Annotated in this window: 56 protein-coding genes (1 of these 56 running past the window's edge); 42 read left to right on the forward strand and 14 right to left on the reverse strand. The window is 47.2% G+C overall.

Translation table 11 applies throughout. The features are described from left to right. Positions 1-17: 17 nt before the first annotated feature. Positions 18-458: an Rrf2 family transcriptional regulator gene (locus BM200_RS12545; RefSeq protein ID WP_091185687.1), complete on the forward strand. Its 441-nt coding sequence runs from the start codon at positions 18-20 to the stop codon at positions 456-458. Between the two features lie 241 nt (positions 459-699). After that, the gene (locus BM200_RS12550; protein WP_091185689.1) at positions 700-1,335 is read left to right on the forward strand and encodes an NAD(P)-dependent oxidoreductase; all 636 of its coding nucleotides are present in this window, start codon (positions 700-702) and stop codon (positions 1,333-1,335) included. A gap of 58 nt (positions 1,336-1,393) precedes the next feature. Here the strand turns inward: BM200_RS12550 and BM200_RS12555 are convergent, their stop codons facing one another. Further along, complete coding sequence (locus tag BM200_RS12555; RefSeq protein WP_091185691.1) at positions 1,394-2,653, reverse strand: MFS transporter; 1,260 nt, start codon at positions 2,651-2,653, stop codon at positions 1,394-1,396. A gap of 170 nt (positions 2,654-2,823) precedes the next feature. On the opposite strand from BM200_RS12555, the gene BM200_RS12560 reads away from it, so the two are divergent. The 3 genes from BM200_RS12560 to BM200_RS12570 all read left to right on the forward strand — a co-directional run bounded on the left by BM200_RS12560 (position 2,824) and on the right by BM200_RS12570 (position 8,073). Beyond that, positions 2,824-3,993, forward strand: a complete 1,170-nt coding sequence (locus BM200_RS12560) for an exonuclease SbcCD subunit D (RefSeq protein ID WP_091186312.1) — start codon at positions 2,824-2,826, stop codon at positions 3,991-3,993. Continuing rightward, positions 3,990-7,082: an SbcC/MukB-like Walker B domain-containing protein gene (locus tag BM200_RS12565; protein WP_091185694.1), complete on the forward strand. Its 3,093-nt coding sequence runs from the start codon at positions 3,990-3,992 to the stop codon at positions 7,080-7,082. Before BM200_RS12560 ends, BM200_RS12565 begins: the two co-directional genes overlap by 4 nt. Before the next feature lie 175 nt (positions 7,083-7,257). After that, the gene (locus tag BM200_RS12570) at positions 7,258-8,073 is read left to right on the forward strand and encodes a hypothetical protein (protein WP_091185696.1); all 816 of its coding nucleotides are present in this window, start codon (positions 7,258-7,260) and stop codon (positions 8,071-8,073) included. Positions 8,074-8,144: 71 nt separating this feature from the next. Here the strand turns inward: BM200_RS12570 and BM200_RS12575 are convergent, their stop codons facing one another. Beyond that, entirely contained in the window at positions 8,145-8,663 is a 519-nt protein-coding gene (locus BM200_RS12575) for a hypothetical protein (RefSeq protein ID WP_091185698.1), read from the reverse strand. A gap of 74 nt (positions 8,664-8,737) precedes the next feature. On the opposite strand from BM200_RS12575, the gene BM200_RS12580 reads away from it, so the two are divergent. Together BM200_RS12580 and BM200_RS12585 are read left to right on the forward strand one after the other, a co-directional pair. Next, a complete protein-coding gene (locus BM200_RS12580; protein ID WP_091185701.1) occupies positions 8,738-9,121 on the forward strand; it encodes a DUF423 domain-containing protein in 384 nt (127 codons plus the stop codon). A gap of 262 nt (positions 9,122-9,383) precedes the next feature. Next, positions 9,384-11,285, forward strand: coding sequence for a putative bifunctional diguanylate cyclase/phosphodiesterase (locus BM200_RS12585; RefSeq protein ID WP_091185702.1), 1,902 nt, complete (start codon positions 9,384-9,386; stop codon positions 11,283-11,285). A 62-nt stretch (positions 11,286-11,347) separates the two neighbouring features. Here the strand turns inward: BM200_RS12585 and BM200_RS12590 are convergent, their stop codons facing one another. Beyond that, positions 11,348-11,803 carry a hypothetical protein gene (locus BM200_RS12590; protein ID WP_091185705.1) on the reverse strand — a complete coding sequence of 152 codons (456 nt, stop codon included), beginning with the start codon at positions 11,801-11,803 and terminating at the stop codon, positions 11,348-11,350. 171 nt (positions 11,804-11,974) lie between these two features. Between BM200_RS12590 and BM200_RS12595 the strand changes: the two genes are divergently transcribed. Beyond that, positions 11,975-12,280 (forward strand): YunC family protein, encoded by a 306-nt coding sequence (locus tag BM200_RS12595; protein WP_091185706.1) that lies wholly within the window; start codon positions 11,975-11,977, stop codon positions 12,278-12,280. A gap of 70 nt (positions 12,281-12,350) precedes the next feature. On the opposite strand, the gene mtnA is transcribed toward BM200_RS12595, so the two are convergent. Continuing rightward, positions 12,351-13,409 (reverse strand): S-methyl-5-thioribose-1-phosphate isomerase, encoded by a 1,059-nt coding sequence (mtnA, locus tag BM200_RS12600; RefSeq protein ID WP_091185708.1) that lies wholly within the window; start codon positions 13,407-13,409, stop codon positions 12,351-12,353. A 33-nt stretch (positions 13,410-13,442) separates the two neighbouring features. Then, a complete protein-coding gene (gene mtnK / locus BM200_RS12605) occupies positions 13,443-14,657 on the reverse strand; it encodes an S-methyl-5-thioribose kinase (protein ID WP_091185711.1) in 1,215 nt (404 codons plus the stop codon). A 176-nt stretch (positions 14,658-14,833) separates the two neighbouring features. Here mtnK and BM200_RS12610 point away from each other — a divergent pair, with 176 nt between their 5' ends. From BM200_RS12610 to sufB, 6 genes are all read left to right on the forward strand, one after another. Next, positions 14,834-15,439 (forward strand): DUF1802 family protein, encoded by a 606-nt coding sequence (locus BM200_RS12610; RefSeq protein ID WP_091185712.1) that lies wholly within the window; start codon positions 14,834-14,836, stop codon positions 15,437-15,439. Between the two features lie 161 nt (positions 15,440-15,600). Further along, entirely contained in the window at positions 15,601-16,380 is a 780-nt protein-coding gene (sufC, locus tag BM200_RS12615; protein ID WP_091185715.1) for a Fe-S cluster assembly ATPase SufC, read from the forward strand. A gap of 25 nt (positions 16,381-16,405) precedes the next feature. Next, entirely contained in the window at positions 16,406-17,713 is a 1,308-nt protein-coding gene (gene sufD, locus BM200_RS12620) for a Fe-S cluster assembly protein SufD (protein WP_091185716.1), read from the forward strand. Next, positions 17,710-18,936, forward strand: a complete 1,227-nt coding sequence (locus tag BM200_RS12625; protein ID WP_091185719.1) for a cysteine desulfurase — start codon at positions 17,710-17,712, stop codon at positions 18,934-18,936. The genes sufD and BM200_RS12625 overlap by 4 nt, the downstream gene beginning before the upstream one ends. After that, entirely contained in the window at positions 18,923-19,348 is a 426-nt protein-coding gene (gene sufU, locus BM200_RS12630) for a Fe-S cluster assembly sulfur transfer protein SufU (RefSeq protein WP_091185721.1), read from the forward strand. The genes BM200_RS12625 and sufU overlap by 14 nt, the downstream gene beginning before the upstream one ends. 31 nt (positions 19,349-19,379) lie before the next feature. Further along, positions 19,380-20,777 (forward strand): Fe-S cluster assembly protein SufB, encoded by a 1,398-nt coding sequence (gene sufB, locus BM200_RS12635; RefSeq protein ID WP_091185723.1) that lies wholly within the window; start codon positions 19,380-19,382, stop codon positions 20,775-20,777. 364 nt (positions 20,778-21,141) lie between these two features. Here sufB and BM200_RS12640 read toward each other — a convergent pair whose 3' ends face one another. Beyond that, positions 21,142-22,206: an HD-GYP domain-containing protein gene (locus tag BM200_RS12640; RefSeq protein WP_091185726.1), complete on the reverse strand. Its 1,065-nt coding sequence runs from the start codon at positions 22,204-22,206 to the stop codon at positions 21,142-21,144. A 137-nt stretch (positions 22,207-22,343) separates the two neighbouring features. Next, a complete protein-coding gene (locus BM200_RS30615) occupies positions 22,344-23,090 on the reverse strand; it encodes a molybdenum cofactor biosynthesis protein (RefSeq protein ID WP_091185728.1) in 747 nt (248 codons plus the stop codon). Positions 23,091-23,188: 98 nt separating this feature from the next. Between BM200_RS30615 and moaA the strand changes: the two genes are divergently transcribed. The 8 genes from moaA (at position 23,189) to BM200_RS12685 (ending at position 31,055) form a co-directional block, all read left to right on the forward strand. Then, positions 23,189-24,190: a GTP 3',8-cyclase MoaA gene (gene moaA, locus BM200_RS12650; protein WP_091185730.1), complete on the forward strand. Its 1,002-nt coding sequence runs from the start codon at positions 23,189-23,191 to the stop codon at positions 24,188-24,190. Positions 24,191-24,205: 15 nt separating this feature from the next. After that, positions 24,206-25,645 carry a bifunctional metallophosphatase/5'-nucleotidase gene (locus BM200_RS12655; RefSeq protein ID WP_091185733.1) on the forward strand — a complete coding sequence of 480 codons (1,440 nt, stop codon included), beginning with the start codon at positions 24,206-24,208 and terminating at the stop codon, positions 25,643-25,645. A gap of 237 nt (positions 25,646-25,882) precedes the next feature. Continuing rightward, complete coding sequence (locus BM200_RS12660) at positions 25,883-27,001, forward strand: HD-GYP domain-containing protein (protein WP_091185735.1); 1,119 nt, start codon at positions 25,883-25,885, stop codon at positions 26,999-27,001. Between the two features lie 131 nt (positions 27,002-27,132). Then, positions 27,133-28,269, forward strand: a complete 1,137-nt coding sequence (gene yfkAB / locus BM200_RS12665; RefSeq protein WP_091186314.1) for a radical SAM/CxCxxxxC motif protein YfkAB — start codon at positions 27,133-27,135, stop codon at positions 28,267-28,269. A 140-nt stretch (positions 28,270-28,409) separates the two neighbouring features. Continuing rightward, the gene (ytvI, locus tag BM200_RS12670) at positions 28,410-29,441 is read left to right on the forward strand and encodes a sporulation integral membrane protein YtvI (RefSeq protein WP_091185737.1); all 1,032 of its coding nucleotides are present in this window, start codon (positions 28,410-28,412) and stop codon (positions 29,439-29,441) included. Positions 29,442-29,824: 383 nt separating this feature from the next. Continuing rightward, the gene (locus BM200_RS30375) at positions 29,825-29,974 is read left to right on the forward strand and encodes a spore coat associated protein CotJA (RefSeq protein ID WP_245773022.1); all 150 of its coding nucleotides are present in this window, start codon (positions 29,825-29,827) and stop codon (positions 29,972-29,974) included. Between the two features lie 187 nt (positions 29,975-30,161). Continuing rightward, entirely contained in the window at positions 30,162-30,425 is a 264-nt protein-coding gene (locus BM200_RS12680; protein WP_091185739.1) for a spore coat protein CotJB, read from the forward strand. 54 nt (positions 30,426-30,479) lie between these two features. Then, positions 30,480-31,055: a manganese catalase family protein gene (locus tag BM200_RS12685; protein ID WP_091185742.1), complete on the forward strand. Its 576-nt coding sequence runs from the start codon at positions 30,480-30,482 to the stop codon at positions 31,053-31,055. 765 nt (positions 31,056-31,820) lie between these two features. Here the strand turns inward: BM200_RS12685 and BM200_RS12690 are convergent. Genes BM200_RS12690 through BM200_RS12705 form a run of 4 tightly spaced genes read right to left on the reverse strand, consistent with a single transcriptional unit; the run spans position 31,821 to position 35,975 of the window. After that, on the reverse strand, positions 31,821-32,936 hold the full coding sequence (locus BM200_RS12690; RefSeq protein WP_091185743.1) for a GerAB/ArcD/ProY family transporter: 1,116 nt from the start codon (positions 32,934-32,936) through the stop codon (positions 31,821-31,823). Between the two features lie 33 nt (positions 32,937-32,969). Next, positions 32,970-33,212: a hypothetical protein gene (locus BM200_RS12695; protein WP_091185746.1), complete on the reverse strand. Its 243-nt coding sequence runs from the start codon at positions 33,210-33,212 to the stop codon at positions 32,970-32,972. Between the two features lie 4 nt (positions 33,213-33,216). Continuing rightward, positions 33,217-34,383 carry a Ger(x)C family spore germination protein gene (locus BM200_RS12700; RefSeq protein WP_175532846.1) on the reverse strand — a complete coding sequence of 389 codons (1,167 nt, stop codon included), beginning with the start codon at positions 34,381-34,383 and terminating at the stop codon, positions 33,217-33,219. Between the two features lie 35 nt (positions 34,384-34,418). Continuing rightward, on the reverse strand, positions 34,419-35,975 hold the full coding sequence (locus BM200_RS12705; RefSeq protein ID WP_091185751.1) for a spore germination protein: 1,557 nt from the start codon (positions 35,973-35,975) through the stop codon (positions 34,419-34,421). A gap of 260 nt (positions 35,976-36,235) precedes the next feature. On the opposite strand from BM200_RS12705, the gene BM200_RS12710 reads away from it, so the two are divergent. Continuing rightward, positions 36,236-37,021, forward strand: a complete 786-nt coding sequence (locus tag BM200_RS12710; protein ID WP_091185753.1) for an aminoglycoside 6-adenylyltransferase — start codon at positions 36,236-36,238, stop codon at positions 37,019-37,021. Positions 37,022-37,436: 415 nt separating this feature from the next. On the opposite strand, the gene BM200_RS12715 is transcribed toward BM200_RS12710, so the two are convergent. Continuing rightward, positions 37,437-38,015: a TetR/AcrR family transcriptional regulator gene (locus tag BM200_RS12715; protein WP_091185755.1), complete on the reverse strand. Its 579-nt coding sequence runs from the start codon at positions 38,013-38,015 to the stop codon at positions 37,437-37,439. Positions 38,016-38,395: 380 nt separating this feature from the next. Between BM200_RS12715 and BM200_RS12720 the strand changes: the two genes are divergently transcribed. From BM200_RS12720 to BM200_RS30210, 14 genes are all read left to right on the forward strand, one after another. Then, positions 38,396-39,676, forward strand: coding sequence for a glycosyltransferase (locus tag BM200_RS12720; protein WP_091185758.1), 1,281 nt, complete (start codon positions 38,396-38,398; stop codon positions 39,674-39,676). Positions 39,677-39,726: 50 nt separating this feature from the next. Then, positions 39,727-40,461: a sugar phosphate nucleotidyltransferase gene (locus tag BM200_RS12725; protein WP_091185760.1), complete on the forward strand. Its 735-nt coding sequence runs from the start codon at positions 39,727-39,729 to the stop codon at positions 40,459-40,461. Positions 40,462-40,483: 22 nt separating this feature from the next. Further along, complete coding sequence (gene rfbC / locus BM200_RS12730; protein ID WP_091186319.1) at positions 40,484-41,029, forward strand: dTDP-4-dehydrorhamnose 3,5-epimerase; 546 nt, start codon at positions 40,484-40,486, stop codon at positions 41,027-41,029. A gap of 13 nt (positions 41,030-41,042) precedes the next feature. Then, on the forward strand, positions 41,043-42,038 hold the full coding sequence (rfbB, locus tag BM200_RS12735; RefSeq protein WP_091185762.1) for a dTDP-glucose 4,6-dehydratase: 996 nt from the start codon (positions 41,043-41,045) through the stop codon (positions 42,036-42,038). 9 nt (positions 42,039-42,047) lie between these two features. Then, on the forward strand, positions 42,048-42,899 hold the full coding sequence (gene rfbD / locus BM200_RS12740; RefSeq protein ID WP_091185764.1) for a dTDP-4-dehydrorhamnose reductase: 852 nt from the start codon (positions 42,048-42,050) through the stop codon (positions 42,897-42,899). Between the two features lie 47 nt (positions 42,900-42,946). Further along, entirely contained in the window at positions 42,947-43,819 is an 873-nt protein-coding gene (locus tag BM200_RS12745; RefSeq protein ID WP_091185767.1) for an alpha/beta fold hydrolase, read from the forward strand. A gap of 401 nt (positions 43,820-44,220) precedes the next feature. Continuing rightward, positions 44,221-45,453: a cation:proton antiporter gene (locus BM200_RS12750; protein ID WP_091185769.1), complete on the forward strand. Its 1,233-nt coding sequence runs from the start codon at positions 44,221-44,223 to the stop codon at positions 45,451-45,453. A gap of 153 nt (positions 45,454-45,606) precedes the next feature. Beyond that, entirely contained in the window at positions 45,607-46,887 is a 1,281-nt protein-coding gene (locus BM200_RS12755) for an ArsB/NhaD family transporter (RefSeq protein ID WP_091185772.1), read from the forward strand. A gap of 54 nt (positions 46,888-46,941) precedes the next feature. Beyond that, on the forward strand, positions 46,942-47,187 hold the full coding sequence (locus BM200_RS12760) for a hypothetical protein (RefSeq protein ID WP_091185774.1): 246 nt from the start codon (positions 46,942-46,944) through the stop codon (positions 47,185-47,187). 19 nt (positions 47,188-47,206) lie between these two features. Continuing rightward, positions 47,207-48,580 (forward strand): TrkH family potassium uptake protein, encoded by a 1,374-nt coding sequence (locus BM200_RS12765; protein WP_091185777.1) that lies wholly within the window; start codon positions 47,207-47,209, stop codon positions 48,578-48,580. 128 nt (positions 48,581-48,708) lie between these two features. Further along, positions 48,709-48,966 (forward strand): hypothetical protein, encoded by a 258-nt coding sequence (locus BM200_RS12770; RefSeq protein ID WP_245772993.1) that lies wholly within the window; start codon positions 48,709-48,711, stop codon positions 48,964-48,966. Positions 48,967-49,109: 143 nt separating this feature from the next. After that, positions 49,110-50,009: an ABC transporter ATP-binding protein gene (locus BM200_RS12775; protein WP_091185780.1), complete on the forward strand. Its 900-nt coding sequence runs from the start codon at positions 49,110-49,112 to the stop codon at positions 50,007-50,009. Next, positions 49,999-50,796, forward strand: coding sequence for an ABC transporter permease subunit (locus BM200_RS12780; RefSeq protein ID WP_091185782.1), 798 nt, complete (start codon positions 49,999-50,001; stop codon positions 50,794-50,796). Before BM200_RS12775 ends, BM200_RS12780 begins: the two co-directional genes overlap by 11 nt. Before the next feature lie 30 nt (positions 50,797-50,826). Next, complete coding sequence (locus BM200_RS30210) at positions 50,827-51,003, forward strand: hypothetical protein (RefSeq protein ID WP_217649566.1); 177 nt, start codon at positions 50,827-50,829, stop codon at positions 51,001-51,003. A gap of 39 nt (positions 51,004-51,042) precedes the next feature. Here the strand turns inward: BM200_RS30210 and BM200_RS12785 are convergent, their stop codons facing one another. Beyond that, positions 51,043-51,222 carry a hypothetical protein gene (locus tag BM200_RS12785; protein WP_091185785.1) on the reverse strand — a complete coding sequence of 60 codons (180 nt, stop codon included), beginning with the start codon at positions 51,220-51,222 and terminating at the stop codon, positions 51,043-51,045. A gap of 226 nt (positions 51,223-51,448) precedes the next feature. After that, on the reverse strand, positions 51,449-52,009 hold the full coding sequence (locus BM200_RS12790) for a GbsR/MarR family transcriptional regulator (RefSeq protein WP_091185787.1): 561 nt from the start codon (positions 52,007-52,009) through the stop codon (positions 51,449-51,451). Between the two features lie 452 nt (positions 52,010-52,461). Here BM200_RS12790 and BM200_RS12795 point away from each other — a divergent pair, with 452 nt between their 5' ends. From BM200_RS12795 to BM200_RS12815, 5 genes are all read left to right on the forward strand, one after another. Beyond that, the gene (locus BM200_RS12795; protein WP_091185790.1) at positions 52,462-53,661 is read left to right on the forward strand and encodes a quaternary amine ABC transporter ATP-binding protein; all 1,200 of its coding nucleotides are present in this window, start codon (positions 52,462-52,464) and stop codon (positions 53,659-53,661) included. After that, complete coding sequence (locus BM200_RS12800; protein WP_091185793.1) at positions 53,658-54,491, forward strand: ABC transporter permease; 834 nt, start codon at positions 53,658-53,660, stop codon at positions 54,489-54,491. The genes BM200_RS12795 and BM200_RS12800 overlap by 4 nt, the downstream gene beginning before the upstream one ends. A 9-nt stretch (positions 54,492-54,500) precedes the next feature. Then, positions 54,501-55,373 (forward strand): glycine betaine ABC transporter substrate-binding protein, encoded by an 873-nt coding sequence (locus BM200_RS12805; RefSeq protein WP_091185794.1) that lies wholly within the window; start codon positions 54,501-54,503, stop codon positions 55,371-55,373. Between the two features lie 73 nt (positions 55,374-55,446). Then, positions 55,447-56,115, forward strand: a complete 669-nt coding sequence (locus BM200_RS12810) for an HAD family hydrolase (RefSeq protein WP_091185797.1) — start codon at positions 55,447-55,449, stop codon at positions 56,113-56,115. Positions 56,116-56,283: 168 nt separating this feature from the next. Continuing rightward, a protein-coding gene (locus BM200_RS12815) for a HAMP domain-containing sensor histidine kinase (RefSeq protein WP_091185799.1) crosses the window boundary here: on the forward strand, positions 56,284-57,671 show its 5' portion. Its footprint extends 37 nt past the window's final position; only the first 1,388 of its 1,425 coding nucleotides appear in the window; it begins with the start codon at positions 56,284-56,286; its stop codon lies beyond the right edge, outside the window.

The raw sequence follows: 57,671 nt of genomic DNA on the forward strand, positions 1-57,671 counted from the left end.
TATTGGAGGTCAAACAAGTGAAAATCAGCAGCCGCTTCTCCATAGCGGTTCATATTTTATCGCTGCTTGAAATTTCGAAGGATGCCCATAACACCTCAGAATGGATTGCCGGCAGCGTAAATACGAACCCCGTTATCATCCGCAGACTATTGGGACAGCTCAAGAAAGCTGGACTTGTCCAGGTCCGGGCAGGTACCGGCGGTGCTTATCTGACGAAGGAAATGAGCGAGATTACATTGCTGGAGATTTTCCGGGCAGTGGATGTTGTTGAGGAAGGACAGTTGTTTCATATCCATGAGGAGCCTAATCCGGAATGTCCGGTTGGAGCAAGTATTCAGGTTGTTCTGGAGCTTGTTCTGAAGAAGGCGCAGCATGCGATGGAGGGTGTCCTCTCGGAAATTACGCTGGAAGACCTCGTCGCGGATTTGATAAGAAATAATCAAAACCAATCGAAGTAAGAATGGCTTCACAATTCTTTAAGCGAATGCTTACGAAGTAAGAATGGCTTCACAATTCTTTGAGCGAATGCTTACGAAGTAAGAATTGCTTCACAATTCTTTGAGCGAATGCTTACGAAGTAAGAATTGCTTCACAATTCTTTAAGCGAATACTTACGAAGTAAGAATTGCTTCACAATTCTTTGAGCGAATGCTTACGAAGTAAGAATTGCTTCACAATTCTTTGTAGGAGGATATCATAATGAAAATTGCAGTTGTAGGTGCTACAGGTAAAGCAGGTCAATTGGTTGTCAAAGAGGCGCTCGGCAGAGGGCATGAAGTAACGGCGGTTGTACGTAATCGTTCCAAGGTAACGACGGAAGGCGTTCAAGTAGTTGAAAAAGAGGTTTTTGATCTGAAGGGTGCCGATCTGCAGGGCTTCGACGTTGTTGTAAACGCCTTTGGCGCACCGCTTGGCCAAGAGCAGCTTCATGTGACGGCCGGCAAAGCATTGATTGATGCTTTATCCGGATCGGATACACGCCTGATCGTCATCGGCGGGGCAGGCAGCTTGTACGTGGATGAAGCGAAAACTATTCAGCTCTTTAATACACCGGAATTCCCGGAGATGTTCCTTGCTACGGCGAAGAGCCAGGGGCAAAATCTCGAGGAACTGAAGCAGTCGGCAGGTCTGAAATGGACCTTCATCAGCCCTTCCGCCTTCTTTGATCCGGAGGGCAAGCGTACCGGCGCGTATACAAAAGGGAAAGATCATCTGCTCGTCAATTCGAAGGGCAACAGCTATGTCAGTTATGAAGACTTTGCGATTGCAGTCGTTGATGAGATCGAGAATGCACAGCATGTGAACGAGCGTTTCACACTGACATCCGAGAACTAATAAATAGAGAGAGGCTGCTCCCTTCATCCTAATGATGAGGGGGGCAGCCTCTTTATCGTTATAGCAAAGCGCCTCGTGTTTTCAAGTGGCGGTACAACATAATGGAAATACCTGAACAGAGCAAGGCACAAACCCCAATAAAGATATACCCCGCTTGAAGACCGGCAATTAGGCCGGCAGTCGGATGACTATCATCCGCGAATCCGTCCTTGAACAGCTCAATGATAAGTCCGATCAGGTAATTCCCCGCAACCGTTGCAACTCCCATCAAGGTCACCGTAAACGTAATGGCCGTATCACTTTCATTCGAATAACGCTTCGCGATGAGAGCCATAACCGTCGGATACATCGGTGCGATGCCAATGCCGGCTGCAGCGAATAAGAATGCGCCAGGTTCTCCGATGATGATGGCGGCAATCGAGCAAATGCCAGACATGCCTGAGAACACGATGAGCGACATCGTATAGCCGATTTTATCCGTAACGGGACCTAGAACAAGCCTCGCAATCGTAAAGCAGAGGAAGAAGGCAGACAGCATACCTGCCGAAGCATCACTGCTCCATCCATATGCTTTTTCCAAAAAGTTAACGAGCCAGCTTCCGATCGACATCTCGGACACTACGCCGAGGGAAAGGACGGCTACCAGCAGCCATGCGGCTTTATCCCGTACATATTCCCGCAGCGACAGGCGTTCGCCTTGTTGCACTTCTTGTCTTGGCGCTTTAGAGAATACAGTTGGAATCATCGGCAGCAGGGTCAGCGACAGCATCAGGCAATACATTCCCCGCCAGCCAAGCTCTGAGCCAAATAGGTGAACGCCCATCAGATTAGCGGCCAGAAGAGGGGCGACAATGGAGCTTAGCCCGTAGAAGAAATGCGCAAGGTTCATCATCGTGCCGGTATTGCGGGTGAAAATTTGCGCGGCAAGAATCGCAAGAGCGATTTCAAGTAGGCCGTTGCCGATGTACATGAAGAAGTAGGACAGTACCATCGTTGAATAACTGATAGAGAAATAGAGGCAGAAGCCGGATACGACCATCGAGCCGAAAGCGATAAGGGTCGTCAGCTTGATGCCAATCTTTTTGACCAGCCAGCCCGTAAAGCTGCAGGCGATCAAATAGCCCAGCGAATTAAGGGCCAGCAGCATGCCGATCTGCGCCTCATTCAGGGAGAAGTCGGCCTGCATGCGGGGAATAGCGGGACCTTTAATATTTTCCGAGAAGCCAAATATTAGAAATCCGCCAAATACGACGGCTAAGAGCAGCGTATGGTTGCTGAACAAGGAACGCTTAGTCCTTGCTTCTAGCTCAGTTTGCATGTTGTCCTCCTGTATTTGATATCTATTCTGTCTATGAAGTCCGTCTACTAATGTACCATTGTTCGGGCCTTCGGGAAATATTTTCAGGAAGGAAAATGAAGGCGAAAAGCGAATATATGTACGGTTATGGGTATGAGAGTACACGAGTAGTGGAAGGGAATGTTCATAGAGTGAAATTTTATCATACTGCAGACTGGCATTTAGGCAAGCTTGTGCAGGGTGTATATATGACGGAAGACCAGCGTTACGTGCTGGAACAATTTGTGCGCGCAGTAGAAGAAGAACGGCCGGATGCGGTCATTATTGCGGGTGATCTGTACGACCGGGCTATTCCGCCTACGGAAGCGGTTGATCTGCTGGATGAATTGCTGGAGAAAATCGTTGTCGGGCTGGATACGCCGGTGCTTGCGATATCCGGCAATCATGACAGTCCTGACCGGATCGACTTCGGGACGGCCATGATGGAGAGCCGGGGGCTTCATATTGCCGGCAGGCTGAGACCCGAGCTTAAGCCGGTTGTGCTTAAGGATGCCGAAGGCGAGGTTCATGTTCATCTGGTGCCTTATGCCGACCCTGCCCAGGTAAGGCTGACGTTTGAAGATGAAACGATCCGGACGCATGATGAGGCGATGCGGGCCATTACGGGACGGATTGCTGCGCAGATGGATCCGGCCGCAAGACATATCGCGGTAGGACATGCTTTCGTTACGGCAACAGGCGCGGCGGAGCCCAATACAAGCGATTCGGAGCGCCCGTTATCTATAGGTGGAGCTGAGCATGTGCGGGCGGAATATTTTGCGCCATTTCATTATACCGCGCTGGGGCATCTGCATCAGGCGCATTTTGTCGGCAGCGAAAAAATTCGTTACGCGGGCTCGCCGCTCAAATATTCGATCTCCGAGGAGCATCACAATAAAGGCTATCTGGTAGTAGAAATGGACGGGGACGGGAACGTCGCCATTGAGAAGCGCGAGCTGAAGCCTCTTCGGGATATGCGCCGGATTGCCGGACCAATCGAGGAGATTGAGACACATCCGGTTTGCGAGGATTATGTGTTTGTTACGCTGCTGAATGATAATCCCGTTTTATTCCCGATGGAAAAGGTAAGAGCGGTCTATCCGAATGCACTTCATGTGGAGCGCAGGGTTACGGCAGTGCGCGGTGCCGGTGAGGAAGCAGGCTCATCGGAGGAAGCTGTGCGCAGAAGTGAAGCGGATCCGATCAGCCTCTTCGAATCCTTCTATATGGAAGTGAAAGGCGTACCGCTGGATGAGCCGAAAAAGAGGCTGTTTACCGATACCTTTGGCGGACTGCTGAGAGAGGAGGGGGAAGCCGGATGAGACCTCTCAAAATTACGATGACGGCCTTTGGCCCATACCGTGACTCAGAGATCGTAGATTTCAGCGAGCTTGGCCAGCATCGGCTGTTTGTTATCTCCGGCAGTACAGGAGCAGGCAAAACAACGATTTTTGATGCCCTCTGCTTTGCGCTGTACGGCACGGCAAGCGGTGAAGACCGTTCGGAGCCTCGCATGCTCCGAAGCCATTTCGCGGATGATGAGAAGCATACGTCGGTGGAGCTGGATTTTGCCGTGGGGCGTCGCATGTTTCGGGTATTCCGTCAGCTTCCTCACCGGAAGGGGACGAATAAAAGCGAGACGGGCGGCAAAGCCGAGCTGTATGAACTGACGGACGGTGAAGCTGTTCCGGCTGTGGACCGGTTTATGGTCGGGGACGTAAACGCGAAGCTCGAGACGATCATTGGTCTGACGAAGGAGCAGTTCAATCAGATTGTGATGCTGCCGCAAGGCGAATTCCGCAAGCTGCTCACTTCGGACACGGACAATAAAGAAGAGATTTTGCGCCGGATTTTCCGGACGGAGCTGTATCAAAGGCTTGAGCTTCGCTTCCAGCAGCAGAACCGGGAGCTTGGCGATGCGCTGAAGGAAGCCAAGCTCAGCGTAGGCCACTTTATGAAGCAGGCAGCGGACAATCTGCCGCGCAGAGAAAATAGTCTGTTTGCCCAGACGCTGACGCAGGAGCTTTATAATGCCGCTCAGCTGTCAGAAGCACTGGAACAGGAGATTGCCTATTACCGTCAGCTCATGGCGGAAGGGGAATCGGGCAAGCGCGAGCTCCAGCGGCAGCTGGAGGAGCAGGAGCTGGCGCTGCAAGGCGAGCTGGCGCTGCAGGCGCGGTTTGTTGAGCTTTCCGGCGAGCGGGCGAAGCAGGAACGGCTTGCGGCGCAGAGCGGCGAGCATGCGGAGAAGGAACGCCGGCTCTTGCTCGCGGAGCGAGCGGCGCTGCTTGCGCCGTACGCGGAGCAGGCGGGCCGCGCGGAGCGGGATGCCGCGGCGAAGCAGCAGGCCCGCGATATGCGGCGCCAGGCGGCGGAGGCCGCGAAGGAGGCTCTCGCGGCAGCCGAGGAGCGCCATCGCCGCGAGGAAGAGCGCGGCGGGGAGCGGCAGGCGGCGGAACGCGAGCTGCACCGGCTCGCGGAGCTGGCGCCGGCGGTGCAAACGCTGGAGGCGCAGCGCGTAGCGGTAGAGCAGCTTGCGGCCGCGGAGAAGAATGGCGCTGCGAAGCTGTCATCAGCGGAAGCTTTGATCGCCGAAGCGAAGGAAGCAAAGGCAAGTCTTGCAGCGCAGCTCAAGTCGATTGAGGGTGCTGTCGAGCTGCTGCCCGGCGTGACCGAGCAGAGAAATCAGGTTGTGCAGACAGGCAAGTATATTTCCAAGCTGATTGAGCTGGAGAAGGATCTTGCCTCCTATTCTTCAGTAATCGAAGAACGGGCGTCGTTGCTTGCCCAAATCCGGGAGGAGCATGATCGGCTGGAACGCAGCTGGATTGAAGGACAGGCGAGTCTCTTGGCAGCCCATCTTCATGACGGTCAGCCCTGTCCGGTCTGCGGCAGCCAGGAGCATCCCGGCAAAGTTGTTGCGGTGGAAGCCGTGCCGTCACGGGAACAGCTTCAACAGGCGAAGGAGCAGCTGTCCCGCTATGAACGCGAGCTGAACGATGCGAAGCTGCAGGCAGCAGCTGCACGTTCAAGCTGGGAAGGAAGCGCAGCGGAGCTTGCGGAGTACGGAGCTGTTGCTTCCGGGCTTGCCGAGCAGCAGGCTGAACTTAGGAAACGCTGGAAGCAGCTGAACGAGGAAGCGGAACGGCTTCAGCTTCAGGTTGAGCAAGGAAAGCAGCTGAAGCAGCGCGCGGAAGAGATCGAACAGAAGCTTGAGCAGCTTCAGCAGGCGAAGGATAAGCTGCAGGCAGAGCAGCAGCAGATTGCGGTGGAGAAAGGTGCCAAGCAGTCGGCGCTGGAGAAGGAGCTTGAGCGTATTCCGGAGGAGCTTCGCTCGCCTCAGCGGATGGAGCTGCGTTTGAAGCAGCAGCGCGTCTTGACGGAATCGCTTGCCGCGGTCTGGAAGGAAGCTCGGGATCAACTGCTCCGGATGCGTGCCAAGTTCGCTGAAGAACAGGCGCATGCGGAGCAGACCGAGCAGCAGCTGACAGAAGCCCGCAACAATGCAAGTCTTTCAGCGAAGCGTTTCGAGGAAGAACTCGAGAAAGCGGAATTTGGCTCCGTGGATGACTTCCGGGATGCACATATGCCGGATCAGGACAGGCATGCGCTGAAGCATCAGATCGAAACGTACAAGACTGCGCTTGCAGCCGTGAAGAAACGGATAGAAGAGCTGGAATCTGAGCTTTCGGATAAGCAGCAGGCCGATATAGAGGCTATGAAATCGGCTATATCTGATCTGAAGCTGCGAATCGAAGCTGCCGCTAATGCCCTTCAGATAGCATCCCGGTTCGCCGAGGATGCCGGCAAGCTGAAGACCGCCATCGATCAGGCAGCAGGCAGGGTGAAGGAGCTGGAGGCGAAGCTCGAGCAGGTACTTGATCTGTATCAGATGCTTAAGGGAGACAATGCACTCAAAATTTCATTCGAACGTTATATTCTGATTGAATACTTGGAGCAAATTTTGCATGCCGCAAACGAACGGCTACGTCATTTGTCCGGTGGACAATTTGTACTGCAGCGGAGCGATCGGCTCGAAACGCGCGGCAAGCAAAGCGGGCTTGGTCTTGATGTGTACGATGCCTATACCGGGCAGAACCGTGATGTGAAGACGATGTCCGGCGGTGAGAAGTTTAATGCCTCGCTGTGTCTCGCGCTTGGCATGACCGATGTCATTCAGTCCTATCAAGGCGGCGTCTCCATCGAGATGATGTTTATTGATGAAGGGTTTGGCTCGCTGGATGAGGATTCTCTCAACAAAGCGATTGAGGCGCTGGTTGATTTGCAGCGTTCCGGCCGCATGATTGGCGTGATCTCTCACGTGCAGGAGCTGAAGCAGGCGTTCCCTGCTACTCTTGAGGTTTATAAGACGAAGGAAGGATACAGCCGCACATCCATTTCTGTAAAATAATAGGTTGACACCTTTGCGGAACAAGCCGTATAGTGAAAGAACATATGCGGCAGCATGATCTTATCGAACGGGAAGCACCCTTCGAACCAGCCTTACGGCTTGGTTTGGAGGGTGCTTTTTTGCGTTTTCGGCTAGACTGCCGCTATGAACATTAAAGACAGGAGGAATGATACGCATGAAATTTCGAATGCCGATAGCTGTGCTCCTATTAGCTGTCCTGCTTTCTGCCATTCTTCCGGCAGCTGTTACGGAAGCGGCGGTTAATATGCTGTCTTCTACGGCACAGAAGCAGTTCGACAAGACGAAAGCAGGCATGACCTCAACTGACGCCGCCAAGCTGCAGGCATCGTATCAAAGCTTCGTCCAGCAGCAGAATTCGATTGCGGCGCAGGATACGCGCATCAAGTCGGCGAGCAAGGCCAATGATGACAAGGAATCGGAGCTGCGGCAAAAGATTCGTACTATTGACAAGGCCAAGCTGGAGGCGCTGGAGAGGAAGGTTGCGCAGCTGAAAAATGCATACCAGCCCTTATTTAATCAGTACGCTGCTGCGCAAGCAGAATTAAAGGCGGCAAGGAAATACGGCATTAAGGAGCTGACAGCGGCCGTTCAGCTAAAAGTGGATTTATTCGAGATCTCCGTAAAGAGTGCCAAGGAGGAAATACGCGCGGCGCAAGCTGCGCTCACTTCTGCAAAAGCAGCGGCAAACGATAAGATGAAGCGGCTGCGAGGCCAGCTCGACGCCATAACGGAGGAGGAGAAGCGCATATCCGTGGAGAAATCCGCAATCAGCCAGCTCAACAAACAGAAATCGGAAGAATGGAGCGATCTGCTGTACGCGCTGCGCAGCTACGACGGGAAAACCTCTATCCGTTCGCTTGCTACTCTCAACGGTATTGCCAAGCAGATCGCAGACCGTCAAGTAAAGATTGAAGGTTGCGAGAAGAAGATTGCGGAGGTTAATAAAACCGTTTCTAATCAGCTCTCGTAAAACAGGAATGCTGTCTGCTAGAGTAATCGAAAGAAGAGGCTGCCCGGGCAGCCTCTTCTTTCGATTTGTTGCTAAATTGTCGATTGCGCAGCAGCAGAGACAAGACCTATAATGACTAAGCCGGCTGTTCCAAGCACGATCAGTCCGTTAAGCACAATGCCGATAATGGCAAACACTTTGCGGCGGTTTTTCTGTACGGCGCCAACGATGCCGAGAATCAGACCAATAAGGGCAACACCGATGGAAGCGATAATACATAGTCCGGCAATCATGATGGACACGAATTCAGACGGAAGCGAATTTTCTCCTTCGATGCCTTCAATCTCGTTCAGGAAGCCTTGAGCGTCGCCGGCTACACCGCTGACAAATACAGATGCGCTGATAATGGCTCCAACGACAAGGAGCACGGTGACGAGAGCCAGAATGAATGAAGCGATGCCAAGGCCCGATTGCTTCATCGGTCCGTCTTCTTTTATCGGAGAGAACGGATTGGAAGGCCTTGATGCATAGGGATTTTCATATGGCTGCTCGGGATTAGTGGATGAGCCGTTATGCGGATCTGGCTGCGTTGAATTGCGCGGTTCTTCCAAGAAAGATCGACTCCTTTGTAATAAGTGGATTTACTTGTAAGATTATACACAAACATGAAAGGGATGAAAATAAGATGTCTTATAAATATTTCGCATATGGTGCGATTGGCGCTGCATTAGCAGTAGCACTGGGTGCCTTCGGAGCCCACGGTCTTAAGGATACTTTAACGGAGGACATGCTGGAAGTCTATGAAACCGGTGTCCGTTATCATATGTATCACGCTTTGGCTTTAATGCTGTTAGCCTTGCTGTCTGACCGGATTGGTGATGCCAAGCTTATAAGAGTTGCTGCCCGCCTGCTGATTGCCGGAATCATCCTGTTCAGCGGAAGCTTGTATGCCCTTGCACTTAGCGATGTTAAAGTCCTCGGTGCAATTACGCCTCTTGGCGGAGTCGCCTTCCTCGCTGGATGGGGATGTGTAGCCGCTGCAGCGCTGCGCGCCAGAAATAAAGTTTAGGAATATATTGGAAAAGACCGCTCGAATATTATTCGGGTGGTTTTTTTGTTTCTTAAGAATCGGATTATTGTCGTCGTTATATAGGTCTTTAATTCTACTGATACTTGTCGTATACGGCTAAATACCTTGTTTTTCGACATAACTCGCCTATTTTCTACAAGAATTATTTGTTGATTTAGTAAATATTTCTATACCACAAAGATCATTTCGTTTATAATGAATCTAACCTTGCTTGACCTGACAAGAGGAAGGAAGTTGGTGCGTGACGAAACGGATGGACGGTTCGCCTAATAGACGGCTTCGAATTTCGCGGTCATATGCCATGCTGCGAACGGCCGCTCTTACGATATCGATAGTCGCGGCGCTGTTCTTTGCAGCGTCCTTGTATAGGAATGCCGACCCCGTGTTGGAATGGATCTCGTCAATGATTGCCGTAATGGCAATTGCAATAACAATTATCCTCTTTGCCAGGGACCGTCAGATAATCGGATTCCGGAACTTCCATACGCCAATCGTAGAGACATTGCTTCAGTCCGAAGCCGTTCCGTTAGCGATTCTGGACCGGGATGGCGTCATTATGGAGATGAACATCGCATCCAGCAATACGCTTGGGTACATGCGTTCAGACCTGCTTGGCACGCCGCTTGCTCCGCTGATAGAGCCGGGCAGCCGCAACAGTCTGCAGGAGATGCTGGACAATGCGCTCCAGGGGAAATCGGAGCAGCGCAACATCAATATTACACACCGCTCGGGATTCCCGCTCGAGCTTCAATTTATCAGCTCCCCGATGCTGAAGGAAGATGAAGTGATCGGGACCGTTATTGTCAGTCAAGATTTGAGTGACCGGAAGCGGAATATCGAGCGTATCCGATACATGGCTTATTATGACGATATGACAGGGCTTCCGAACCGGACATTATTTCATATCCGCATGAATGAGAGCCTTGCTTTTGCAAGAGAGCATGACCGGTTAATCGGTCTTTGTTATTTGGACCTGGACCGTTTCAAGCTGGTTAACGCCTCGTTTGGACGCGAGTTTGGGGATATGCTGCTGCTGCAGGTTGCAGAGCGTCTGTCAAGCGCCTTAGGCGAACAAGGAATCGTGGCCCGCATGGAAGGCGATGAATTTGCTTTATTGTTCCAGGACATTGGATCCGAAGCGCAGCTTATCGAATTGGCCCGCAAGCTTCTTCACGCTATTGATGAACCGTTCGAGCTGAAGGGGTTCCCGCTGCACATAACGGGAAGTCTGGGAGCGGTAACGAGCCTTGTGAAGGAGGACGACGGTTACTCGCTCCTGAAGAAGGCGGACATTGCGCTCGTGAAGGTGAAGGAAAGCGGCAAGAACGACTGCATGCTGTATTCCGAGAGCTGGAGCAATTCTTCATTCGAACGTTTGACGCTTCAGCATGAGATGTACCGCGCTATTCAACGCAAGGAATTTATACTCCATTACCAGCCGCAGTACGATATGGTATCCGGCATGATGGTCGGGGTAGAGGCGCTTGTCCGTTGGAAACATCCCGTGAAGGGGATGATCCCGCCGGGTGATTTTATTCCGATCGCGGAAGAGAGCGGGATGATCGTCCAGATCGGCGACTGGGTGCTGGAGGAAGCCTGCCGTCAGAACAAAGCCTGGCAGGATGCGGGACTTCCGCCGATGCCGGTATCGGTGAATCTCTCCATACGGCAATTTGTCCAGCAGGATTTGGCGAGCAAAGTGGCTTCCGTGCTGGAGAAGACCGGACTTAAACCGGAATATCTTGATCTGGAAATTACCGAATCCATGACGATGGATACCGGCCATGTCTCCCGTTGTCTGCTTGAGCTGACCGATATGGGGATAGGCATCAGCGTTGATGATTTCGGAACCGGCTACAGCTCTTTCCATTATTTAAAGAACTTCCCGATCGACCGTCTCAAGATTGACCGTTCGTTCGTAAGGGATATCCAGCAGGATCCCAGCGATGCGGAGATCGTAGCGGCCATTATTGCAATGGCTCATAACTTGAACATACAGGTTATTGCCGAAGGCGTCGAGAACGAGGAGCAGATGGAGTTTCTGAGAAAGCATAATTGCGATGAGATGCAGGGCTACTTCTGGAGTCCTCCGGTGCCAAGCTCGGATATTGAGCAAATGCTTGGAGCGGCCTTTATTCTATAATCCATAGTAACAAGTGACCCCCCGTACCTGATTGGTACGGGGGGTCACTTGTTCATTTTCACTTATTCTTTAAAGTCTTCAATTTCATTGAGCCTGAACGTATAGACCTGCTTCTCGTCCACATGGTAGACCGTAACCAGATTCCCTTCCTCATCCACATTCAGGATACGGCAAGGGATACTGAGTTTAATGCCAAGCCCTTTATTTACAATGAGACGAATCAATTTATTGCTTTTCATAAAAGCCCGGATGGAATCGAGTCCATTATGAGATGCAGGAGCTGCAGGTTTGGCTGCAGGCGGCGGTACCGAAACCGGCTGTCTGCCCGGCAGTTCTGTTTTGCGCTGATCGATAAGCTTACCTAGCTCTATCCCGTTCAAAATGCGGTAGTCAGCAAACGCACCTTGGTTAAGCGATTTGATCAGCTTCTCCAAAGCCGCACCGTTGCTCTCCCCTTCGACGAGCAATTCAACCTGGAATACATATGAGTTTGTGCGGGCCGATTGTGTTGGTTTCATAGTTCCTCCGGACTAAAGATTAATAGTATCTTTATAAATATATCATCAAAAAGGGTACTCACATAGTCCTAAAAATAAGCAGATGACCAACACTGCTTAGCACGCTGTGCATATAATGTTGGTGCGGTTCGAACTGACCTGTCATGGCCTGAAGTAAAGGAGGTGTCCAAAATGATGAGAATGGTTCCTGTGCCGCTTGGGGACGGAGTTACAGCGCTTGGCGTTGAAGTGAAGCTGCCGAAAACAACTCTGCTGGCAATCTCCACGGATAGAGGTTATATTATGTGCGGAGCGCTCGATGTAGGGCTGCTTAATGATCGTCTGAAGGATAGAGAGATCATCGCGGGTAGAGCAGTTGGAGTGAAAACGTTGGAGGAGCTGCTGGCGGCGCCTCTTGAATCCGTCACCACTACTGCGGAAACGCTTGGCATCGCTGTTGGTATGAATGGCGCAGATGCGCTCCGCTTAATGATATAGCACACGAGTGCAAGCAAAGAGGCAGCCTCCGTTAACTGATGGAGACTGCCTCTTGTCGTTTGAAGCACTATTATGCTTCAAACAGCTTTTTCAAATTCACATCAAAAGGCGCCTTAATAATGCCCTTCTCAGTAATAATCGCCGTCACGTATTCGTTAGGCGTAATATCAAATGCAGGGTTATATACTTTTACGCCTTGCGGAGCCGTACGCTTACCGAAGCCTTCCGTAATCTCTTCGGCTTGACGCTCTTCAATTGGAATTTCCGCCCCGGTAGGGGTATTCAGGTCAATGGTGGAGAGCGGGCATGCTACATAGAACGGAATGCCATGTGCCTTAGCCAGAACTGCAACGCTGTAAGTGCCGATCTTGTTAGCTACGTCGCCGTTGGCGGCAACACGGTCTGTACCTACGATAACGGCGTTAACCCAGCCCTTGGACATGACGTGACCGGCCATGTTGTCACAAATAAGAGTAACGTCAACACCCGCCTGCTGAAGCTCAAAAGCGGTCAGGCGCGCGCCCTGCAGAACTGGACGGGTTTCGTCAGCAAATACACGAATGTTCATCCCGCGTTCCTTGGCCAGATAGAATGGGGCAAGAGCCGTGCCGTATTTCGCTGTTGCAAGCCCGCCGGCGTTGCAATGGGTCAAGACGCCAATATCATCCTGGAACAGGGATAACGCATGCTCGCCGATCATACGGTTTGTTTCTTCGTCTTCGCTTTGAATAGCGATCGCTTCATCGAGCAGCGCCTGCTTCAAAGCATCCAGCGAATGGCCTTCAGCTGCAAGAGCTTCCGCCCGGGCTTTCATCCGGTCAAGCGCCCAGAACAGGTTAACTGCCGTAGGGCGGGAAGTAGCCAGATAATCCGCTGCTTTGCGGACGTCAGCATGCCAGTCCTCCGCAGATTCAGCCGCGCGGCTGCCCAGCACAACGCCATAGGCTGCAGAAATGCCGATAGCCGGAGCTCCTCTTACTTTCAGATGGCGGATTGACTCCCATACATCTTCCGCAGTTACTAGCGGCAAATAAACGATTTCTTCCGGCAGCAGCCGTTGGTCGAGCAGATCCAGCTTATCGTCATGCCAAATGAGTGATTGCAGACCTGCGTAATTAGTTGTAGTCATCTTGTAAATCCTCTCTTAAGGTCAGTCATGCAATTATTGTCTTGCTTCTGCAGTCAGAACAATATCAATAGCTTGTTCGATGGAAACCGCATTGCGGTTCAATTTAATAAGGGAAGTGCCGATCGCAAGGGCAAGGCGTTGTGCACGCTCGCGTGCCGCTGCATCAGGAATGGTATCGATATCGGCAACATGCGCAAGTCCAACGATGCGGCGTACAACCTTGCAGCCGGCATAACCGACAGCATCCTGCAGCAGGCGATTCAAGTACAGATCCTGGTAGCCTGGTGTTTCATTCGCGATGCGGTCTACGCCATGCTCATTCCACAAGGCACGGAATTTCTGTTCGAACTTGTTCCATGTGTCGCGGATAGTCTCGAGCAGATAGCTCCGGAAATCAGCCAGCTCTTTCTCATCAGCGATCCAGTGGCCTTGTCCCGCATAATTGAGCAGCAGGTTCGCGATCACGGCGCCGATATCAAAGCCCATTGGGCCGTAATAAGCAAACTCGGGGTCAATCACCTTTGTCGATTCCGGTGTTGCAAACACGCTTCCTGTATGAAGGTCGCCATGCAGCAATGCCTGTGCGTTTGTCAGAAACTTCTCGCGCAGGAGAGCAACTTCCAGATGAAGGGCTTTATCTTCGCGAAGCGCGGCTGCCGCATCTTCGATGGCCGGCTCAAAATTATTATTAGCGGAGACCGTATAAGGATCGTCGAAAATCAGGTCTTCCGTTATTTTGCACAAATCCGGGTTGATGAACTCTTTAACGCGTTCCTTCTTATCCTGCTGGTTCATGCCGAGATCCGAGGTGAAGAAGAGCGTATTGGCCATAAAGGTCGAGATGTCTTCTGCGAATTTCGGATAACGGATTCCATTGATCAGACCTTGACGCATAATCAAATGATCGCTCAGGTCCTCCATAATGGTCAGGGCAAGCTCAGGATCATATTTGTATACCACTGGCACAAGACCAGGAGCTAGCTTGTTCTGGAGAATAAGCGATTCGCTTTCGATCCGGGCACGGTCAAGGGATAACGGCCAGGATTCTCCGACAACCTTCGCATAAGGAAGGGCCTGCTTCATTATAAGGCTCTTTCCGCTTGCTGCATCCGTAATATGGAAGACGAGATTCAAGTTTCCATCGCCGATTTCACGGCAGTTCAGCGTTGCACCTGCAGGGAAAAAGCCTTCGATGCCGCTTGCGATTTCAATCGCTTCTTGTTCAGTTAATGCATGATAAGCAGACACGGTTCGTCCACCTCCGGTTTCGTCTTTATGAGAAGGCACCTAAATGCCTAGTAAACTCCTCAACATAGTATAGCGGATATTATTTCGCCTTGGAATACCTTCAAATGATATAATGTTACGTGACGAAGGACAAGCGGCGTTAAGTTAAACCAAGAATTAGTTTAGGAGGTAACAAGATGGAGGCGAATAGCGGACGGGATCCGGTCGCACTAAAAGAATGGGCCGTAACTGTAAAAGCGCTGCAGGAAGGGCATCTTATACTTGTTATGCGCAAAGGCGGGATTATCGAGGAGACGCGGGATTTTCAGCTGGTGAGCAAAGGCTTCTACCTGATGCCCGCTTACGAGCATCAGAAGGAGCATTTGCTGAAGGATGCTTACCAGGGGCAGATTCAGGGGACGATGCATGGCTGGACGCCTGACATGCCATCCATCAAGCTGGGCTCGTACGCCGAAGCGGTTGAGGATATCGAGATTACGGATCAGGAAACGCTTGACCGACTCCGGGACTATCACATCTGGACGGATACGTTTGCCGAGGAGCGGCTCAAATGGAAGCGTACGAAGCCGCTGCACCTGCTGCTGCTGAGAGTATATCTCCTGGAAGAGCCGGTAGAGCTGCCTATGCAGCCAGCTTATAATGGATGCAAATCTTGGGTAAGACTGAATGAAGGGATGCCGCAGCCGGCGATGACTCCCGTATTGTCAGATAAGGAATTTGAGCGGCGGGTTTCGCTAATCAAACAAGCATTAATAGGAAGAGATATTTCAGAGAGCTCATAATTTCCAGCCTAAAGGCGTTCCCGCATTGATTTATAACAAAACTTATAATAAAATAATTATTGAGAATCAATGAGAATCACTCTATAATATTCCCATTTGGAGATTCATTTATAGGGATGAGCCTAAAAACCGATTACCAACCTTGGAGGGATAACTATATTATGGCAACACATTTTGTCATCGATGGCCTGAAAGCAGAGATCGAAGGAAAAGAAATTTTGAAAGGCATTAACCTTGAAATCAAAGGCGGAGAGATCCATGCAATCATGGGTCCTAACGGTACTGGTAAAAGTACTCTTGCATCCGCATTGATGGGTCACCCGAAATATGAAGTAACCGAAGGCTCCGCTACAATTGACGGCGAAGACTTGCTGGAGATGAGCGTTGACGAAAGAGCACGCGCCGGCCTGTTCCTTGCTATGCAATATCCTAGCGAAATCCCAGGTGTAACAAACTCCGACTTCCTGCGCAGCGCAATTAACGCTCGCCGTGAAGAGGGCAGCGAGATTTCCCTGATCAAATTCATCCGTCAAATGGAAAAGAAAATGAAGGAACTTGAGATGAATCCCGAGTTCGCTCACCGTTACCTGAATGAAGGCTTCTCCGGCGGCGAGAAAAAACGTAACGAGATTTTGCAAATGGCTATGATCGAGCCGAAAATCGTTGTTCTTGACGAAATCGACTCCGGCCTTGACATCGACGCACTGAAAATCGTATCCAACGGCGTTAACGCTATGCGTTCCGAAGACCGCGGATTCCTGATCATTACTCACTACCAACGTTTGCTGAACTACATCACGCCAGACTTCGTACACGTTATGATGCAAGGCCGCATCGTGAAATCCGGCGGACCTGAGCTTGCACAACGTCTTGAGAACGAAGGCTATGATTGGGTAAAAGAAGAACTCGGCATTGTAGACGAAACAGTAGGCCAAGCTTAATCGGCGGAGAAGGGAGCATAACGGGATGAGTACACAATTAACGACTCCGACGGACCGTCAATCGGCCGAAGCGCTTGCACGCAGCAAAGGCGAACCGCAATGGCTCGTCGATCTTCGCGGTGAAGCGGCTGAGCTGGCAGGTACACTAGAATGGCCGAAGCCGGAGAAAATGCGCATTGACCGCTGGAATTTGACAGCAGTTGGCGCATATGAGCAAGGCAAAGCGGTTGGTTCGATTGCCGAACTGCCGGAAGTAGTTCGCGAGCTGGTTGCTGAAGGTACGGAGAATATCATCGTTCAGCACAACTCGAGTGCAGTTCTGAAGCAATTGTCCGCAGAGCTTGCAGCTAAAGGCGTAATCTTCACAGATCTGGAGACGGCATGCAAAGACCATGCTGATCTCGTTAAACCATATTTGTTCCAAGCGGTATCCGCGGGCGATAACAAGCTGACCGCGATGCACGCAGCACTATGGAACGGCGGCGTGTTCGTATACGTGCCTAAGAATGTTGAAGTTGAGCTTCCGCTCCAAGCGGTGCTGTTCAACAATAAGGCGGACGCTGCATTTGCTCCGCACATTCTGATCGTTGCAGACAGCAACAGCTCGGTTACTTACGTGGATTATGTGGTATCCGAACCGGGTTCGATTGATGCACCTTTCGTTCATCATTCGGTTGTTGAAGTATTTGTGAAGCCTGGCGCGCATGTTCGTTTCGGTTCCATTCATCATATGGCTGACAATGGCGTGGATATGACGCTTCGTCGTGCAGTTATCGAGAATGACGGCCAAATGGAATGGGTTATCGGCGACTTGAATGACGGCTTTACTGTATCCGATACTGTATCCGTGCTGAAAGGCAACGGTTCGAACTCGGATGCGAAAGTAATCAGCATCGGCGGCAAAGATCAAAAAATGAGCCTCACGACGCAAGCGGTTCACTTTGGCCGCAGCTCGGAGAGCAACATGGTCACTCGTGCTGTTATGAGAGAAAATGCTACAGCCATCATTAACGGCATTACGAAAATCGAGAAAGGCGCTACGAAAGCAAACGGCGTGCAAACAGAAAAAGTTCTGATGCTCAGCCCGAAAGCGCGTGGTGACGCCAATCCGATCCTTCTGATTGACGAAGATGACGTTAAAGCAGGCCACGCAGCAAGCGTAGGCCAAGTTAACCCGGAGCAGGTATACTACCTGATGTCCCGAGGAATCAGCAAGCAAGACGCTGAACGTTTAATTATTTACGGATTCTTGGCGCCTGTCGTATCGGAGATTCCGATTGATGCGGTACGCGAGCAGCTTCAGCGTTTGCTCGAAAGGAAGCTTGAAGGATGAATATAGAAGCGGTAAGGGAGCAATTCCCGATACTGCATCAGCAGGTAAACGGGCATCCGCTCGTTTACCTCGACAGCGCGGCGTCTTCCCAGAAGCCGCGTTCCGTCATTGATGCGGTTAGTCGTTATTACGAATTGGATCACTCCAATGTGCACCGAGGCGTCCATACGCTTGGATCTCGGGCGACGGATGCTTATGAAGGTGCACGGGAGAAGGTAGCCAAGTTTCTGAATGCGAAGTCGGCGGAAGAGATCGTGTTCACACGAGGGACAACGACGGCGCTTAACCTAGTCGCATCGAGCTATGCCCGCAGCGTGTGCAAGGAAGGCGATGAAATCGTCATTACGCCGATGGAGCATCATGCCAACCTTATTCCTTGGCAGCAGGCAGCCAAAGCGACCGGAGCGACGCTGAAGTACATTCCACTTCAGCCGGACGGCACGATTTCGCTTGCAGATGTGGAACAAACCATCACGCCAAATACGAAGGTTGTTGCCATGACTTACGTATCCAACGTGCTTGGTGTTGTTAATCCGATCAAGGAAGTAACAGCTATCGCACATCGCAACGGTGCCGTAATGGTCGTTGACGGAGCACAAAGCACGCCGCATATGAAGATAGACGTACAGGATCTGGATTGCGATTTCTACGGCTTATCCGGTCACAAGATGTGCGGACCTACCGGTATCGGCGCTTTGTACGGTAAGAAAGAGCTCTTGTCGAACATGGAGCCGATCGAGTTCGGCGGCGAAATGATTGATTTTGTTGACTTGTATGAATCAACCTGGAAAGAGGCGCCGTATCGCTTCGAAGGCGGTACGCCGATTATTGCGGGTGCTGTAGGACTTGGCGCTGCAATTGATTTCCTCAATCAGATTGGTATCGACGAAATTGATAAGCATGAGAGAAAGATGGCAGCCTACGCATATGACAAGTTGTCCACGATTGATGATATTACGATCTATGGGCCAAAAGAAAACCGCGTTGGTCTTGTCACCTTTAATCTCGGTGACATCCATCCTCATGACGTATCAACGGTACTTGATTCTTATGGGATTGCCATCCGGGCGGGACATCACTGCTGCCAGCCGCTGATGCGCTGGCTGAATGTATCGGCAACGGCTAGAGCAAGCTTTTATCTATACAATAACGAGGAAGAAGTCGACCTCTTAGTGGAAGGCCTCATCCGGACAAAGGAGTTCTTCGGTCATGCAATTGGATGATTTATATCGTCGAGTCATCATGGATCATTATAAAAATCCACGCAACCGCGGAACATTGAATACCGATGCTGTCACCATCAACTTGAACAACCCGACTTGCGGCGACCGCATTTCCTTACAGCTTCAAGTTGAGGACGGCAAAGTAATCGATGCAAAGTTCAGCGGGGAAGGCTGCTCCATCAGCCTCAGCTCCGCGTCAATGATGACTGAAGCTGTTAAAGGCAAAACGTACGATGAAGCACTTGAGCTTGCTGAACGGTTCTCAGGGCTCATGAAGGGCGAGGATGTTGAGTTCCAAGAGAACGAAGATATCGAAGCACTGTCTGGGGTTAACAAGTTCCCTGCACGGATCAAATGCGCGACGCTTGCGTGGAACGCCTTGCGCAAAGGAATCGAGCAGCAGCACGTTTAATACAATCGAATAACTGAGGAGTGTGAATACCATGGCAGGGACAATGCCTGAAATGGAAGATTATAAGTATGGTTTCCGTGATGAGCATAAATCGGTCTTCCAATCCGGTAAAGGCTTGACGGAGGAAATTGTACGCACGATTTCCGAGATGAAGGGCGAGCCGGAATGGATGCTTGAATTCCGTCTGAAATCACTGGAGCAATTCAACAAAATGCCGATGCCAAACTGGGGCGGCGACATGAATGATCTTGATTTCAACGATATTCAATACTATGTTAAGCCATCCGAGAAACAAGGCAAAACATGGGAAGAAGTACCGCAAGAGATCAAAGAAACTTTCGACAAGCTGGGTATTCCTGAAGCGGAGCAAAAGTTCCTCGCCGGCGTATCGGCTCAATACGAGTCCGAGGTCGTATACCACAGCATGCAAGAGGATCTGGAGAAGCAAGGCGTTATCTTTACGGACATGGATACAGCGCTTCGTGAATATCCAGACCTTGTAAAAGAATACTTCAGCACGATTATTCCACGTACGGACAATAAATTCGCAGCTCTAAACAGTGCAGTATGGTCCGGCGGCAGCTTTATCTATGTTCCAAAAGGCGTAAAATGCGAAGTTCCGCTGCAAGCGTACTTCCGTATCAACTCCGAGAACATGGGCCAATTCGAGCGTACGCTGATCATCGCGGATGAAGACAGCTTCGTACACTATGTAGAAGGCTGTACGGCTCCAATCTACAGCACGAACTCGCTGCATAGCGCGGTTGTTGAGATTCTTGTTAAGAAGAACGCTCGCTGCCGTTATACGACAATCCAAAACTGGGCGCCAAACATCTACAACCTCGTTACCAAACGTGCGGTTGCAGAAGAGAACGCGACAATGGAATGGGTTGACGGTAACATCGGCTCCAAGCTGACGATGAAATATCCGGCAGTAATCTTGAAAGGCCGCGGCGCAAAAGGTATGGTTCTGTCCATCGCGGTTGCGGGCAAAGGCCAACACCAGGACGCAGGCGCTAAGATGCTTCACCTGGCACCGGACACGACTTCCACAATTGTATCGAAGTCGATCAGTAAACACGGCGGTAAAGTAACATACCGCGGTCTCGCATCGTTCGGACGTAATTCCGAAGGCGCGAAATCAAACATTAAATGTGATACGCTCATTCTCGATAACGAATCGACATCCGATACGATTCCTTATAACGAGATCATGAACGACAACATTACGCTCGAGCACGAAGCAACGGTATCGAAAGTATCCGAGGATCAGCTGTTCTACCTGATGAGCCGCGGATTGTCCGAAGCTGAAGCAACGCAAATGATCGTAATGGGCTTCATCGAGCCGTTCACGAAAGAGCTCCCGATGGAATATGCGGTTGAGATGAACCGTCTCATCAAGTTTGAGATGGAAGGCTCGATCGGTTAATGATTTATAAGATGCGTGTCCGAGAAATTCGGGCACGTATTTTTTTTGAGAAGAGTACCGGCATGTTTATCGGGCAGATTGGTGCCCATTGGATAGCCGCGGCCTCGCGCTGGAAGGGGCTAACGCGATGTTACAGCATGCGGTTCTCATCTTCGTCTCGCGATGGTGTATGCGTTCGTTCGCATCACCAACAGGCCATCCATCCGCGTGGCAGAGATGGCTGGTATGAACCCCGCAGGATCGTTTGTGAAGCCTTACAATGGCATTAATATGGAGCATATCATATTTGCGGCAACAGCCCGCACAGGAAAACAAACCAAACGCCCGTCCTTTAAGGACGGGCGTTTGGTTATCACGTATCGAATTAGAAAATAATTTCTTTGATCTCATACTCACGGTCCACGGTAAGGTCTATAAACCGGTCTTCCAGTTGAACAAGCGGACGGAAGAATTCGGTTGGATGAGTCATGACGATGGTACCCACCTCGCCGGATTCGAGAACGGCTTTTTTGCCGATAAAGTTAGGAATCATATGCTTGATAAAAGTATGGGTAGTATGCGCATCAAGCTCATTAAAGCTCATCTTGTACAGCTCTTTCAAGACAAAGAACAAGTCGCGCTTCTTCTTATAGACACGTTCGGAGATCATAGCGCTGTAGATGTCGACGACGGCAATCATCTTGGCTACGGGATGGATCTCATCCCCGTGCAATCCATGCGGGTAACCGCTGCCGTCATTGCGTTCATGGTGCTGGAGCGCGCTTATTGCCATCATTTCTGACTGGTCCTTAAAGGATTGATGTATAATTTCATGGCCGTAAAGCGTATGCTTCTTTACTTCTTCAAATTCCTGATCAGTTAATTTGGCAGGCTTATTCAGTATGCTGGAAGGAATTCTGCTCTTGCCGATATCGTGAAGATAACCGGCCTTTGAGATTTCAAGCGCTTCCAATTCTGTGTAGCCAAGCCACGAAGCCAAGTAGTAAGACAACATACCTACTTGTACAGAATGCTGGTAAGTATAATCATCCGCCGTATTTAGCAGCAGCAGCATGGAGACGACATCGCGCTCCATTTGAAAATTTTTAAGAAGAGGCTGGAAGGCGGCTGCGACTTCGTCCTGATTGACGATACCATCGTTTGTTGCTTTCATGAATAAATCCTGGAAGCCTTTGACGGCATTCTCATAATCAGGACGCACGTTCGGAAGCCATTTGGGATGAACAGAGGTTTCTAATGTACGATGAACAGGTTGCTCTGTAGTTCTCCGGTCCTCAATGTCAACATAGTCAACTTGATGCTGAAACAGCTTCGCAATATCCTTTTGCTGAAGGATGGTACCCTTGGACAGAACGTGCAGGCCGTATCCGTTGAAGGTGTCCCTGAGCAGAATATCTCCCTCTTTTAAATCTGAAATATGCAGCCTCATCGTTGCACCTCAATAGTGAATTATGAACGGTATGTATGAAATAATAGTAACAATGAATGATTGTTATGGCAATAAGAGGGGTGCTAAATCATGACTATTGTCCTATACTTTTAGCACCACTCCAAGGAATTTATCCATTAATTGGATATTGGTTCAATCGGATTCCATGGGCTGCCGAGCTGATGTCCTTTCCATTCGGAGCCATCCTCCCATATTTCCTTCTTCCAGATCGGAACGATTTGCTTCAATCTTTCAATCGCATACCGGCTTGCTTCGTAGCAAGCATCTCTATGAGGGGAGGAGACGGCTATAACAACACTGGTCTCTGCAATATCGACAACGCCGATCCGATGGGAGATCGCGGTTTGTGTACCCGGCCAGCGCTCGCTGAGCTCCATACCGATCTGTTCCATCGTACGGACAGCCATCGGGGCGTAAGCTTCATACTCTAATCGTACGGTACGTTGTCCCATTGTCCACTCGCGAGTTGTTCCAACAAAAGCGATGGCAGCGCCATGCTCCGGTACAATAACTTTGGCGAGAACTTCATCCGAGGTGATCGGGTGCTTCGTGATGACGTAACGGCCATCTGCCGATTCACAATCAGGTGCCATTTCATTCTTCTCAGGCTCTCCGCCGGAGACGGGAGGCAGGACGGCAAGCTCGTCCGATGCTTGAATGACGAATTCATCGGAAGCATAAGTCTGATTGCATGCAACAAAAGATATCCTTACAAGATCGGCCTGCTCCGGAAATTTGCCGGCAAGCTCCTGCTTGAGGGCAGCTACGGTCATGGAAGGTGTTTCGGTCTCTATATAAATAACCGGGCTGCCGAATCGGTCCGAGAGCCCCGCAAATAGCTGGATTTTCCAAGAATATGTCATGTCATATTACCTCTCATTAATTAGGGTGAACTCCGTATTAGCATACCATAATCATGTGAAAAATGTTATTCTAGTAGAAGAGAAAAGGAGTGAGAGGCATGCCCCCATTGGTAGACCGTTTCGGGAGAGAACACGATTACTTGCGTATTTCGGTTACGGATAGATGCAATTTGCGTTGTTTGTATTGCATGCCCGAGGAAGGCATGGAATTCGCTGATACCAGTACTCTGCTCAGTTATGACGATATCGTCGAGGTCGTTCATACGGCGGCGGAGCTTGGTATCTCTAAGCTTCGGATTACAGGAGGCGAACCGCTTGTGCGTCCGGGACTGGACGGTCTGATCCGCAGGCTGAAGGCGATTCCGGGCATTGAGGATATTGCGTTGACAACTAATGGCATGCTGCTGGGCAAATATGCCGAGGCATTAAAGGATGCGGGATTAAACCGTGTAAACATTAGTCTGGATACGCTGGATCCCACGAGGTTCAAGTTTATTGCCCGCAGAGGCGATCTGAAACGGGTCATTGAGGGGATTGAAGCAGCCGGCAGGGCTGGACTTGCTCCAATCAAGCTGAACTGCGTGCTCCTTAAAGGAATTAACGAGGATGAAATTGCATCGTTCCTGAAGCTTGCTTACGAGCAGCCGATGCATGTCAGGTTTATTGAATATATGCCGATTGGCCATGCGGATGATAATTGGCGAAATCATTATTTGCCGCTGTCGCATGTGCTGGATACGGCAGAACGTGAAGGATACACGATTTCAAGACGGACGAATGTGAAAGGAAACGGCCCTTCGGACGACTGGCAGATGGCAGGCGGTGCAGGCTCTTTTGGGCTTATTCATCCGGTCAGCGATCATTTCTGCAAGAGCTGTAACCGTCTTCGTCTGACTGCCGACGGTTCGATGAAGCCATGCCTCTATTGGGTGGATGAGCTGAATGTAAAAGATGCGCTTGGCGATACGGAAGCGATGCGGAATATTTTCTACAGGGCAATGGATCTGAAGCCTGAAAATCACGAAATGGCGGCAAAGCTGGCGGACGAGGCATTATCCCATACACCGACCGACCGCCGTATGTCTCAAATTGGCGGGTAACCTGAGGAGGCAGGCATGACATTCTCAAATCGACCAATCATTATTTTGCACAGCAATGATATTCATAGCCGTCTCGAGAATGCAGCGAGAATTGCTTCTTATATCGAAGAGCAGCGTAATGCTCATGGAAGCGGGAATCTCCTCTGCCTGGATATCGGCGATCATATGGACCGCATCCGGCTGGAGACCGAGGGCAGCGACGGCAGGGTGAATGTCGAGCTCTTGAATGCTGCCGGCTACGATGTCGTTACGCTAGGGAATAATGAAGGACTTACTTATTCGAAGGAAACACTTGAGCAGGTGTACCGCGAAGCGAAGTTTACGTTAATCTGCGCGAATATGCGCGAGATGGATACAGGGAGACTGCCGGAATGGCTGCTGCCCAGCACGGTTATTGAGAGGGGCGGCATCAAAATTGGACTGATCGCGGCAACCGCCAGGTTTACGGATTTCTATGAGCTGCTTGGCTGGGATTTGACCGATCCGTTTGAGGCTATTGGCGAAGAAGTTGAGAAGCTGCGAGGGCAGGTTGACATCATTGCCGTGATGTCGCATCTCGGGATTATCATCGACAAGCAAATGGCTGAAAAGATACCCGGCATCGATCTGATTATGGGCGGGCATACGCATCATTTGCTCGAGGAGCCGCTTGTCATCGGCGGCACATCGATCTGTGCCGCCGGGAAATTCGGCGACCAGATCGGACGCGTGGAGCTCGAGATGGACGAGAGCGCCAAGCGCCCGGTTATCCGCGCAGCATGCGTGCCGATGGCCGCATATGCGGAGCATCCCGCAGCCGCCGCGATCATCGGCGGCTACCGCGAGGCGGGCCAGCGGCGCCTCAGCCGGGTAATCACCCGGCTGGATGCGCCGCTGCCCGCCCTCCCCGAGCGGGAGTCGCCGCTCGGGAACCTGCTGGCGGCCGGCCTGCGCCGCCATACTAATGCCGAGATAGGCATCGTGAATACGGGGCAGCTGCTAGGCGGCCTGCAGCAGGGCGACGTCACAGAGGGGCAGCTGCATGCCCTCTGTCCGTCGCCGATCAATCCGTGCCGCATGCTGCTCAGCGGCGCGAACATACGGGCAGCGCTGGAAGAGGCGCTGCTGCCTGCCTTCACCAGTATGCCGATTAAAGGCTACGGCTTCAGGGGGGAAGTGCTCGGTACGCTGGCGATTGACGGCATGGAAGTAGAGTATGATCCGGCCCTTCCGGAGCTGCATCGAATTGTGTCGATTCTTGTGAACGGACAGCCGCTCTCCGATGACCGGGAATATGTAGTTGGCTGCATCGATATGTTTACGTTTCATATCGGGTATTTGTCGCTGGGGCAGGCGTCGGAGGTATCCTACTATTTGCCTGAATTCATTCGTGATCTGCTTGCATCAGAGCTGAGAGATGGGCACGGAATTACGGCTTGTCACCAAGAAAGATGGAGAATATTGTCGAATTTTTAGCATAAAATGGTTGCCAAGCGCTAATTTATCCCTTACATTAACAATACGGCTAGTTTTGTCCGAATATAAGAATGTAGAAGTTATTTCTTTATACCGGGCTTATATTCCACCCGCGTAACGAATGCTGCTCCTCCTAAAAGAAATGCTACATGCTTTTTGTGGACATTCTTTTTAGTTGCAGCCGTTCACGCTTGGATGTTAGTTATAGACACCGTAATAAGGGGAAGGATCGAGAACATGCGCTTGGTACCTATATCGCAATGCCAGCCTGGCATGAGACTTGCCAAAAAAATTTTCTCGGGCGACGGTTTAGTCCTCTTAGGAGAAAACATCGAATTAACGAGTCGCCATATTGTCCGGTTAGAACAATATGGTATTCATTATGTGTTTATTAAGGATCCGAGGACCGATGACATCATCATGCCGGAGATCATTAGTGAAAATACGATCAGTCTCGCTTTGAAGGAGATTAAATCGAACTTCCGCGCCATGATGGATTTGCCGAAGCTGAAGAAAGGCACTCCATACCCGTACATCGCGCAGCCTTTTAAACAGATGATGAACATGATAATCGATGATTTGTCCAATCATAAGGACGCCATGATTATGCTGATGAATATGGGGATTGTCGATGATTATCTCTATCAGCATTCACTTAACGTATGTGTCTATACGACACTGTTGGGATCCGCCCACGGTTATACAAGAGATGAATTAATGAAGCTCGGCATGGGAGCTTTACTTCATGATATAGGGAAGACGCAAATTCCGATGGATGTGCTGAAGAAGCCGGGGGCCTTAACCGACCATGAATTCCAGATGATGAGGAATCACGCCAAGATTGGCTTCGAACTCTTGAAGGATGAGCCGAATATGCCGCTTGTTGTGGCCCATTGCGCCTTCCAGCATCATGAACGGATTGATGGCAGCGGTTATCCGCGCGGCATTAAGGGCAGTGAAATCCATGATTTTGCCAAATGGATCGGACTGGTTGATTCCTATGATGCAATGACGACCAATCGGGTATACCGATCTCCTATGCTTCCGCATCAAGCGATTGAACTGCTGTATGCCGGAACCGGCACGTTATATGAACAGCATATGGTGCAGCTCTTCCGGGATAAGGTAGCGATTTATCCAATCGGGATAACGGTACAAATTCATACAGGTGAGACTGGCGTAGTGGTTGATTTCAACCACTCCTATCCGCATCGGCCAATCGTCCGGCTGTTATATAATGAAGCGGGGGAAGAGCTTGCTTCACCTTACGAGATTGATTTATCGAAGCAGCTGAGCACCATGATTGTCAATGTAAACGGCCAGCAGTCGAATGTAGGCCTGGCATCCGGCATATAACAGGAGAAAAGGGGGCGGCTGTGCCTCCTTTTTCGTTTTTTATGCCTATTTTATTTGCTTCATTCCCTTTCGAACATTACAATGGTATAAGCTATACCCATTCTAACCATGTAAGTCAGGTGCTGATATTAATGAATACGATAGATTTTGCTTTGAAGACTAATACTCTTACCCCGTTATCTCCCCATAATGATCCTTGGGACCCTATCCGTTCCTTGCAGAAATATGGCCGACATACCTTGACAAGTGTTGAGATGACCGTTTCCAACCTCTGTAATATGCGCTGCGAGCATTGCGCCGTAGGCGATACGCTTGTAATGTCGGAACCGGCGAAGCTTCCTCTGGAAATGATGATTAAACGTCTGGATGAAGTAAAGCACTTGGAGACGATCAGTATTACGGGCGGAGAACCTTCCTTCTCGGACAAGACCGTGAAGGAATATATGGTTCCGCTCCTCCAATATGCAAGAAGCCGCGGCATCCGCTCGCAAATTAATTCGAATGTAACCCTGCCGTACAGCAGATACGAGCAGCTTGCTCCTTATCTGGATGTCATGCATATTTCGTTTAACTACACGAATGCCGATGACTTCCACCAGATCGGATTTGCGAAGGCTGGCCACGCGGTATCACGGGAAGCGGCAGCCAAGCTGTATGATCGGATGATTGACAACGCGAAGCGTCTAAGCGATGCGGGAGTACTTGTCTCCGCCGAGTCGATGATTAATTACCGGACGCATGATCGGATTGAAGAGATTCACCGGCTGATCATGGAGATGGGCTGTCAGCGCCATGAGGTGCACCCCATGTATCCAAGCTCGTTCGCGAAGGATCTTCCGGTCCTGTCGAAGGAAGATATGCAGCTGGCGATCAGCAGGCTGCTGGATGTCAGAGACAAGAACATATGGATGCTGTTTGGTACTCTGCCGTTCTATCATTGCAGCGATAATGCGGAGGAGCGTAAACTCTTGTCGAGGCTTGCGTCGGAACCTAACGTGACGGTCCGCAATGATCCTGATGGCCGCAACCGTCTGAATGTGAACCTGTTCACCGGTGAGGTATTCGTAACGGACTTCTCCGATGTGCCGGCGTTTGGCAATATTAAGGATGAACAATTGGATCAATTGTTCGGCCGCTGGCTGGATCATGAGCTGGCAAGAAGCGTGAACTGCCATTGTCCGGCGGCTTCCTGCTGCGGTCCAAACCTGCTCGTGAAGGACATGTATTACAAAGAGGTGGACTTCCATCAGAAGAAGGCCATTCTTTAAGGTTTTCACAGTGAAAAATGGGACATTACTTTCGTGCCCACGCGTATGCTGATAATAGATACAAGTTCATACGAAAGTCATGGCCCCGCATACATAGGTACACGTAAAATCTTTTATAGAGAAAGGAGGAAATCGTTAAAGTGTCGATCAAAACTTTAGTTATGGTGGGGCTTGCGTTATTCTTGCTGTATTTGTTATTTACGGTAGGGGCGCCTTTTCTTCTCGCGCTGGTTGTAGCTATATTCCTAGAACCATTTACCCAATTTCTTAAGAAGCGGCTTAAGACGAATCGTCTGGTCGCGTCTACCATCTCAAGCAGTCTGTTTACGGTCGTTCTAATTGGACTGATGGCGCTGCTGGGTGTAAAAGTTGTTGCGGAGCTTATCGCTTTCGCGCAAAAGGTTCCGAACTACGTTGGCGATGCCAGCAGTTATGTCACGGATCTCGTAGAGAATGCACGCTCACTGTACTCCAACTTCTCTCCGGATACCGTAAGCCAGATCGAGAACTGGCTGACCGATATGAGCAAGTCGCTCACCGGTATGGTAGGTACCTTGTCCTCATCCGTCATTTCCCTTGCTTCCGGGATTCCGGGGATGTTCATCTTCTTTATCGTCTTTCTGGTTGCGGTCTACATGTTCGGATACAGCCTGAATACGATGAAAACGACTTTCCTGACTTTGTTCGAAGAGAAATCACGGCCGCAAGTCAATGAAGTGCTGGATAATCTGAAAAAATCAATCTTTGGCTTCCTGCGTTCGCAAATTATTCTGAGTGCTCTGACTTATATCATTTCGTTAATTGGTCTAATCATTCTGGATATTAAGTATCCGCTCGCGATTGCTCTGCTGATCGTAATCGTGGATATATTGCCAATTCTGGGAACAGGGACCGTGCTTGTTCCTTGGGGAACTTATCTGATTGTTACCGGCGATTTATACGCCGGGATCGGGCTCTACGTCCTGTTCTTATTTATGACGGTATTCCGCCGTATTGTAGAACCAAAGATATTGGGCGATGCTGTTGGTATCGGCTCCTTATCCGCCCTGATCAGTCTGTATGTCGGCTTTAAGCTGGTGGGCGTCATCGGAGTATTCCTTGGACCGCTTGTTGTTATTATCTACATGGCTATTCGCAAGGCAGGCTTGTTCAAGTTTAACATTAAATTATAATGAATGGGTCCGGCAGCGGTTTTTTAACGCTGCCGGACTTTTTTTGTCAAAATGTAATGATGAGATAAGCCCTGCCCGGCATAAAGTGATTAGAAGATGCCTTAATGTCAGGGAGGGATAACCGGATGATCACCGAGAGAAATGCCCGAGCCGAGAACAACAATGCCAATGTGGCGGCTCAAGCGGAGAACAGCGCCAACGCCATCAATGCTGCAAATGTCGCGAATGCTGCCAATAACGCTCCTGTCGCTAATACCGCAGTTGTGGAAAACATGTCATATGGCAAGGAGAATAAAGATTATAAGACCGCAAATAATCTGAATCCGCTTAATCAAATTCATGTATATGAGCCTTTTATTGGCCCATGTGATCCATGTCCGCCTATGAAAATGAAAACCTATGTCGTGCCGCCCAATCAGTTCATTCATTTTCAACCGCAAGGACTTCCACAATACTCGATTCATGAGGCACTGAGGCGTGGGACGTTATGGCCGGCTTTGTACAGCTCCTATCAATCCAAGTATTATTTGTAAGGCCATTTTGTGTGACAATTCTAAGTTAATGCTTTCGAAGCAAGAATTGCTTCGCATTTCTAAGCTAATGCTTTCGAAGTAAGAATTATCACAAACGGCCAGGGAATGTCCATTTTGTGTGACAATTCTAAGTTAATGCTTTCGAAGCAAGAATTGCTTCGCATTTCTTTTGAGGAGGTTGGATTCTGTGAGCATTGTTCTGGACGAACAATATTACAGCAAGCTGGAGGAGCTCCAGGCAGTCGGATTCGCCCTTGTAGAGTTAACCTTATACCTGGATACCCATCCTCATGATGCACAGGCGATACAGCAATTTAATCAGCTCGCCATGCAGCAGCATCAATGCAGACAGTCGTTTGAGAGCTTATACGGACCTACTCTGCAATTTGGCAACAGCTACTCGAAATATCCGTGGCAGTGGTCGGAAAGTCCATGGCCTTGGCAGGTGTAAGACAGGTCTGATGCTTGTTTGAACTTCCAAAGGGAAAGGGGACGTGTCATTCGGATGTGGTTATATGAGAAGAAACTGCAATACCCGGTACGGGTAAGCAAATGTGACCCGAAGATGGCCAGATACTTAATCGAGCAGTACGGAGGTGCGGATGGGGAGTTATCCGCTGCGCTGCGTTACTTGAATCAGCGGTACTCGATCCCGGATCAAGTCATAGGTCTCCTGACGGACATCGGCACGGAGGAATTTGCCCACCTCGAAATGATTGCAACCATGGTGTATAAGCTGACGAAGGACGCGACGCCAAGACAGTTGCAGGAAGCGGGACTTGGGGAGAACTTTGTTAATCATGACAATGGAATGATGTATGTGAATGCTTCCGGTGTACCTTGGACCGCAGCTTATATTCAGGCTAAAGGCGATCCGATCGCGGATTTATACGAGGATATCGCTGCCGAGGAGAAGGCGCGCGCGACTTATCAATGGCTAATTGATATGACGGATGACGTGGATTTGCAGGACGGCTTGAAGTTTTTGCGCGAACGCGAGATCGTCCACTCCCTCCGATTCAGGGAAGCCGTGGAGATGATCAAGTCTGATTGGGGAACGAAAAAAGTATTCAAAGTGTAAGGTAGGAATTAACATCAAGCTTTAGTTAGACATCAGCCGATCACTGAACTGCACCTCCAATCTTAGTCGTATCTAACAATTGGGGTGCAGTTCAATGATGTCACTAGGGATTTTCAAAGATAGGCGCACAGTTGATATTCTATTAAGTGATCTATGAACAGGCTGTATACTATTATCTAACAGGGCAATAATGCCATATATAGGTTCAGGGTAGAATTTATAAATGGATCTATTGGATAGGATTGAACACGGCAGACGATCAGTGATCGTCTGCCGTGTTCAATGCAGGGGTTATTAACCTGATCTTGTCGTGTTCGTCCGAGAATTTGTCGGACGACAAGAACATATATACAATGAAAGTCGCATAAACTGCGGCTTTTTTATTTTTTGTATAGAAATTCTTATCGAGAGCACAAGACAAGAACTTCTATACAAACCAGTATTAGGACAAGAACATCTATAAAAACCGGTGGCCAAAAATGATCAACAAGTTATTATGCTAAAGGAAGTTTAGTTCCAATACATGGTAATATAACTAGCGAAAAGACCAGTAAAACATGTGCCAAAACTATAATTGATTTTTGGGATGTTCTAAAAAATTGAATGGGTTTTTGGAGCAGACTTTAAGAGGAACTACGCATGGAAATGGCATTGCTGATCGAAGGGGACAACTCAAGATAACGAGATAGTTTGCTTGAGCAGATCGCTCCATGGTTATTCGCTTCCCCCTGAAATCATATTCGACTCGCGGATTAAACTTACGGATTACTGCTTTTTACGATTTTTTACTGCTGTTTTGCAACACGCGATCAGAGTCAGGAGCAGAAGCGGGATAAATCCAGCTGCACCAATCCATAACGGCCATATGCTCGAGACGATACCGAACCATTGAATTTCGCTATCGAATATGACAACCGACAGGAACAAGGTTATAAGAGCAAGAGGGAATATCAGAAGCCGATCGTTCTGCAGGGCAAACAGACGAGTTAAAGTTAAATTCAAAACAAACAACACGACTGTCGCTTTCATGTAAGAACCGGCGATTAATGTCATGCCTATAACGGATTCTATTCGCTGAATAATGTCCTGAAAGTCAATTAGACGCGCAACCATATATAAAGAATATTTGACATCGCCTGAGACCGGTCCGGCTACAAAAATGACACAAATCACGGATAAGATTAAAATGAGGGTGTTGAGAAGTAATGCGATAAACATCCATCGGTTTAAACTGTATTTTTTGCCCGGATTCTTTTTTACGAACGGCAGCAGCATGGCAAACAGAACAGATTCCGCGTACGGAAATCCAAACGAAAAGTAGGCACCGTGCAAAACCGGCTTAATGCCATCCGGCATGATTGGTAATATATAGTCAGGATGATAATTGGGTATCGAGAGCAGCAGCACGATAAATACGAAAAACAGCATAATCAAAATAAGGTTCGTGAACATGCGAACCATTACTTCAATGCCTGCCCGTACCGTAAATGCAATGAGCGTGAAGGTGAAGGCGTTGAATACGAAGATGGGCGTTTTTTTCATCATCGTTGTGGTTAAGAATAATCCCATATCAAGCACGATTCCGGAAGCTATATGACACATAATCAGGATGAGAGGGACCGATAATAATGCGGTCAACCAAGGCCCTACCATTTCCTTGGCATAATCAATATACGTAGAGCCCGGATATTTATTATGCAAATAAAGCATACAGGCCAAAGCAAAGAAACCAAAAGCGCTTGAAATGAGAAGAGACAGCCAAGCTCCGTTTTTTGCGAAGCCGATGAGCGGACCTGGGATGTTGATGATAGCGGATCCGGTCATGAAGATAAAAAACAAGGTGGACATTTGCACGGGACTGACCGTTTCTTTTACATTCATAAACAAAAACCCCCACACGATATTTGAACCATATCAGGACTTGGATTCAAAATAGGTTGCGATCATTTTCGCCGGCGCGGAAAAAATAAAATCGGCAACGTTATGAAGATCCGGCCAGTCTTTTCCTGCAGCATAATCAAGTCCCAGATAGATGGCTGCCGTGATGGAGATTCCGTAAACGGCACGCCCTCGCTTGTTGCTTTTTTTATAATTAGGAGCGTCAAAGACGAGTACTACCGCGATGATCAGGATCACAATAGCGAGTCGAATTAACATTCATTCACTTCTCCTTATACTCGGAGTACGGTTTTCCAACGGTGACGCCGGTATGAAGTACTTGAATCTCAACGTGGCTCTCGAAAGTAGCAAGGTCGAAACGCTCGTCCCAATTCTCTCTCCAACGTTTCCATACTGCAGGATGTTTGGCGAATATTTTGTTGCCAATACCTATCACGTCCAGCCGTTTGGTTTGTAGTTCATCTATTAAATCCAAAAATTCCTGTTCAACCGCTTTTCTAATTCTTTCTTTAAATGCGCTCTCATCTTCTCTATTAACAATGGAAGAACAATGCATCTCGCTAACCGTTCCTGTAATTTTCGTATTAAACTTAACGGTCAGCGAGTCTTTCTGAATAAAAGTCACAACCTTCGTCTTTGCCGAGAGGACTTCGAGACCGTCCTTCACATTTTTGTTCCCTTTACCGCAAGGGATTTCAATATTGCCCTCCTTGTATTGATTGGTCAGCATCAAGAGTTGTTGAATTTTTGTCGGAGACAGGGAACTTACCTGCTTACCGCCTTTTATAATAGAAATGCCCGAAACTGAAAGCTCTTCGGTCTTTTTGGATAATTGAATGTAGGGGAGCAGGGCAATTCCGACCTCGCTGTGCAGTTGGATGCTTAGATCCAAAAGACTCGAGTGAATGGACTTTGCCGAATAACGGGTTGCCGCAATCTCCATGGACCGCAGCTGCTCACCGAGTGTTGATTCGATTATCGGTTTTACTTTCAAATAGTCAGCGGCTTCTCCCTTTGTAGCAAGTACTAAAGCCGTCCCACGTGGTTCATGATCTCTGGCGAAAAAATCCATGATATCCCCGATATCCCGCTGCTGGAGAACTTTCTCATTGATTAGAATGACGCGCATATGATCCCACTTGGCTTTACGTCCGAAATGTAGCGAGATGTCCCTGATCGCTTCAAAAACCGTATGGGCCTCGGATTGAATCGTAAACGATCTTGAGCCCGATTGTTTACCAGCTTCGCTGCCTTCGCTCCCCCCGGTTGGTTTGAAGAAAAGCGTGGTCAATTTCAATTTGCCGGTTTTTGTTTTATCAAAAGCTACGGCCTGGACATAGCCGAACTCTACCAGCTCGGCCTTATCCCAGCACCCGGTTAAAAGGAACAGACAGAGGAGTATAATGGCTATTGATTTGATTGTTCTCATAATCATTTTTCTCCTCTACGGACGGGCTCGAATCGTTATGATTTCCGCTGTTTGTGCATGTGCTTGTTCCGCGGCGACCGGAGAAGAGTCTTCAAAGGAGCGCGTATCCATACATCACGAAGCTCGCGTATGCGCAGCGGAGCGAACGTTGCCAAATAAGGCTGCCCAAGGGATCTGAGAGACGTCAAATGCAAGTGAATAAACAGCAGCCCCATCATTAATCCGAAGCCTCCCAAAGTTCCGGATAATATCATTAACGGAAAACGCAGTACCCTGAGCGCTACCCCGAGCGAATACTGGGGCATGGAAAAGGAAGCGATTCCTGTCAAAGCTACTATAATAATCATTATAGGCGAGGCAATTTTAGCTTGAATGGCAGCTTGTCCAATGACTAAAGCACCAACGATACTAACAGCTGAGCCGACAGGTCGGGGGAGGCGTATACCCGCTTCACGCAGAAGCTCGAAGAAAAACTCCATTAACAAAGCTTCCACAAGTGCTGGAAACGGGATGCCTTCACGAGTTTCCAAAACAGCCATCAACAGTACAGTAGGGATCAGTTCTGAGTGAAAGGTGCTCATTGCAATATAAATACTTGGCAGCATAAGCGCCATGAAGAAAGCAATAATCCTAAGCTGCCGCAATAGAGTTGCCTCGACCGTCCGGTAATAGTAATCCTCGCTCGTCGCAAAAAATTCGGCGAACAGACCGGGACAGATCATAATGGATGGCGAGCCTGAAACCATAACGATGATTTTGCCATCTAATACGGCGGCGATTCCCGTATCGGGCCTCTCTGTATAGCGATACTGCGGGAAAGGGGAATAGGTGCTGTCTTCTATTAATTCCTCAATAAAAGAGGTATCCAGTATTTCAACATCTTTTGTTGCTTCAAGTCGTTTTTTGAACTCTTTCAGCGTTTCTGGATTAACGGCGCCTTCTAAATAACCGAATGCGGCTGTGGTCTGGCAATCACCTCCCGTAGAAAACATCTCGATTTTAAAAAGGTGGTTTCTCAATCGCGTCCGAAGCAAACCAATGTTTTTCGTTAGATCCTCTGTGGTGCTGTCATGTGGACCACGTACTACAGGCTCTGTAATTGGCTCGTTTACCGCTCTCGATTCAACAGAAAAAGCGTTAAAGCTGAGAGCTTTATTCCAACTGTCAAAAAAGATAACCACGTGTCCGCTCATAATTTGTTTTACGGCATCGGCCAGTGCTTCCACGATTGAAACACGGTTCGAGGTTACACCTCGGTTTTCAAAAAAATGCACGATGTTCTCAGGTTCAATTGTATGAAATACCTCTGATTCTTGGGCGACAATATCAAGGAAAGCAGATTTTAAGAAAAGCACTTCCTTCTCTTCGACAATGGTGCTGCAATGAACTGAGAGTGCTTCATATTGAAACGCGGCACCGTACCGGGAGGGCTGCATGACAATGTCGTGACTATGTGAAAAAAACTTTTCCAATTCTTCTCGGGTATAGGACAAGCTTTGTGAAATCGATTGTTGAATGTCGCTTTCGGGCGTATCGCAAACAGGGGTATTTTTGGATTGCTTATATTCCCCGTACCTGTTGTTAGACGTCATAGCTGTGTCCTTTCTTGAGGTAACCTAGGATATATTGTTCCAATATCCGGTAAAGCTATTCATTATTATGAACAACCATATTTCTTGGGAAGGGCGCTGAAAGCTCAGCATTTTTATTGAAAGAAAGGGCAATTTAGCTTAACAAGAAAGAATATTTTACCTATCGAGAGTAAAATAATCACTATTGAAATTTATACATCTATTGTGTTAATCTGTCATAATACCTACTTTTAGTAGGTCAATTTACAGGAGTGATTTGCATGTTAAAACAGCATGAAAATTTTATCCAAAAAGTAAAAAAGCAAATAAAAGAAGATGAACGTTTTATAGGTATACTTGCAGGTGGTTCAATGATAAACAATACTATGGATCAGTTTAGTGATCTTGATTTGATTCTTGTTTATGACTCAACCTTCCAAGACGAAATAATGATGAATAGACTGCAAATTGCAAGTAGATTTGGTCATCTTTTATCGGGATTTACTGGGGAGCATGTAGGTGAGCCTCGACTACTAATTTGCTTGTACAATGCCCCTATTCTTCATGTGGATTTAAAATTTGTAACCATTGAAGAGGTAACTCATGGAGTGGAAAAACCTATTTTAGTTTGGCAAAGGGATTCATCTTTAAGTCAGGTACTAAGTGAAAACAATTATTCTTTTCCCTATCCAGATATGCAATGGGTTGAAGATCGATTTTGGGTTTGGATACATTATGTTGCTACTAAACTTGGAAGAGGGGAATTGTTTGAAGTAGTTGATTTCCTTTCATTTCTCAGAGGAACGGTTATCGGACCGCTAGTGCTTATGAAAAACAATTCATTACCAAGAGGGGTAAGAAGAATTGAAGAAGATGCACCAGACTTCATAGAGAAATTAGAAAAAACAGTAGCCATCCACGAAAGGGAAAGCTGTTATAAAGCAATTAAATTTACAATATCATTTTATTTAAATCTTAGATCAGATTATGAAATCCATATCCTAATAAAATCAGAGGCTCAACAAGAATCTATTAAGTATTTAGAAGAAGTATATGAGGGAATATAGAAATTCCTTGTTCAACTAACCGGGAACGTTAGTTCAGAAACACCATGACAGCAGCCGTCACTATTCGGCTGCTATTTTTGTTGGAGGTTTCGGATGAGAAAGAATGGATAGATGCAGCAAAGTTATTAGCTAACAATCCGACCTTCTCAATCAAATGTCCGGATTGTGGAAGTTACATGCCAGAGGATTAGAAGCAGCTTTTTTCACACTCAAGAGTTAACGGAATAGGAATTGAAGACAGAGCCAAAAAGCTTTGTAGACATGGTGAATCGTGAACACAAGAAAGAGCTATTGGAAACATCCAATAGCTCAATCCTCGCAAATCCTCGGTAACAATACGCGTAACAGGATTCGGGTTCCTCTTTTTCTATAATTATTATCGTCAAGTTATTGTGTAGACTTAGTATAGGATTCTTTAAGCGTCAAGCATCGCTATGGAAATATCTGCTATTTGATGCAGCTTCTTTTTATCAGTGGACGTTCGAACTAATACTCTTAATCCAATCAGTGTAGTCTGCAAAAAAGCCGCAAGTAATTTTGCATCTTTATCAATAGGAATCTCGCCCGACTGCTGACCTTTTTGAATGATGTCTAACAGAACTTTCTCCCCGTTATTAAAACCTTCGTTTGTTATTTCACGTACTTCCGGATCCCTCAAAGCGAGTTCGGTCGCAGAATTCACAAACAAGCAGCCTAACGGTCGATCGTCATTCACTTCAATCAGCAAATCAAAGATGAAGCGAATGGCCTGTTTCGCCGAACGACCGCGTATTACTTCTGCCTGAATAGTTGCTGTTTTGTGTTTCTCGTACAGTTCCAGCGTCTTTACAAAGAGGCTATGCTTATCGCCAAAAGTATCATACAGGCTTCTGCGATGTATCCCCATATGCGTAACAAGGTCCTGTAACGAGGTTTTTTCATAACCCTTTTCCCAGAATAAATACATTGCCTTTAAAAGTACTTCTCTCTCATCGAACTCTTTGCTTCTTGTCATCGTTTTCACCTCTTCAGAACGATTTTATCATATTAGAACAATCGGTAAAAGAACGATCATGAACAATTTAACGAAAAACTAATAATACCTAATCAATCCTTATTATCCCTTTTAATTAAAACAATCTCAGGTCCAAATAAGCCAGAATATTATATTTTTTAAACATAAAATTACTAACCGGAAGAATTTATGAAATATTAAGTTTGCGATAGATTCGTTGACAAAACGTTGATGGAGTTCCATTATGAGAATGATCGATCTCATTACTGCGCAGGTAAAAAAATCGACAACCAAGAGGACTTCTATTCATCCGCTGAACTAGTCAATTTCCAGATAAAACATTAAATGTTTGCTATAGCGCAAAAGAAAGAGGTTCTATTATGTCAAAAGTTATCATTCCCATTACACCTGTATATGGACACGTCGCTCCCATGCTGTCTATAGCCAAAGACCTTATACGCCGCGGTCACGAGGTGACTATTATTACTGGATCTATATTCAAGGAGGCTGTCGAAAAGACAGGCGCCGCATTTGTTTCATTTACTGGTGCAGCCGATTGGAAGCCCGAGGAATTATTAGACCCCGAGCGACTCGCCCTGGAAGGGCCGACTCAGGTTAACTATGACCTGCAGCGTTATTTCGTTAGCGCTATTCCAAGCCAATATGTAGCGCTGCAACAAGAACTGGAGAAGTATGGAGACGACCAAGCGATTGTAATGGCAGAATCATTCGGATTCTCAATCTCGCCAGCATTGCATGGTGCCCCAGGTGTACGAGCGAAGGGATATATAGTCGTAGGTGTTATACCACTTGCAATTTCCAGCATTGATGCTGCGCCATTTGGTATGGGACTCGAACCGGATAGCTCAGAAGAGGGACGTGCACGCAACATCGAGCTTAATGGCTTAATGAAAAATACCGTATTCGGGGATGCACAGAAGCTCTATGAAATGGTGTTGACGGATCTAGGAGCGACCGGGGAAATACCATACCTTCTTGATAGTTGCATACGTGCTGACAGCTATCTTCAGTTGTCTGTAGAGGAACTGAGCTATAAACGATCGGACCTGCCTGAAAGCGTCCGCTTCATCGGTGCGCTTCCTACCCCGCCTTCCGTAGATGCTAAATTGCCAGTATGGTGGTCGGATGTGTTAGAAGCTAAAAAGGTTGTCGTTGTAACACAGGGAACAGTAGCAAACGGTGACTTCAGTTATCTGATAGAGCCAACATTAGAAGCGCTAGCTGATCTGCCGGTTCTAGTTATTGCGGCGACAGGCAGCAAGAATGAAGTCAAAAACATACCGGCCAATGCACGTGTCGCGGATTTTATTCCTTTCGTCGATCTCCTTCCGCATACCAATGTTCTCGTCACAAACGGTGGATTTGGTGGGACGCAGCAGGCGTTAAGTTTCGGAGTGCCGATGGTATTGGCCGGCATTTCCGAAGATAAGATTGAGGGTAACGCTCGTACGGCCCATACTGGTGCCGCAATCAATCTCAAAACCCAATCACCGACGCCAGAGGCGATTCGGGAAGCGGTCCTTAACGTACTCAATAAGCCGGAATTCTTAGCGAATGCACAGAGATTGAAGGCGGAATATGCTGCCCTTGATCCGTACACGGCCATCGCGAATGTCGTCGCCGAGTTAGACGCCAAATAATATTATCCTTGTCATCCTATATTGATGACCGGGAGATAAGGGGGATATTAATGAAGGGAATTATTCTCGCAGGCGGGACGGGATCCAGACTGTTTCCACTAACCAAAGTGATGAATAAACATTTATTGCCCGTCGGTAAATATCCCATGATATTCTATCCGGTTTTTAAATTAAAACAAGCCGGCATCACCGAAATTCTTGTCGTAACAGGAAAAGAGCATTTGGGGGATGTTGTTAACCTGCTCGGGAGTGGCCGAGAGATGAACGTTACATTCACTTATAAAGTTCAAGATAAAGCCGGAGGGATTGCCCAGGCTTTAGATTTAGCCGAACAATTCGTAGGCAGTGACAAAATGGCTGTTATTCTCGGGGATAATGTGTTTGAAGAGAGTATTGCTCCTTTTGTGAATAATTTTAAAGAGCAGTGCAAAGGTGCGAAAATATTGATCCGAGAAGTACAAGCCCCAGAGAGATATGGTGTGGCAGAGCTATTAGAAGATAAGATCATATCGATTGAGGAGAAACCCCGATATCCGAAAAGCAATTATGCTGTCACGGGTATTTATATGTTCGACAACTCCGTTTTTGATATCGTGAAGACACTGAAACCATCCGATCGCGGCGAATTGGAAATTACGGATGTGAATAATGCTTATATCGAGAGAAACGAGCTCACATTTGATATCCTGAAGGGTTGGTGGACTGATGCGGGGACGCATGAGTCGTTAGTACACGCTAATGAACTAGCCAAGGATTTACTTCTAGATGACAACTACTGGAATTAATAATGGTAAGGTGTTGGTGCTAATGAATTTCATTCCTACAAGGCTAGAAGGATTATATGTTGTTGAGCCGGAGGTTCATGGTGATTCCCGAGGCTTCTTCATGGAGAGTTACAGTCAGGCAACATTTGCTGAGCATGGCATCGACACTCCATTTGTTCAGGATAATCATTCCTTGTCCGCTCAGAGCGGGGTTATAAGAGGCTTGCATTATCAATTAAATCCCCATGCTCAAACAAAACTAGTTCGTGTAATTACAGGAGCCATTTATGATGTTGCGGTTGATATCCGCCCAAATTCTTCTACCTTCGGCCAATGGGTAGGTGTCATCCTAAGTGAGGCTAATAAACGGCAGCTGCTTATCCCACGAGGCTTTGCACATGGCTTTTGTACCATAGTTCCCAATACGCAAGTTCTATATAAGGTTGATGCTTTTTACTCTCCTGAGCAGGATCGGGGGATACTTTGGAGTGACCCCGCATTAAATATTGATTGGCCTACAGTGAATCCTATATTATCGGGTAAAGATCAGGAGCATCCGCTACTTGTTAATGCGGAACTAAATTTCTAGGAGCAATAAGGTCATGAAAATACTAGTCACAGGAGGAGCTGGATTTATTGGCAGCAACTTCATTCATTATATGCTGGATCGCTACCCGAATTATGAACTAATTAATTTAGATGCATTAACGTACGCGGGAAATCTAACGAATTTGTCAATAATTCCAAGAGGCAGCAAGCATTCATTTATAAAAGGCGATATCACAAACAAAGAACAAATGAACCGTTTGTTTGGACAGGGAATTGATATCGTTGTTCATTTTGCGGCTGAATCTCATGTGGATCGCAGTATTGTGGAACCAGATATTTTTACAAAGACCAATGTATTAGGCACGCAAGTCTTACTTGATGCTGCTGTAAAAGTTGGAGTTAAGAAGTTTGTTCATGTCTCTACGGATGAGGTGTATGGAACGCTTGGCGAAACAGGGCTATTTACCGAGCAAACACCACTTCATCCTAATAGTCCTTATGCGGCAAGTAAAGCTGGATCCGATCTGCTTGTACGTGCCTATCATGAGACATTCGGTTTGCCAGTTAACATTACACGCTGTTCGAATAACTATGGGCCCTATCAATTTCCTGAGAAATTAATCCCGCTCATGCTTGTAAATGCATTAAACGATCGTCCTCTTCCGATCTACGGAGACGGCTTGTATGTCCGTGATTGGTTGTATGTAGAGGATCATTGCCATGCTATTGATCTTGTGCTGCACCAAGGCAAGAACGGGGAAGTTTATAACATTGGCGGGAGTAATGAGAAGACGAATATTCAGATTGTGCAGACGATTCTAAAGGAGCTTGGAAAGCCAGAATCATTAATCCAGCATGTTCCTGATCGTTTAGGGCATGATCGTCGTTATGGGATTGATGCAACCAAGATTATGAATGAACTGGGATGGTATCCGAAACGTAATTTTGAGATAGGTATTCATGAGACAATTCGGTGGTACTTGGATCATCAAGACTGGTGGATGTCAATCCTAACTGGTCATTCTTCAGAGCCAAGACATCACGGTTAGGGGAATGCCATGAAGATATTAGTGACAGGTGCGTATGGCCAGTTAGGTCACGATGTTGTCAAACTTTTTTCGGTTAGTCATGAAGTTTTGGGTCTTGGTAGAAAGCAGCTTGATATTACGAATGAGACACAGTGTGTAGAGGTAATTGAAGCTTTTAAACCAGATGTCGTCATCCATTGCGCTGCTTTCACAGATGTAGATTTGGCCGAATCCGAGGAAGAACTAGCTTTCAAAATGAATGATTTTGGTACCCAAAATGTAGCAAGAGCCTCAGCAAATATAGGGGCAAAGCTATGTTATATCAGTACGGATTATGTTTTCGATGGTAAGGCTTCTAATCCATATGTGGAATATGCGCCTACAAATCCACAAAGTGTCTATGGAAAGTCAAAGCGGGCCGGAGAGCTTGCCGCCCAAATGTTTTCCGCCCGATATTTTATCGTAAGGACCTCCTGGGTATATGGGCAGAACGGGGAAAATTTCGTTAAAACTATGCTGAAATTGGCTCAGGAACGAGATAGGTTAGAAGTAGTTAGTGATCAATTCGGATCTCCTACCTATACCAAGGATCTTGTCCATTTTTTAGTACAACTTATCAGTTCGGAGAAATATGGCATATATCACGCATCAAACACAGGGATCTGTTCCTGGTATGATTTTGCCCTTGCGATTATGGAGGAGAGTGGGTACAAAGTGGAGATAAAGCCATGTTCCACGGATGACTTTCCACGACCTGCGCCTCGTCCGAAGTACTCGGCAATCGCGCATACGGCGATCCACTCTAATGGATTTGAAGACTTTCGTCCATGGCGTAAAGCATTAGAGGAATTTTTGAAGTCGTTCGGCGTTTATGGCAAGTAAAGGTGAACTTACAATTAATAATTAACCAAGAAAGAAGGAATTTAAGAATGAATCCATCTAATCATGATATCAAAGCTGGAGAACATGAAATCTTCATCGACGGTGTGCGTCAAGTTTATCACGTAGCTGGCAACGGCCCCGTTTGTTTGGTTCATTCGGGCGGACCTGGATTTCACTGGAAGTATCTGCAGATGCTAGAGCTGGAGAAAACAATGACAATGGTGTACTTAGAGCCTGTAGGAACAGGTAAATCAGATAGGCTGCCAGACGGAGACTATAGTATGTCTCGGTATGCGTATTTCGCACATAAAGTAGCCGAGCATATCGGAGCTCAAAAGTATTACTTCCTGGGTCATGCTCATGGCGGTGGCGTTGGCATTCAATACGCTTTGGATTATCCGAACGAACTTGGCGGTCTGATCCTCCAATCCAGTGCTCCTTCCATGGGGCCAGAACTGTATATGGAGCAATTCAAACAAATTGAGAACTTTGCAGAGCGTTGGCCGGATAACGCGGAAGCTCAAGATGCGAAGCAGGCTATGATGGATTCGAAAAACGTAAGAGACAAAGAGTCGGCTCTGGCAGTTCTCCACCGCTTATTGCCCGCATACTTCGGTAACTACTGGAGCGTTAAGGAGAAAGTAGACAAATGGAAGGTTGTTCTGGATTTCTTCGGAGACCCTAACCGGCAGCCATATGAGTGGGATGTACGAGATATCCTGCACACGATCACCACGCCAACGCTCATTCTAGTTGGTGAATATGACGTCAACTGCGGGCCAAGGTGGTCCAAAGAATTGGCAGAAAAGATACCAGGATCTCACCTCGTAGTGTTTGAGCGGGGCGGTCATATGGAGCACGTTGAGCATACCGAGCAATTTACGCAAGCCGTTAATGAATTCGTTGCTCAAACAAAGTAATATGACTAATACTGGAAATCCAGCTTACTTGCATGTCAATCTAAACGAGTTCATCCGTCAATCCCATCTGATCGAGATCGTCAGCCTCTCCGTCCTTGTTAAATATAGACCGCGCTATTGCGCGGTTTTTTTGTTGTAATTGAGCTTATCGATTTAAGATGATTGGTCAAGGGAATGAATACGGATGACCTGGTTTGCCGGAAGGCATAACAACATATTTACAAAAGACCGTTCAACATGTTAGATTATGGATAAATAAAAAAACGGAAGTTCGGAGGAGCCTGCCAACAGCGGGCTCTTTTTGTCTTTTTATTCTAATCTTTCAAAGAGGTGAATGACAACAGCAGGGTTTAGGAAGAATGAAATCGGTAAGGTGTGATCAGGAAACGGAGGATATACCTATGGAATTATTTAATGAAACGTTTATTCAACTGTTAATACTGCTTGCCGTGTCCATGTTTGTCATTGCAGTTGCCAAGAAATTAAACCAGCCTTATTCCATTGCACTTGTTATTGTAGGACTTATACTCGGCGTGACTCATATTCCGTTATTAGAGGAAGCAGAGAGTTTTATTACCCAGTCGCATGTGTTTCAGGCGGTCATAATTTCGTTGTTTCTGCCGATTCTGCTTGGCGACGCAACACTGAAGCTGCCTGTGGCGCATTTGATGAAACATAGCAAGCCAGTGCTGGCTCTGGCGATTGGCGGAACCTTGCTTTCCTTCCTTCTTATTGCGGCAGGATCCTATTATTGGCTCGGGCTGCCGGTTGTAGTAGCATTTACATTCGCCTCCCTAATGAGTGCAACCGATCCGATTAGCGTTATTTCGATTTTTAAATCGCTAGGTGTACCCAAATCACTCGTTACGATTATTGAAGGCGAATCATTATTTAATGACGGTATAGCTGTTGTTTTGTTCCAGATTTCTTCCATTTATCTTCTCTCATATGTGGATATGGGCTGGGCAGGAGTTGGCGGCGGGCTGTGGTTGTTTCTAAAATTTGCGGTTGGCGGGATCGCCATTGGGGTTGTGATGGGATGGATCTTTTCGCAGCTGATCCGGTTTTACGATGATTACCCGCTGGAAATCGGGTTTTCAATGCTTTTATTTTTTGGCAGCTTTTTTATCGCCGAGCATTTCCATGTCTCCGGTGTCATTGCGGTAGTTGTAAGCGGACTGATTTTTGGCAGCTATGGTGCCCGTATCGGCATGTCAGCTACAACCAGAATGAATATCGATTCGTTCTGGGACGTGGTTACGCTGGTTGCGAATTCGCTGATTTTCCTCATGATTGGACTTGAAATCAAAAATGTCGATTTCTCGGATAAATGGTTATTGATTGCAGGTGCTATCGTTATTGTACTGGTTGTCCGGACCATTGCGCTTTACACTAGCGTTGCCATGCTGCGTGAGTTTCCTAGGGCGTGGAAGTCAATTCTGAACTGGGGAGGCTTAAAGGGAAGCCTGTCGATTGCGCTTGCTTTAAGTCTGCCAGACTCTTTTGAAGGCAAAGATGACGTACTTGTGCTTGCTTTTAGCGTTGTGCTGTTCTCTCTCCTCGTTCAAGGTTTAACCATCAAGCCGCTTGTGTTGAAGCTGGGACTTGGAGAAGGGGAAAAACAGGCGGAATAGAGACATTCTCAAGTTTTGACTTTACAAGTCGGACTTCCATTGTGTAAACTTGTAAAATAATTTTATAAGTATTTTCCGGTGGAGCCTGTCATTTGCGGGCTCCTTTTGTCTTTTTTTGGGAATACTTAGTTAATAGTACATTTGGGAGGGCATATGGAACAACAAGCCATTTGGGCCATTATTATTTTTTTGGCGGCCTACGCACTTATTATTACAGAAAAAATTCATCGAACCATTATCGCGATGTTGGGAGGGCTGATCGTCGTTGCGGCCGGTGTTGTCAACCAGGAAACTGTGCTGCATCATATTGATTTTAACACGCTTGGCTTGCTCATCGGGATGATGATTATCGTATCGATTACAGCGGATACCGGACTTTTCAAATTTATTGCGATATGGGCATCCAAAAAAGCGCAGGGCAAGCCTGTCCGGATTATGATCGTTTTGTCTCTTATAACGGCCGTAGGCTCTGCTTTTCTGGATAATGTAACGACCATTCTTCTGATGGTTCCGGTTACTTTCAGCATTACGAGACAGCTTAGAGTCAATCCGATTCCCTTCCTTATTACGCAAATTATTTCGTCCAATGTAGGTGGAACGGCTACTTTGATTGGCGATCCCCCGAACATTATGATCGGGAGTGCGGTGAAGGAGCTTACCTTCGGTGCTTTCATCACCAATCTAACCCCTATCATCATTATTATAATGGCAGTTTACGTTCTGTTGTTTATCTTACTGTTCCGCAAGCAGATTCAAACCACGCCGGAACGGACACAAAATATAATGGAACTGGAGCTTACCGGCATCATAACGGATAAAAAATTGTTGGTGCAAAGCTTATCCATCCTGGGACTAACGATATTGGCCTTTTTCCTTCATCAAATGCTGCATCTTGAATCAGCAGTCGTTGCATTATCCGGCGCGTTTATTCTGCTTCTGCTAACAGGAGAACACCGGATGGAGGATGCTTTTAGCAAGGTGGAATGGACCACAATCTTTTTCTTTATCGGCTTGTTCGCTCTTGTATCCGGGCTCGTGGAGACCGGAGTTATTGCGGATTTGGCTGCCAAAGCCATTGAACTGACGGATGGAGATCCCGTTGCAACCTCCATGCTGATTCTGTGGCTTAGCGCGATTGCATCGGCTTTTCTGGACAATATTCCGTTTGTTGCAACGATGATTCCCATGATCCAGGAAATGGGGAATATGGGCGTGCAAAATTTGGAGCCCTTGTGGTGGAGTCTTGCTCTTGGCGCCTGCCTCGGCGGCAACGGGACGCTTATTGGTGCCAGCGCTAATCTGATTGCGGCAGGGATGTCCGGCAAAGAAGGTTATCCAATCAAGTTTTTAGCTTACTTCAAGGTGGCTTTCCCGTTAATGATTTTATCCATCGTGTTATCCAGTGTATACGTTTATTTAAGATATCTTATATAACAGGGGGCGAATGCTATACTGGCTTATCAATACAACAACAAGGATCTTGAAATTGTGGAATCCAAAAACGGTGAAGATATTGAATTCCATCTTCAAGTACTTGATCATGCAGAGGAGATATTACCTAAGCTGAAGGCAGTGCGGGCTTTTTTCGAGAGCGATGATGTGTATACGGATGTCTTGTTCTATATTTACCCGAATCATCGGTATAGTGCAATTGTGCGTCCGGAATTTTATGCCGAATTTGTTCTGCAGCTTATGAAGCATCGGTTGTTGAAACGAGTAGAGTGGATCGGCTAACGAATTAAAGGAGTGTATTATGGCTGGAAATGAAGCAAGTGTTCCAACAGCAGAAGAACCTAGCAAATCGAAAAAAATTTCAGCGCCAAGAATAATTATTCTTGGCTTTGCTATATTGATTGTCTTTGGCATGATCCTTCTTGCTTTACCCGTATCATCGGCTTCGGGCAAGAGCATCGGATGGATCGATGCTCTGTTTATCGCCACCTCTGCGGTATGTGTAACGGGTTTATCCGTCGTGGATGTTCCCTCAACCTTTACCACATTCGGAGAGCTGGTCATTCTTGTGCTGATTCAAATCGGCGGCCTGGGGTTCATGGTATTCGGGGTTTTGTTTGCGATTGTTATCGGCAAAAAGATTGGATTGCGGGAAAGACTGCTTATTCAGCAGTCGATTAATTCCTATTCCCCACAAGGCGTGGTCAGACTGGCGTTAAATATATTTCTAATTGCGCTTATTATCGAATCCTTGGCTGCACTTGTTTTGGCTTTACGATGGTCAGGGGAGTATGGAACGGCAAGAGCAATGTACTACGGAGTTTTTCATGCAATATCTGCGTTTAATAATGCCGGTTTCTCGTTATGGTCAGACAGTCTGATGCGGTACGTGGGCGATCCAACCGTTAATATCGTCATTACGCTTCTGTTTATTTTTGGCGGGCTGGGCTTTACGGTTGTTCTTGACTTTTTGAAAAAACGAAATTGGAAGGATCTGTCCCTGCATAGCAAAATCGTTCTTACTACAAATGCGATACTTATCGGAAGCGGAACCGTTCTGATTTTAAGCATGGAACTGCTCAATCCCGAAACGTTCGGTCTGTTAACCTGGCCGCAGCGTTTATGGGCTAGCTATTTCCAAGGGGTTGTCACTCGAACAGCCGGATTTAATTCGATAGATACTGCTGCAATGCTGCCGACATCTCAATTGTTAATGATTATTCTGATGTTTATTGGCGGTTCGTCGGGTTCTACAGCAGGCGGAATCAAGACCAATACGTTTGCCGTACTTATCATGACCGTTTACGCCATTGTCAGAGGCAGAGAAGACGTTGAGATTTATAAGAGACGACTGGCAACCGATTTTATTTTGCGAGCATTGGCCGTTATCATTATTTCGCTTGGCGTCGTTCTTATTTGCGCCATTTTGCTTACGATAACGGAGCGGCATACCAATCACAATTTTATGGACATCCTTTTCGAGGCTACATCCGCATTTGGGACCGTGGGCATGACATTAGGTTTAACGGGGAAGCTGACAACTGCCGGGAAGTTGGTTATTATCGCAACGATGTTTATTGGGCGTCTTGGACCTCTAACACTGGCTTATGCGATGACAAGGTCATCGAAAAAACAATATTTCCGGTATCCGAAGGAAAAGCTGATGATAGGTTAATAAAAACAACCTGTCTCAAAAATTCCGATAATTCAGCGTTAAATGGAGTAGAGATAAATAGATTATCGTAAATTCATCTGAGCGGAGTGGGTTATATAAATTGGGTTGCTGTATTGGAGTATTATAAAGTGCGCAGGGAAATATTGAATGCTGAGCAAACAATAGTTAAAGAAGCAAGGAAGATGTTTCTGTACAAAGAAAAGATAAAGACAAAATACAGAGAAATCAGATTGGAAGATGTTTTGGATATATCCTACAAAAATATAGGAGACGGGGAGGGAATTCTTTATTTACATACAAATCAAGGAGTTTTTCCTTTTATGGTTTCCATGGATCCAAAACCATTTATCGAATCGTACTTTAAACTGGTTAATGGTATGATCTGATTTATTTAAGAATATGATGATGCTAAATAGCTGCATTTTTGGAGGAGCCTGTCACCAAGGGCGTACTGTGTCGATACACAGTCGTTGCTGGTGCAGGCTTTTTATATTGAGGGATTTCCAAAATTACTAAGGGAGTGAACGACATGCATATCGTTGACATTCATCATCTAACGAAGTATTACAAAAAAGACCGAGGTATAATTGATATTTCCTTCTCAATTGATGAAGGAGAAATATTCGGGTTTATTGGGCCAAATGGCGCCGGTAAAAGTACGACGATCCGTACACTGCTAAATTTTATTCATCCTACGGAAGGCAGAGCCACGATTTTTGGGAAGGATGTTGTTCGACATTCGAAGGAAATTCGAAGAAATGTGGGATATTTGCCGTCGGAGGTTCACTACTATGACGACATGAAAGTTATAGATTTGTTGTTGTATTCCCTTAAGTTCTACCCGAAGGGAGATATACATCGAATACATGAATTGTCCAGTCAACTTGAATTGGATCTTCATCGCAAGATAGAGGATCTGTCATTTGGCAATCGGAAAAAGGTTGGTATTGTTCAGGCACTGCTTCATTCCCCGAAGCTCCTTATACTCGACGAACCCACCAGTGGGCTTGATCCTCTCATGCAGCAAGTTTTCTTTCGCATGCTTGAGGATGAGCGCAGAAAAGGAACAACGATATTTTTTTCTTCTCACGTGCTTAGCGAAGTGCGTAACTTGTGCGACCGGGTTGCCATTGTTAAAGAGGGCCAACTCATCAAAGTAGAATCGATTGAAAGTTTGATGAAAAATCAACTTAGAAGTGTCATTCTTACGATTGACCATCCGGAACATGTGAGTTTAAACATCAATGGGATTGTGAAATGTGAAATTCGTGGAAACGAGATACAACTTTTGTATGGGGGCGATATTCGGGAATTGCTTAATGCAATAAACGTATTGGCTTATCAGGACATACGGATCGAAGAACCATCCTTGGATGAGATCTTTATGCATTATTATAAACAGGAAGGGGAGAAAACCAATGATCTTTAGAAGAGAGATTGTTCGTAATCTCAAGCCACTTTTGATTTGGAGTGGAATTATTGGAGGTCTAATTCTGTTGACATTAGCAGTCTTCCCACAAATGGCAAAGCAACAGGAAACAGTGGGAGCAATGATAGACTCGCTACCTGATGCAATGAAAAAAGCGTTTGGGATGGATCGCCTGGGGATGGATTCACTAATCGGCTACTATGGTATTCGCGTATATCTTATGCCTACTCTCGTTGGAAGTATCTATGCAGCAATACTCGCCGGCAACATTGTGGCAAAAGAATCAGCCGAGAAGACTATCGAATTTTTATTGTCCAAACCCGTTACAAGATTTCAAGTCATCGGACAGAAATTGTTGGCGGTTATAGTGAATTTAATTATTTTGAACACGATTATCGTACTAGCTGCTCTAGCGGGATTCCAGTTTGCAGAGACGTCGGATGTTAGCCCAGGTACGTTTTTATTACTCACACTCGCAACCTTCTTTTTGCATTTAACATTTGCTTCCATTGCCTTCTTGTTGTCTTCTGCATTGCGCCGTACAAGAAATATTACTTCAACGTCGCTTGGCATCGTGTTATTCTCCTATTTTCTCAATGTTATCTCTGCAATGTCTGAGGATCTTGCATTGATTAAACACTTTAGTTTTTTTCATTATATTGACGCAGCGGATATTATAACTACGAACGGAATTGATTCTAAGTATATTATTGTAATGGTCTCTATTGTAATTATTTGCTTAGCTACCGCTTTTAGCTATTTTAAGAAAAGGGACATTACGGTATAAAGCGAGTTTGCTCTGCGGAGGAGAAGGGGCATGAGTATATTGGCTGATCGATATGAGGATGACGTGTATTTGCAAGCAATCGTATTTTATAGCTCAATACGACACAACAGCAGCCAGAGATGGCTGCTGTTTTTATTAAAGGGCATGCCCAGTGGCACGTATCTTCAAGCCGGTGAAATTCCGGTCATGGAAGGAATAAGCCTATGAAAGCGCAATTGACCGCAAATTCAGTCTTATTTAACAAATCTATTCGCTCTGACTTGGTTTTTTACGAATGCTCACTAGCTCAAAAGCTTCTTTAGGAATCCCAAGTTCTATGGCCCGACTCTTCTTAATCACCATGGCCTGCTGTAAGCTGGTCGCTTGAAATTCAATGGTAGTACCAGCCGGATCTTCAAATGAATAGTAGCTCTTTTTGTTCGACATTAACTAACGCCTCTCCTTTTATCATATGATATTTCTTTTCAGTGTTATTTCCGCAATATACAAAAATCATTATGCGCTTCTTTCTTATAAATCATTCTGGCTGGCTTAACAAAAAATGAAATCATAAACACGGGGCTATTGATCCAGATATCCGGCTCGTTACTCCTCTGAAAAATGAAAAAGGGAGCCTGTTTGTGACCGGCTCCTTTAATACTTGTGTATTAACCTATTCTTCCTTTGGTTCCTTTGGAATGAAATCAAATATTTTACCTGACTCAAACGAATCAATTAAACGATGCAGCCAGTGGTAATAGTTGAGCGCTTCAATAATTTTTTGCTCATCAATGGAAGTGATCTCTTGGAGACTTCTGTTATCCGGATCCGTTGCTTGAAGCATGTGAATTTCCTTTAACGACTTCTCGAGAGAGGTCATATTACTTTCGACAGCTTTGCGCCATTTAATAGAAAAGAAATCCGTAAAGTTCTGATACCAATCCGGAACGACCTCGTAAAAGTCTTTCCTCGACCCTTTACCCCAAACTTTATCAATCATCTTCAAATCCATTAATGTACGCATCCCCGTACTCATGGATGTTTTGCTCATACCCATCGTTTGGCTCATTTGATCCAAGGTGATTGGTTCATTCTGAAAATACATATAACCGTACAGATGACCAATTGATAAGGTTATGCCGTATAGATCCATGTTTTTGCCAATTGAGTCAATCACACGCTGACGTGCTGTATGCAGCATGCGTGATTGCTCGGGCGATAAATTCTCATCCATAATTGCCTCCTGGGTGTCACCTTGTCACACTTCATAGATATTGTAAGCTTATCTGAAAATAAAAGTAAAGCATTCATTTCTATATGCATTTAGGAGGAAATTGGAGGGATTTAGAGTATTTATATCGCAAAGTTTAAACTGTACGTAATTTACGTACGGATATTAGTGTTGACTAAAAAAGGCATTAAGGCCTAAACTGTCGTCAGTACACTAACAAGCTCATGCTTACGAAGCAAGAATTGCTTCACAATTCTTTAAGCACATGCTTACGAAGCAAGGTTATCACAATTGGCCAAAATGGCGGCCATTAGTGGTGACAATCTTTTTAGAGCTAATGCTCACGAAGCAAGAATTGCTTCACAATTCTTTAAGCACATGCTTACGAAGCAAGATTATCACAAGTGGCCAAAATGGCGGCCATTTGTGGTGACAATCTTTTTAGGAGGGAAGAAATGTCCATCATCGAAGCCAAACAACTGACTAAAATATTCGGTAACCATCCGGAACAAGCGATGCAGTTCCTTAAGCAAGGATGGACGAAAGAACGAATTTTAAAAGAAACGAGAATGACAGTAGGGGTGAACCAGGCAAGCTTCACGATTGAGGAAGGTCAAATCTTCGTCATCATGGGTTTATCCGGGAGCGGCAAGTCCACTTTGATCCGCTTGTTGAATCGATTGATTGAGCCAACATCTGGTCAGCTCTTGTTCGAGGGGCGTGACATTGTACAGATGAGTTCCGCAGAGCTAAGACAATTCCGGCGAAAGAAAATGGGCATGGTCTTTCAAAAGTTTGCCCTGTTTCCTCACCGGACGGTCCAGCAAAATGTAGAATACGGTCTCGAGATTCAAGGGATAGAAAAGCAGTTCCGAAAGCAAAAGGCTGAACAAGCTCTGCAGCTGGTAGGCCTAAGCGGATGGGAAAACAGCTACCCGGATCAATTGAGCGGAGGAATGCAGCAGCGCGTTGGGCTCGCCCGAAGCCTTGCGAATGACCCGGATATTCTGCTGATGGATGAAGCATTTAGTGCGCTTGATCCGTTGATCCGCAAGGATATGCAGGATGAATTATTGCAGCTGCAATCCAGTATGAAGAAGACGATCATCTTTATTACTCATGATCTTGACGAAGCACTGCGCATCGGAGACAAGATCGCATTAATGAAAGATGGCGTTATCGTACAGATTGGCACGCCTGACGAAATATTGATAAATCCGGCTAACCCGTACGTTGAGAAATTTATAGAGGATGTTGATCTTTCCAAGGTGCTGACCGCAGCGCATGTCATGCGGAAGCCCGGAACGATTATGCTCGAACGTGGCCCTCGTGTTGCTCTTCAAATCATGAAGGAGCAAGGGATATCGAGCTTGTATGTGACTGATAAGGGGAAGAAGCTTCTAGGTGTCATAACCGCAGAGCTTGCCTCTGCCGCACTGAAAGAAGGCTTGCCGTTAGAGGGAATTTTAATCAAGGATTTACCGGTTATTTCTCCGGCAACCCCGTTAAATGAATTGTTTGAGCCCATGGCGGACTCTAAAATCCCGCTGGCTGTAACGGATGACGCGAACCGACTGCTAGGCATCGTGATCCGTGGAGCGGTCTTTGCCGCACTTGCCGGAAATGCTGTACCAGAAGCAGGTGCCGTCCGATGAATATTCCTAAGCTTCCACTTGGTAACTGGATTGAATCGTTAGAAAGCTGGTTAGAAAATCACTTTTCCCCGTTGTTTGACTTCATACGCCTGATTATAGGCTCCATCGTTGATTTTCTCCACAATGTTCTGCTCTTTAGTCCTTCGATCATCATGGTTCTGATCATAACGGCTTTAGCTTGGTTTCTTGGGAAATGGAAAGTCGCAGCATTTGCGTTTATCGGGCTGTTGCTTATTGATAATCTAGGCTATTGGGAAAATGCCATGGAAACATTAGCAATCGTGCTGACGGCATCACTGCTATCCATCATTATTGGCGTACCGACGGGCATTTTGTGCGCAAGGAGCTCTTTCATGCAAGGCATTATTACTCCTTTGCTTGATTTCATGCAGACAATGCCTGCATTCGTTTATTTGCTGCCCGCTGTTTCGTTCTTTTCCCTTGGCGTTGTGCCAGGTGTCATTGCATCCATTATATTTGCTGTGCCGCCTACGATCCGATTGACCAACTTGGGGATCCGGCAGGTTCCTTCGGAATTGGTTGAAGCAGCCGATGCCTTTGGATCAACGCCGAACCAGAAGCTGTTCAAGCTGCAGCTTCCTATGGCGCTTCCTACGATGATGGCAGGCATTAATCAGACCATTATGCTGTCGCTGTCCATGGTCGTTATTTCATCGATGATTGGTGCACAGGGACTTGGCGCTGATGTATATCGCGCGGTTACCCAAACCAAAACGGGAACCGGATTTGAAGCAGGCATTTCCATCGTCGTATTGGCTATTCTGTTAGATCGGATGTCTAACCATATCGTGAAAAAAAATAAACGCTAGAGGTGAAGCATGTTGAAGAAAAAATGGGGATTGGCTTTATCGGCAATGGTATTAGCAGCTGCTCTTGCAGGCTGTTCGCAGAAAACCGACTCGAAAGAAATCAAATTGGCTTACGTGGCTTGGGATTCCGAAATTGCAAGCACGAATGTCGTGAAATACGTGCTGGAATCTAAACTTGACTATTCCGTTGAGCTGCTTCAGGTTGATGCGGGTCCAATGTGGGCTGGCATTGCGGATGGAAGCGCAGATGCCATGGTAGCCGCGTGGCTTCCGACAACGCATGCCTCGTACTTGGAGAAGTACGGAAGCAGCGTTGATGATCTTGGTCCTAATCTTGAAGGAACAAAAACAGGCCTCGTAATTCCTTCCTATATGAAGGAAAGCACTATAGAGGATTTGAAAAACGATGCGACAGGTAAGTCCGTAGATTACCAGATCATTGGAATTGAGCCTGGTGCAGGTATTATGCAGTCAACCGATAAGGCTCTGAAGGATTATGGATTGGACAGCAAGTGGAAATTGATTGAGAGCTCCTCGGCTGCGATGGCAACGGAGCTGCAGAAGGCTTATGAGGCGAAAAAGCCGATCATCGTTACGGGATGGACTCCGCATTGGATGTTTGCCAATATGGACCTGAAATATTTGGAGGATCCAAAAGGCGTATATGGCGGTGATGAGAGCATTCATACGGTAGCCCGCAAAGATTTGAAGTCGGATATGGCCGATGCCTATACGCTGCTGGATCAATTTACGTGGACGGCAGATGATATGGCTGAAGTTATGGTTGCCATTCAAGACGGTCAATCGTCGGAAGAAGCAGCTAAAGTATGGGCTGACGGACATCCGGAGCAGGTGGAAAAGTGGCTGGAAGGCATCGAGTAAATCCTGCTGCGAGGTTGCGGCATGTCCCTCCTTTCCATTATGATAATGGCAGACTTTAAAGGGGGAAAATGTCATGGCGATACAATTTGAGCGGCCGGAAGCGGTAATCTTTGATATGGACGGCACGTTGTTCGAAACGGCTACCTTGCTCGAGACGGTACATGAGCGGCTATTCCGCACCTTGCGCGAGGAAGGGCTCTATGACCAGACTCCTCCACTTGAGGAGCTGCTTGGCTGCCTCGGTATGCTGCTGGAGGATATTTGGCGGAATCTGATGCCGGATAGCTCCGAAGAGGCACGCCTTCGCGCGGATGAGCTTATGGTGCAATATGAGCTGGAGGATCTGGAAGCGGGCATCGGCAGGTTGTATCCTCAAACCGCGGAGACACTGCAGCGCTTGAAGGAGCAGGGGATCAAGCTGTTTGTGGCGAGCAACGGGCTGGAAGCCTATGTGAAAGAGGTTGCGCGCCATAAAGGGATTGCAGATCTGTTCGACGGCTTATATAGCGCCGGTGAATTCCAGACCGCGAGCAAGGTGGATCTCGTAGCGAAGCTGCTCGCCGATCATCAGATCAAGACGGCGTGGATGGTAGGAGACCGTTCCTCGGACGTAGAAGCGGCAAAAGGCAACCATCTTGTCGCGATCGGCTGTGCCTATGCCGGATACGGACGCGACTCCGAGCTTGCTGAGGCGGATGTGTGTATTCAGGAAATGCCGGAGCTTCTCGCATTGCTCAAATAAATTTGATACGGAAAGGCGTCACAGGAAATGAATACTGTGACGCCTTTTGCTGTTCGAAGACGTAGTCACTTGTTTAGGAAATGTTTATCTCTTTCCCCTTTGTTGTTTACACCTATCTGTTACTATACACTAACTAATGAATAACTTTTCTGAAAGAGAAGTGTCGATATGAAAGTGCTTAACCGCATCATGCTTTCGAGTGCTTTATTAGTCATTCTTTCACTGTTCACCCTGCTTGCCGTGTTCGGGGTCGTACTGTTTATGGATACCTTGCACGGTGACGGAGGCAAGGAACTGCTGGATCGTCAGATCTTCCAGGCGGAAGAACAGATGAGTGACTTCGATAGCTCTACACAAGACTGGGAGCTTTTGAGTGACCGGATTTCCGTATATGGCTATAAGCTGCTGGTCCTTCAGGATGACAGCATCCTTTATAGCAAGCTGAAGGATTCCGATAGTGAAATACAGGGCAGCCTTACTAACATTCAATTGGACAGTGACGTCTTGGCCGGAAGAGTGCAGGACGCCTCCTTTATTGCGATGAATAAAGAAGGGTACTCCATCTATGCGGTAAAGGATGAAGCGGCGGGTGTAAGCAGCAGCATGCTTGACTTCTGGCTGCCTTTTGTTCTTATCAGTCTCGTTGTCATTGTTGTTATCGTACTGCTCAGCCAGCTGTTTACGCGAAAGATGGCTTATCGGATTCTTCAGCCGCTGGACGCATTAGCAAAAGGGGCAAAACGGATTGAAAACGGTGATTTATCGAAGCCGATTCTCTACAAGGGGAATGATGAATTTGCTGAAGTATGTGCCGCTTTTAACCATATGCAGGAGCATCTGCTTGAAGAGCGTCAGAAGAATACGGCTTATGAGAAAGCCCGCGTTGATCTTGTTGCCGGCATTTCGCATGACCTCCGTACGCCGCTTACTTCGATAAAAGGCTATATCAAGGGCCTCCGGGACGGTGTGGCCCATACGCCTGTGAAGAGAGAGCAGTATCTGCAGATTGCCTATCAGAAATCCTCGGAAATGGATAAGCTTCTTCAGAAGCTGTTCGACTTTTCAAGCCTCGAGACGGGGAATCTGCCGTTGTTGCTTGCCGACCGGGATTTAGGGCAATTTGTCCGTGAATATGCCGCATCTGCGCAAGATGAGCTGGCGCAAAAGAACATTACTCTTACGTTCAAGATCGTATCGGACTCACATCCTGTACGAATAGATGCAGAACAGATGAACCGCGTTATGGCGAATCTTGCAGAGAATGCGGCAAGGTACGCTGGAGTAAGCCCTATCCAACTGGACATTTCCGTATGGAAAAAAGGGGGCCGCGAGCATCTGTTGTTCACCGATAATGGCCAAGGCGTACCGGATGAGCATCTGCCTCATTTATTCGAGCAGTTTTGGAGAGGCGATCAGGCCAGAACCCAAACAAACGGGGAGAGCAGCGGACTTGGTCTTTATATCGTGAAATATATCGTAGACAGGCATGGCGGCACCGTGACGGCCAGGAACAACAACGGGCTGCAAATTGAACTGGTACTGCCGGGTGGAATGGA

The organism is Paenibacillus catalpae (genome assembly GCF_900112695.1).
Taxonomy (GTDB): domain Bacteria; phylum Bacillota; class Bacilli; order Paenibacillales; family Paenibacillaceae; genus Pristimantibacillus; species Pristimantibacillus catalpae.

Coding starts and splice junctions, on each gene's coding strand:
- BM200_RS12550 (WP_091185689.1), top strand. CDS start 700: ATGAAAATTGCAGTTGTAGGTGCTACAGGTAAAGCAGGTCAATTGGTT.
- BM200_RS12555 (WP_091185691.1), bottom strand. CDS start 2,653: ATGCAAACTGAGCTAGAAGCAAGGACTAAGCGTTCCTTGTTCAGCAAC.
- BM200_RS12565 (WP_091185694.1), top strand. CDS start 3,990: ATGAGACCTCTCAAAATTACGATGACGGCCTTTGGCCCATACCGTGAC.
- BM200_RS12570 (WP_091185696.1), top strand. CDS start 7,258: ATGAAATTTCGAATGCCGATAGCTGTGCTCCTATTAGCTGTCCTGCTT.
- BM200_RS12580 (WP_091185701.1), top strand. CDS start 8,738: ATGTCTTATAAATATTTCGCATATGGTGCGATTGGCGCTGCATTAGCA.
- BM200_RS12590 (WP_091185705.1), bottom strand. CDS start 11,803: ATGAAACCAACACAATCGGCCCGCACAAACTCATATGTATTCCAGGTT.
- BM200_RS12595 (WP_091185706.1), top strand. CDS start 11,975: ATGATGAGAATGGTTCCTGTGCCGCTTGGGGACGGAGTTACAGCGCTT.
- mtnA (WP_091185708.1), bottom strand. CDS start 13,409: ATGACTACAACTAATTACGCAGGTCTGCAATCACTCATTTGGCATGAC.
- BM200_RS12610 (WP_091185712.1), top strand. CDS start 14,834: ATGGAGGCGAATAGCGGACGGGATCCGGTCGCACTAAAAGAATGGGCC.
- sufC (WP_091185715.1), top strand. CDS start 15,601: ATGGCAACACATTTTGTCATCGATGGCCTGAAAGCAGAGATCGAAGGA.
- sufD (WP_091185716.1), top strand. CDS start 16,406: ATGAGTACACAATTAACGACTCCGACGGACCGTCAATCGGCCGAAGCG.
- BM200_RS12625 (WP_091185719.1), top strand. CDS start 17,710: ATGAATATAGAAGCGGTAAGGGAGCAATTCCCGATACTGCATCAGCAG.
- sufU (WP_091185721.1), top strand. CDS start 18,923: ATGCAATTGGATGATTTATATCGTCGAGTCATCATGGATCATTATAAA.
- sufB (WP_091185723.1), top strand. CDS start 19,380: ATGGCAGGGACAATGCCTGAAATGGAAGATTATAAGTATGGTTTCCGT.
- BM200_RS12640 (WP_091185726.1), bottom strand. CDS start 22,206: ATGAGGCTGCATATTTCAGATTTAAAAGAGGGAGATATTCTGCTCAGG.
- BM200_RS30615 (WP_091185728.1), bottom strand. CDS start 23,090: ATGACATATTCTTGGAAAATCCAGCTATTTGCGGGGCTCTCGGACCGA.
- moaA (WP_091185730.1), top strand. CDS start 23,189: ATGCCCCCATTGGTAGACCGTTTCGGGAGAGAACACGATTACTTGCGT.
- BM200_RS12655 (WP_091185733.1), top strand. CDS start 24,206: ATGACATTCTCAAATCGACCAATCATTATTTTGCACAGCAATGATATT.
- BM200_RS12660 (WP_091185735.1), top strand. CDS start 25,883: ATGCGCTTGGTACCTATATCGCAATGCCAGCCTGGCATGAGACTTGCC.
- yfkAB (WP_091186314.1), top strand. CDS start 27,133: ATGAATACGATAGATTTTGCTTTGAAGACTAATACTCTTACCCCGTTA.
- BM200_RS30375 (WP_245773022.1), top strand. CDS start 29,825: ATGAAAATGAAAACCTATGTCGTGCCGCCCAATCAGTTCATTCATTTT.
- BM200_RS12685 (WP_091185742.1), top strand. CDS start 30,480: ATGTGGTTATATGAGAAGAAACTGCAATACCCGGTACGGGTAAGCAAA.
- BM200_RS12690 (WP_091185743.1), bottom strand. CDS start 32,936: ATGAATGTAAAAGAAACGGTCAGTCCCGTGCAAATGTCCACCTTGTTT.
- BM200_RS12695 (WP_091185746.1), bottom strand. CDS start 33,212: ATGTTAATTCGACTCGCTATTGTGATCCTGATCATCGCGGTAGTACTC.
- BM200_RS12700 (WP_175532846.1), bottom strand. CDS start 34,383: ATGAGAACAATCAAATCAATAGCCATTATACTCCTCTGTCTGTTCCTT.
- BM200_RS12705 (WP_091185751.1), bottom strand. CDS start 35,975: ATGACGTCTAACAACAGGTACGGGGAATATAAGCAATCCAAAAATACC.
- BM200_RS12710 (WP_091185753.1), top strand. CDS start 36,236: ATGTTAAAACAGCATGAAAATTTTATCCAAAAAGTAAAAAAGCAAATA.
- BM200_RS12715 (WP_091185755.1), bottom strand. CDS start 38,015: ATGACAAGAAGCAAAGAGTTCGATGAGAGAGAAGTACTTTTAAAGGCA.
- BM200_RS12720 (WP_091185758.1), top strand. CDS start 38,396: ATGTCAAAAGTTATCATTCCCATTACACCTGTATATGGACACGTCGCT.
- BM200_RS12725 (WP_091185760.1), top strand. CDS start 39,727: ATGAAGGGAATTATTCTCGCAGGCGGGACGGGATCCAGACTGTTTCCA.
- rfbC (WP_091186319.1), top strand. CDS start 40,484: ATGAATTTCATTCCTACAAGGCTAGAAGGATTATATGTTGTTGAGCCG.
- rfbB (WP_091185762.1), top strand. CDS start 41,043: ATGAAAATACTAGTCACAGGAGGAGCTGGATTTATTGGCAGCAACTTC.
- rfbD (WP_091185764.1), top strand. CDS start 42,048: ATGAAGATATTAGTGACAGGTGCGTATGGCCAGTTAGGTCACGATGTT.
- BM200_RS12745 (WP_091185767.1), top strand. CDS start 42,947: ATGAATCCATCTAATCATGATATCAAAGCTGGAGAACATGAAATCTTC.
- BM200_RS12750 (WP_091185769.1), top strand. CDS start 44,221: ATGGAATTATTTAATGAAACGTTTATTCAACTGTTAATACTGCTTGCC.
- BM200_RS12755 (WP_091185772.1), top strand. CDS start 45,607: ATGGAACAACAAGCCATTTGGGCCATTATTATTTTTTTGGCGGCCTAC.
- BM200_RS12765 (WP_091185777.1), top strand. CDS start 47,207: ATGGCTGGAAATGAAGCAAGTGTTCCAACAGCAGAAGAACCTAGCAAA.
- BM200_RS12775 (WP_091185780.1), top strand. CDS start 49,110: ATGCATATCGTTGACATTCATCATCTAACGAAGTATTACAAAAAAGAC.
- BM200_RS12780 (WP_091185782.1), top strand. CDS start 49,999: ATGATCTTTAGAAGAGAGATTGTTCGTAATCTCAAGCCACTTTTGATT.
- BM200_RS30210 (WP_217649566.1), top strand. CDS start 50,827: ATGAGTATATTGGCTGATCGATATGAGGATGACGTGTATTTGCAAGCA.
- BM200_RS12785 (WP_091185785.1), bottom strand. CDS start 51,222: ATGTCGAACAAAAAGAGCTACTATTCATTTGAAGATCCGGCTGGTACT.
- BM200_RS12790 (WP_091185787.1), bottom strand. CDS start 52,009: ATGGATGAGAATTTATCGCCCGAGCAATCACGCATGCTGCATACAGCA.
- BM200_RS12795 (WP_091185790.1), top strand. CDS start 52,462: ATGTCCATCATCGAAGCCAAACAACTGACTAAAATATTCGGTAACCAT.
- BM200_RS12800 (WP_091185793.1), top strand. CDS start 53,658: ATGAATATTCCTAAGCTTCCACTTGGTAACTGGATTGAATCGTTAGAA.
- BM200_RS12805 (WP_091185794.1), top strand. CDS start 54,501: ATGTTGAAGAAAAAATGGGGATTGGCTTTATCGGCAATGGTATTAGCA.
- BM200_RS12810 (WP_091185797.1), top strand. CDS start 55,447: ATGGCGATACAATTTGAGCGGCCGGAAGCGGTAATCTTTGATATGGAC.